At 54.4% G+C, this 47334-nt stretch carries 68 protein-coding genes; 55 read left to right on the forward strand and 13 right to left on the reverse strand.

Annotated elements, in window-relative coordinates:
- From GS535_RS04335 to GS535_RS04355, 5 genes are all read right to left on the reverse strand, one after another.
- On the reverse strand, positions 1–232 hold a 232-nt coding region (locus GS535_RS04335), incomplete at its 3' end, for a hypothetical protein (RefSeq protein ID WP_160799164.1).
- A complete protein-coding gene (locus GS535_RS04340; RefSeq protein WP_160792107.1) occupies positions 229–393 on the reverse strand; it encodes a hypothetical protein in 165 nt (54 codons plus the stop codon). The genes GS535_RS04340 and GS535_RS04335, both read right to left, overlap by 4 nt.
- Positions 390–761, reverse strand: a complete 372-nt coding sequence (locus GS535_RS04345) for a hypothetical protein (RefSeq protein ID WP_160792108.1) — start codon at positions 759–761, stop codon at positions 390–392. The genes GS535_RS04340 and GS535_RS04345 overlap by 4 nt, the downstream gene beginning before the upstream one ends.
- Positions 758–964, reverse strand: a complete 207-nt coding sequence (locus GS535_RS04350; RefSeq protein WP_160792109.1) for a hypothetical protein — start codon at positions 962–964, stop codon at positions 758–760. Before GS535_RS04350 ends, GS535_RS04345 begins: the two co-directional genes overlap by 4 nt.
- Positions 965–1108: 144 nt before the next feature.
- The gene (locus GS535_RS04355; protein ID WP_160792110.1) at positions 1109–1489 is read right to left on the reverse strand and encodes a helix-turn-helix domain-containing protein; all 381 of its coding nucleotides are present in this window, start codon (positions 1487–1489) and stop codon (positions 1109–1111) included.
- Between the two features lie 88 nt (positions 1490–1577).
- Here GS535_RS04355 and GS535_RS11275 point away from each other — a divergent pair, with 88 nt between their 5' ends.
- On the forward strand, positions 1578–1817 hold the full coding sequence (locus GS535_RS11275; protein WP_160792111.1) for a YdaS family helix-turn-helix protein: 240 nt from the start codon (positions 1578–1580) through the stop codon (positions 1815–1817).
- Positions 1814–2356: a hypothetical protein gene (locus tag GS535_RS04365; protein ID WP_160792112.1), complete on the forward strand. Its 543-nt coding sequence runs from the start codon at positions 1814–1816 to the stop codon at positions 2354–2356. The genes GS535_RS11275 and GS535_RS04365 overlap by 4 nt, the downstream gene beginning before the upstream one ends.
- A gap of 81 nt (positions 2357–2437) precedes the next feature.
- Here the strand turns inward: GS535_RS04365 and GS535_RS04370 are convergent, their stop codons facing one another.
- Positions 2438–2737, reverse strand: a complete 300-nt coding sequence (locus GS535_RS04370) for a hypothetical protein (RefSeq protein ID WP_160792113.1) — start codon at positions 2735–2737, stop codon at positions 2438–2440.
- Between the two features lie 124 nt (positions 2738–2861).
- On the opposite strand from GS535_RS04370, the gene ssb reads away from it, so the two are divergent.
- Genes ssb through GS535_RS04405 form a run of 7 tightly spaced genes read left to right on the forward strand, consistent with a single transcriptional unit; the run spans position 2862 to position 8369 of the window.
- Positions 2862–3344, forward strand: a complete 483-nt coding sequence (gene ssb, locus GS535_RS04375) for a single-stranded DNA-binding protein (RefSeq protein WP_160792114.1) — start codon at positions 2862–2864, stop codon at positions 3342–3344.
- 9 nt (positions 3345–3353) lie between these two features.
- Positions 3354–4052 (forward strand): KilA-N domain-containing protein, encoded by a 699-nt coding sequence (locus tag GS535_RS04380; protein WP_160792115.1) that lies wholly within the window; start codon positions 3354–3356, stop codon positions 4050–4052.
- Positions 4049–4423 carry a hypothetical protein gene (locus tag GS535_RS04385; RefSeq protein ID WP_160792116.1) on the forward strand — a complete coding sequence of 125 codons (375 nt, stop codon included), beginning with the start codon at positions 4049–4051 and terminating at the stop codon, positions 4421–4423. Before GS535_RS04380 ends, GS535_RS04385 begins: the two co-directional genes overlap by 4 nt.
- 49 nt (positions 4424–4472) lie before the next feature.
- Complete coding sequence (locus tag GS535_RS04390) at positions 4473–5948, forward strand: DEAD/DEAH box helicase (protein ID WP_160792117.1); 1476 nt, start codon at positions 4473–4475, stop codon at positions 5946–5948.
- Complete coding sequence (locus GS535_RS04395; RefSeq protein WP_160792118.1) at positions 5945–6265, forward strand: hypothetical protein; 321 nt, start codon at positions 5945–5947, stop codon at positions 6263–6265. The genes GS535_RS04390 and GS535_RS04395 overlap by 4 nt, the downstream gene beginning before the upstream one ends.
- The gene (locus GS535_RS04400; RefSeq protein WP_160792119.1) at positions 6262–7113 is read left to right on the forward strand and encodes a bifunctional DNA primase/polymerase; all 852 of its coding nucleotides are present in this window, start codon (positions 6262–6264) and stop codon (positions 7111–7113) included. Before GS535_RS04395 ends, GS535_RS04400 begins: the two co-directional genes overlap by 4 nt.
- Positions 7110–8369: a virulence-associated E family protein gene (locus tag GS535_RS04405; protein WP_160792120.1), complete on the forward strand. Its 1260-nt coding sequence runs from the start codon at positions 7110–7112 to the stop codon at positions 8367–8369. The genes GS535_RS04400 and GS535_RS04405 overlap by 4 nt, the downstream gene beginning before the upstream one ends.
- Positions 8370–8664: 295 nt before the next feature.
- Here the strand turns inward: GS535_RS04405 and GS535_RS04410 are convergent, their stop codons facing one another.
- Positions 8665–9132 carry a hypothetical protein gene (locus GS535_RS04410; protein ID WP_160792121.1) on the reverse strand — a complete coding sequence of 156 codons (468 nt, stop codon included), beginning with the start codon at positions 9130–9132 and terminating at the stop codon, positions 8665–8667.
- A gap of 109 nt (positions 9133–9241) precedes the next feature.
- Between GS535_RS04410 and GS535_RS04415 the strand changes: the two genes are divergently transcribed.
- Positions 9242–9670 (forward strand): winged helix-turn-helix domain-containing protein, encoded by a 429-nt coding sequence (locus tag GS535_RS04415; RefSeq protein WP_160792122.1) that lies wholly within the window; start codon positions 9242–9244, stop codon positions 9668–9670.
- A gap of 267 nt (positions 9671–9937) precedes the next feature.
- Here the strand turns inward: GS535_RS04415 and GS535_RS04420 are convergent, their stop codons facing one another.
- Positions 9938–11026: a S24 family peptidase gene (locus GS535_RS04420; RefSeq protein ID WP_160792123.1), complete on the reverse strand. Its 1089-nt coding sequence runs from the start codon at positions 11024–11026 to the stop codon at positions 9938–9940.
- 203 nt (positions 11027–11229) lie between these two features.
- Between GS535_RS04420 and GS535_RS04425 the strand changes: the two genes are divergently transcribed.
- The 9 genes from GS535_RS04425 (at position 11230) to GS535_RS04465 (ending at position 16980) form a co-directional block, all read left to right on the forward strand.
- The gene (locus GS535_RS04425; RefSeq protein ID WP_237442195.1) at positions 11230–11538 is read left to right on the forward strand and encodes a helix-turn-helix domain-containing protein; all 309 of its coding nucleotides are present in this window, start codon (positions 11230–11232) and stop codon (positions 11536–11538) included.
- Positions 11535–13463 carry a transposase domain-containing protein gene (locus GS535_RS04430; protein ID WP_160792124.1) on the forward strand — a complete coding sequence of 643 codons (1929 nt, stop codon included), beginning with the start codon at positions 11535–11537 and terminating at the stop codon, positions 13461–13463. The genes GS535_RS04425 and GS535_RS04430 overlap by 4 nt, the downstream gene beginning before the upstream one ends.
- Before the next feature lie 12 nt (positions 13464–13475).
- Complete coding sequence (locus tag GS535_RS04435) at positions 13476–14423, forward strand: AAA family ATPase (protein WP_160792125.1); 948 nt, start codon at positions 13476–13478, stop codon at positions 14421–14423.
- 4 nt (positions 14424–14427) lie between these two features.
- Positions 14428–14835 carry a hypothetical protein gene (locus tag GS535_RS04440; protein WP_160792126.1) on the forward strand — a complete coding sequence of 136 codons (408 nt, stop codon included), beginning with the start codon at positions 14428–14430 and terminating at the stop codon, positions 14833–14835.
- A gap of 8 nt (positions 14836–14843) precedes the next feature.
- The gene (locus GS535_RS04445) at positions 14844–15566 is read left to right on the forward strand and encodes a DUF3164 family protein (RefSeq protein WP_160792127.1); all 723 of its coding nucleotides are present in this window, start codon (positions 14844–14846) and stop codon (positions 15564–15566) included.
- Between the two features lie 4 nt (positions 15567–15570).
- On the forward strand, positions 15571–15852 hold the full coding sequence (locus GS535_RS04450; protein WP_160792128.1) for a hypothetical protein: 282 nt from the start codon (positions 15571–15573) through the stop codon (positions 15850–15852).
- Positions 15845–16126: a hypothetical protein gene (locus GS535_RS04455; protein WP_160792129.1), complete on the forward strand. Its 282-nt coding sequence runs from the start codon at positions 15845–15847 to the stop codon at positions 16124–16126. Before GS535_RS04450 ends, GS535_RS04455 begins: the two co-directional genes overlap by 8 nt.
- Positions 16127–16286: 160 nt before the next feature.
- Positions 16287–16580 carry a hypothetical protein gene (locus tag GS535_RS04460; RefSeq protein ID WP_160792130.1) on the forward strand — a complete coding sequence of 98 codons (294 nt, stop codon included), beginning with the start codon at positions 16287–16289 and terminating at the stop codon, positions 16578–16580.
- On the forward strand, positions 16570–16980 hold the full coding sequence (locus GS535_RS04465) for a gp16 family protein (protein WP_160792131.1): 411 nt from the start codon (positions 16570–16572) through the stop codon (positions 16978–16980). Before GS535_RS04460 ends, GS535_RS04465 begins: the two co-directional genes overlap by 11 nt.
- Here GS535_RS04465 and GS535_RS04470 read toward each other — a convergent pair.
- The gene (locus GS535_RS04470; RefSeq protein ID WP_160792132.1) at positions 16977–17255 is read right to left on the reverse strand and encodes a hypothetical protein; all 279 of its coding nucleotides are present in this window, start codon (positions 17253–17255) and stop codon (positions 16977–16979) included. The two genes, GS535_RS04465 and GS535_RS04470, sit on opposite strands and share 4 nt — an antisense overlap.
- A gap of 81 nt (positions 17256–17336) precedes the next feature.
- Here GS535_RS04470 and GS535_RS04475 point away from each other — a divergent pair, with 81 nt between their 5' ends.
- Entirely contained in the window at positions 17337–17825 is a 489-nt protein-coding gene (locus GS535_RS04475) for a hypothetical protein (RefSeq protein WP_160792133.1), read from the forward strand.
- Here the strand turns inward: GS535_RS04475 and GS535_RS04480 are convergent.
- The 4 genes from GS535_RS04480 to GS535_RS11025 all read right to left on the reverse strand — a co-directional run bounded on the left by GS535_RS04480 (position 17822) and on the right by GS535_RS11025 (position 19950).
- Complete coding sequence (locus tag GS535_RS04480; RefSeq protein ID WP_160792134.1) at positions 17822–18583, reverse strand: DNA/RNA non-specific endonuclease; 762 nt, start codon at positions 18581–18583, stop codon at positions 17822–17824. The two genes, GS535_RS04475 and GS535_RS04480, sit on opposite strands and share 4 nt — an antisense overlap.
- 66 nt (positions 18584–18649) lie before the next feature.
- Positions 18650–19228 carry a hypothetical protein gene (locus GS535_RS04485; protein WP_160792135.1) on the reverse strand — a complete coding sequence of 193 codons (579 nt, stop codon included), beginning with the start codon at positions 19226–19228 and terminating at the stop codon, positions 18650–18652.
- 24 nt (positions 19229–19252) lie between these two features.
- The gene (locus tag GS535_RS11020; protein WP_202401608.1) at positions 19253–19564 is read right to left on the reverse strand and encodes a hypothetical protein; all 312 of its coding nucleotides are present in this window, start codon (positions 19562–19564) and stop codon (positions 19253–19255) included.
- A 104-nt stretch (positions 19565–19668) separates the two neighbouring features.
- The gene (locus tag GS535_RS11025; protein ID WP_202401620.1) at positions 19669–19950 is read right to left on the reverse strand and encodes a hypothetical protein; all 282 of its coding nucleotides are present in this window, start codon (positions 19948–19950) and stop codon (positions 19669–19671) included.
- 41 nt (positions 19951–19991) lie between these two features.
- On the opposite strand from GS535_RS11025, the gene GS535_RS04490 reads away from it, so the two are divergent.
- The 35 genes from GS535_RS04490 to GS535_RS04660 form a co-directional block, all read left to right on the forward strand.
- Entirely contained in the window at positions 19992–20594 is a 603-nt protein-coding gene (locus GS535_RS04490) for a KilA-N domain-containing protein (protein ID WP_160792136.1), read from the forward strand.
- Positions 20587–20772: a hypothetical protein gene (locus GS535_RS04495; protein ID WP_160792137.1), complete on the forward strand. Its 186-nt coding sequence runs from the start codon at positions 20587–20589 to the stop codon at positions 20770–20772. Before GS535_RS04490 ends, GS535_RS04495 begins: the two co-directional genes overlap by 8 nt.
- A 128-nt stretch (positions 20773–20900) precedes the next feature.
- Positions 20901–21287: a hypothetical protein gene (locus tag GS535_RS04500; protein WP_160792138.1), complete on the forward strand. Its 387-nt coding sequence runs from the start codon at positions 20901–20903 to the stop codon at positions 21285–21287.
- A 129-nt stretch (positions 21288–21416) separates the two neighbouring features.
- A complete protein-coding gene (locus GS535_RS04505; RefSeq protein WP_160792139.1) occupies positions 21417–22127 on the forward strand; it encodes a glycosyl hydrolase 108 family protein in 711 nt (236 codons plus the stop codon).
- Between the two features lie 81 nt (positions 22128–22208).
- A complete protein-coding gene (locus GS535_RS04510; RefSeq protein WP_160792140.1) occupies positions 22209–22601 on the forward strand; it encodes a hypothetical protein in 393 nt (130 codons plus the stop codon).
- Positions 22601–22798, forward strand: coding sequence for a hypothetical protein (locus GS535_RS04515; RefSeq protein ID WP_160792141.1), 198 nt, complete (start codon positions 22601–22603; stop codon positions 22796–22798). The genes GS535_RS04510 and GS535_RS04515 overlap by 1 nt, the downstream gene beginning before the upstream one ends.
- Complete coding sequence (locus GS535_RS04520; protein ID WP_160792142.1) at positions 22791–22934, forward strand: hypothetical protein; 144 nt, start codon at positions 22791–22793, stop codon at positions 22932–22934. Before GS535_RS04515 ends, GS535_RS04520 begins: the two co-directional genes overlap by 8 nt.
- Complete coding sequence (locus GS535_RS04525; RefSeq protein ID WP_160792143.1) at positions 22931–23239, forward strand: hypothetical protein; 309 nt, start codon at positions 22931–22933, stop codon at positions 23237–23239. The genes GS535_RS04520 and GS535_RS04525 overlap by 4 nt, the downstream gene beginning before the upstream one ends.
- Complete coding sequence (locus GS535_RS04530) at positions 23239–23787, forward strand: phage protein Gp27 family protein (RefSeq protein WP_160792144.1); 549 nt, start codon at positions 23239–23241, stop codon at positions 23785–23787. The genes GS535_RS04525 and GS535_RS04530 overlap by 1 nt, the downstream gene beginning before the upstream one ends.
- Entirely contained in the window at positions 23784–25340 is a 1557-nt protein-coding gene (locus GS535_RS04535; protein WP_160792145.1) for a terminase large subunit domain-containing protein, read from the forward strand. The genes GS535_RS04530 and GS535_RS04535 overlap by 4 nt, the downstream gene beginning before the upstream one ends.
- A complete protein-coding gene (locus tag GS535_RS04540; protein WP_160792146.1) occupies positions 25340–25567 on the forward strand; it encodes a hypothetical protein in 228 nt (75 codons plus the stop codon). The genes GS535_RS04535 and GS535_RS04540 overlap by 1 nt, the downstream gene beginning before the upstream one ends.
- Positions 25554–25907 carry a hypothetical protein gene (locus GS535_RS04545; RefSeq protein ID WP_160792147.1) on the forward strand — a complete coding sequence of 118 codons (354 nt, stop codon included), beginning with the start codon at positions 25554–25556 and terminating at the stop codon, positions 25905–25907. The genes GS535_RS04540 and GS535_RS04545 overlap by 14 nt, the downstream gene beginning before the upstream one ends.
- Before the next feature lie 2 nt (positions 25908–25909).
- Positions 25910–27613: a DUF935 domain-containing protein gene (locus GS535_RS04550; protein ID WP_160792148.1), complete on the forward strand. Its 1704-nt coding sequence runs from the start codon at positions 25910–25912 to the stop codon at positions 27611–27613.
- Positions 27606–28808 carry a phage minor head protein gene (locus tag GS535_RS04555; RefSeq protein ID WP_160792149.1) on the forward strand — a complete coding sequence of 401 codons (1203 nt, stop codon included), beginning with the start codon at positions 27606–27608 and terminating at the stop codon, positions 28806–28808. The genes GS535_RS04550 and GS535_RS04555 overlap by 8 nt, the downstream gene beginning before the upstream one ends.
- Before the next feature lie 169 nt (positions 28809–28977).
- Entirely contained in the window at positions 28978–29475 is a 498-nt protein-coding gene (locus GS535_RS04560; RefSeq protein ID WP_160792150.1) for a phage virion morphogenesis protein, read from the forward strand.
- A gap of 194 nt (positions 29476–29669) precedes the next feature.
- Positions 29670–30683 carry a phage protease gene (locus GS535_RS04565; RefSeq protein WP_160792151.1) on the forward strand — a complete coding sequence of 338 codons (1014 nt, stop codon included), beginning with the start codon at positions 29670–29672 and terminating at the stop codon, positions 30681–30683.
- Positions 30683–31195 carry a hypothetical protein gene (locus GS535_RS04570; protein ID WP_160792152.1) on the forward strand — a complete coding sequence of 171 codons (513 nt, stop codon included), beginning with the start codon at positions 30683–30685 and terminating at the stop codon, positions 31193–31195. Before GS535_RS04565 ends, GS535_RS04570 begins: the two co-directional genes overlap by 1 nt.
- 15 nt (positions 31196–31210) lie before the next feature.
- Positions 31211–32164 (forward strand): Mu-like prophage major head subunit gpT family protein, encoded by a 954-nt coding sequence (locus GS535_RS04575; protein WP_160792153.1) that lies wholly within the window; start codon positions 31211–31213, stop codon positions 32162–32164.
- On the forward strand, positions 32164–32469 hold the full coding sequence (locus GS535_RS04580; RefSeq protein WP_160792154.1) for a hypothetical protein: 306 nt from the start codon (positions 32164–32166) through the stop codon (positions 32467–32469). Before GS535_RS04575 ends, GS535_RS04580 begins: the two co-directional genes overlap by 1 nt.
- Before the next feature lie 2 nt (positions 32470–32471).
- Positions 32472–32897 carry a DUF1320 domain-containing protein gene (locus GS535_RS04585; RefSeq protein WP_160792155.1) on the forward strand — a complete coding sequence of 142 codons (426 nt, stop codon included), beginning with the start codon at positions 32472–32474 and terminating at the stop codon, positions 32895–32897.
- A complete protein-coding gene (locus tag GS535_RS04590; RefSeq protein ID WP_160792156.1) occupies positions 32894–33481 on the forward strand; it encodes a hypothetical protein in 588 nt (195 codons plus the stop codon). The genes GS535_RS04585 and GS535_RS04590 overlap by 4 nt, the downstream gene beginning before the upstream one ends.
- Positions 33474–33698, forward strand: coding sequence for a DUF2635 domain-containing protein (locus tag GS535_RS04595; RefSeq protein WP_160792157.1), 225 nt, complete (start codon positions 33474–33476; stop codon positions 33696–33698). The genes GS535_RS04590 and GS535_RS04595 overlap by 8 nt, the downstream gene beginning before the upstream one ends.
- On the forward strand, positions 33698–35173 hold the full coding sequence (locus GS535_RS04600; RefSeq protein ID WP_160792158.1) for a phage tail protein: 1476 nt from the start codon (positions 33698–33700) through the stop codon (positions 35171–35173). Before GS535_RS04595 ends, GS535_RS04600 begins: the two co-directional genes overlap by 1 nt.
- A gap of 4 nt (positions 35174–35177) precedes the next feature.
- A complete protein-coding gene (locus GS535_RS04605; protein WP_160792159.1) occupies positions 35178–35531 on the forward strand; it encodes a phage tail tube protein in 354 nt (117 codons plus the stop codon).
- A gap of 3 nt (positions 35532–35534) precedes the next feature.
- Positions 35535–35879 carry a phage tail assembly protein gene (locus GS535_RS04610; RefSeq protein WP_160792160.1) on the forward strand — a complete coding sequence of 115 codons (345 nt, stop codon included), beginning with the start codon at positions 35535–35537 and terminating at the stop codon, positions 35877–35879.
- A complete protein-coding gene (locus GS535_RS04615; protein ID WP_160792161.1) occupies positions 35825–36013 on the forward strand; it encodes a hypothetical protein in 189 nt (62 codons plus the stop codon). The genes GS535_RS04610 and GS535_RS04615 overlap by 55 nt, the downstream gene beginning before the upstream one ends.
- Before the next feature lie 18 nt (positions 36014–36031).
- The gene (locus GS535_RS04620) at positions 36032–38428 is read left to right on the forward strand and encodes a phage tail tape measure protein (protein ID WP_160792162.1); all 2397 of its coding nucleotides are present in this window, start codon (positions 36032–36034) and stop codon (positions 38426–38428) included.
- A 2-nt stretch (positions 38429–38430) separates the two neighbouring features.
- Positions 38431–39849 (forward strand): DNA circularization N-terminal domain-containing protein, encoded by a 1419-nt coding sequence (locus GS535_RS04625; protein WP_160792163.1) that lies wholly within the window; start codon positions 38431–38433, stop codon positions 39847–39849.
- Complete coding sequence (locus GS535_RS04630) at positions 39839–41146, forward strand: phage baseplate assembly protein (protein ID WP_160792164.1); 1308 nt, start codon at positions 39839–39841, stop codon at positions 41144–41146. The genes GS535_RS04625 and GS535_RS04630 overlap by 11 nt, the downstream gene beginning before the upstream one ends.
- Positions 41143–41679: a phage baseplate assembly protein gene (locus tag GS535_RS04635; RefSeq protein WP_160792165.1), complete on the forward strand. Its 537-nt coding sequence runs from the start codon at positions 41143–41145 to the stop codon at positions 41677–41679. The genes GS535_RS04630 and GS535_RS04635 overlap by 4 nt, the downstream gene beginning before the upstream one ends.
- Positions 41676–42200, forward strand: a complete 525-nt coding sequence (locus GS535_RS04640; protein ID WP_160792166.1) for a hypothetical protein — start codon at positions 41676–41678, stop codon at positions 42198–42200. Before GS535_RS04635 ends, GS535_RS04640 begins: the two co-directional genes overlap by 4 nt.
- Positions 42201–42505: 305 nt before the next feature.
- Positions 42506–43006 carry a phage GP46 family protein gene (locus tag GS535_RS04645; RefSeq protein ID WP_160792167.1) on the forward strand — a complete coding sequence of 167 codons (501 nt, stop codon included), beginning with the start codon at positions 42506–42508 and terminating at the stop codon, positions 43004–43006.
- The gene (locus GS535_RS04650) at positions 43003–44085 is read left to right on the forward strand and encodes a baseplate J/gp47 family protein (RefSeq protein WP_160792168.1); all 1083 of its coding nucleotides are present in this window, start codon (positions 43003–43005) and stop codon (positions 44083–44085) included. Before GS535_RS04645 ends, GS535_RS04650 begins: the two co-directional genes overlap by 4 nt.
- On the forward strand, positions 44082–44711 hold the full coding sequence (locus tag GS535_RS04655; protein ID WP_160792169.1) for a putative phage tail protein: 630 nt from the start codon (positions 44082–44084) through the stop codon (positions 44709–44711). The genes GS535_RS04650 and GS535_RS04655 overlap by 4 nt, the downstream gene beginning before the upstream one ends.
- Positions 44704–47334 (forward strand): hypothetical protein (locus GS535_RS04660; RefSeq protein WP_160799165.1); only part of this gene is annotated, 2631 nt, incomplete at its 3' end. The genes GS535_RS04655 and GS535_RS04660, both read left to right, overlap by 8 nt.

The following is a 47334-nucleotide window of genomic DNA, read 5'->3' on the forward strand; positions in this document are numbered from 1 at the left end:
TTCTATTTATCTTCATGTCTACAAGAGAGATTTCATTAAGAATACTATCGCTTTCCTTGAGCGTTGTGACCGTTATGGTTCGAACGACTGTTTCGATGATGAAGCTCTTATTGCACGACGTGCAGTGCCATTTAGCCCCCTCATACGCCTCATTGAGCTCGCCATCCCCCTCGTTCTCATACAAGCAATGGGGGCAGACAATCTTTCCTTCATGCTCCTGTCTGTAGTTCATCGTGTCTCCTCCAAAGCCCGTTGTTGGTGCCTTAACCGAGCCTTGAGAACCAAACGCTCTTCTACTTCTTCGGGTGTTAGGACATCGCGCTGTTCAATCAGATCAAGAAGAAGATGTGTATGAGCTATCCGTTCCTTTAAGGCTGCTAGATCACTCATCATCCCATCACCCTATCGTCTTGATTGAGATTGCGGGATGTGTCTTTGCTCTGCCAGTAACGGTCTGCTGCGCTTCCTGCTTCTCGTTGATCCTCCAGAAAGGACTGAAGACCGGGGATGCCGTCTTCGTCTAAGTCCGCCGCCATGAGACCAAAGAATTCGGATAGTTCTGCGTTCTCATCTGTAAAAAGCTCAAGGCGCTCAAAATAGCTCTTGATAGCCGTGAGCGGTTTTTCCTGCGCCCAGAGATCGTTGCTTTTGCGGTGTAGTCCTAGGAGCATACGTCCTAGCTCTAGGGCCTTCTCATCTGGTGTGATGGGCACGAGGACTGCGCCCTGCTGTGGCTGCGCTACTGCGTGAAGATGGATCATTGCGCCGCCTCCTGATGGAACAGGATCGTGCCAAGCTCAACGAGGCCGATGCAGTGCTCCGAGAGCAGAGTTTGTTGATCCGGTGTCAAATGGCCAAGGGATAGCCCTTTGTGCAGCAGGTCTTTCCCCTGCTTGGCGAGAAGACTGCCATATTCTTGCAGCTCTTCTTCTTGCTGCATTGTAAGAGCATTCGTGTCTCTCATATTCCCCTCCTCCTACGCCCCGACGTGGGGCGTTTCGTTCGGTATGAGGGTGTGTTTGTCACACAAACAATTTGAGTTCAAGAAAAAAGTTCTTCTAGTAAACATTTTAAACTAGGAGAGACTTATATGTGTTCTAAAAAATCTTCATGCAGCATTCTCACGCCCAAAATGACTCAGAAACTCCATGAGTGCCCTTTTTTCGCCGGAAGTCATTGCACGCCACGCACGTGTAAGAGCTGCTTCCTCTTGAGCTTGGATAGAGTCGCCCAAAGGTTGGAAAGGCGAAACCGAAAAGCCAACAAGATAGTCGAGGGAAACCTCATAAAAATCGGCAAGTTTCGCGATCGTTTCTAGACTAACATTAGCATGACCAGCTTCTGCTGCGGCTAAATGAGGTCTAGATATACCCACAGCCGCAGAAACATCGGCTTGAGTTAGCTTACAGCCCATATGAACAGCTTTCTCGCGCCGTTGTTTGCGCAGCCGATCACTAATCGTCTGTTGGAGCGTTTTTGAATCAATCATTCTGTTAGTCTCGCAAACTATGGAAACAAATGTGTTTCCATCGCAAACAAAACTTGTTTTCGTAAATGTTTATGATACAAACATAATTATGAAACCACGAGAACTTATCCAGGCCGTTGGGGGGCCTACGCGGCTCGCAAGAGCATTAAAGAGGAGCCATACCGCTGTGATTTTGTGGAAGGAAATACCACCCCACCACGTTATCGCAATTGAGAGCAAATTTGGCATCCCCCGCGAGCAGCTGCGCCCTGACCTGTATCCGCCGCGCCGTCCAACGCGGCGCAACCACCCCACCCCCACACAACACCAGAAGGAGACACGGGTATGAGTAATTCCCCGCGCTATGAACCATCTATGGAAAGCTTGAAACTGGCTGTTGAGCTGACACGCATTAATGGCAGCACAAGAGCTGCATTTGATATTATCCAAGATGCAGCTCTGTTTGATGCTTATTTATTCGGCGATCTCATCGTGGCTCTTGGGATCAACGATGGTGTGCCTAATTTCCCTAACTTCAAAAGCGCTTCTGACTTCTTCAACCGCAGTCTGAAAATCCTCGAGAATAAACTTTTGAGAGGATGGGGCGTCCTGCCGCTCTATGCGCGCTTTTCTAAGGACATTGAACAAAGACAAAATCAGGTCTTCACGCGACGTAGTCATTCTTCATCTCCTCGTTCAGTTTCAAAAATGCCTCCTTCGGACTCGCACTCCGAAGCGGGCAATGAAAGCGTAGCACACCCGGCTTTTGATCTGTCCGTCGATGATCTTTTGCAGATTATCGGAGGCTACGCAGTGGATGCCATAAAAGAACGTGCCATCTACGAACTCAAGCGCCGCTGTGGTGAGAGCGTGGAGGAACTATCATGAAGCGTTTACAGATCGCCCTGAGAGCCGCGCGGCTTACCTGTCAGGACATTGATAAGCATGAGCTTGGTGGGGTTCATCCTCTTATTCGTTTTTTTCAGTATCGCAATACGTGGCTGTATGGGCGTGTTGTGTCTGTTGAAAATGTTCAACAATCCAGTCGCGCCATTCGTCTTCTGTCTTGGTTGGCAGATCGTCAAAAAAGGCTTTCAACGTCATCTTGGTGGTGTCTGGCCCGTGTGCTTTTTGCGCTAGGTGCGTCATCACGGCGCTATCAAGACCGGTGCCGTCATATGTCGTGTCAACAATGCTCACCTCAAGCGTCACAAGAAACTTTGAACCAACGCGCTTACTGTCCGCATTGTCTATCTGAAATTGGAACACCGCTTTACCATCCTTTTGAAATTCATCCTCTTTCAGACATGCCTCTCTTTAAGGATAAAATGGAAGAGGGTGTTCATTATATTTTCATCAGAGATGAGAAGTTTCACAGTCGGAGGGGATTCTAATGGCAGGCTCCGTTAATCGGGTCATCCTTGTCGGGAATTTGGGCCGTGATCCGCAAATCCGTGAGGCACAGGGTGGTGCAAAAATCGCTAACTTAACGCTGGCGACCAGTGAGAACTGGAACGACAAGAAAACTGGCGAGAAACGCGAAAAGACCGAGTGGCATCGGGTGGTGGTTTTCAATGAGGGGAACGCCAGTTTTGCGGAGAAATATCTGCGTAAAGGCCGCAAGGTTTACATTGAGGGACGCCTGCAAACACGCAAATGGACCGATCAGCAAGGCGTTGAACGCACCTCCACAGAAGTGGTGGTGCCCCGGTTTGGTGGTGATCTTCAGTCCCTCGACAGCCGCGATAGTGGCGATGCACAGCCGCAGAACAGCCGCTCTCAACAGCCCGCTCAAAGCCAGTCCTACGGCTCGCAGCGCTCTATGTCTGACGTGGACGCAAGCCAAGCCACCCTTGACGACGATATCCCCTTTTAAGGCGCTCTCATGACACAGAACACACACTCTCTATCCTCTGATCTCATCATTGCGTCCACGTCCATTAAGCAGGACGATCAGGGGCGTTATTGCCTCAATGATTGCCATCGGGCGGCTGGAGGCGATCCTAATAAGCGTCCATCTAATTTCTTACGCCTTGATACAACACAAGCTCTTATTGAGGAGATAGACCGATGCTCATATATGAGCATCGGTTCTTTAAACACTAAAAAAGGCGGCCATAACCAAGGCACTTACGCGGTTAAAGAACTCGTTTATGCCTATGCGATGTGGATCAATCCGGCTTTTTATCTTCAGGTGATCCGTGTTTTTGACGCGGCGGTTCGGGGGGCTCTCCCTGCGCCATCGCGCCCGGTAACGCCTCGGCTACCTTCGCTTGTTTCCACGTTTAAAACGGGGTTGCGTATGGCGGGTATGATGGGGCTGACAGGCTCTCAAGCCCATCATGCGGCGGCCTGTTATTGCGAAAGCCGGGGGCTGGAAAACCCTTTAACGCTGATGGGGCTTGACCAAGAAAAGCGCCCTTCCCTTGGGATCTCTCAAACTGAGGTTATTTTCTGGTTCTTCCAAGGGCTTACCGGCGATGATGTGCAGTATTTTGCAGCGGGGAAAGTGCCGACCAACTTTCGGAGCCTTGCCCGTGATGAATGCAAGCGGCGTGGGCTTATCACACGGGGGCGCTTATGAGGCGGCGCTTGATCTGGACGGATGAGCTGCGCGGGAAGGTTGTTACCCTCAAACAAGCGGGGTTTTCGCATCAAGATGTGGCTGACAGGCTTGGGCTGACCTTGTGTCAGGTCTATTGGGGATGGAAGCTCTACCGTGAGAATGCCCCTAGCCGTCGGGGGCCTGTCTTTGTCGATGATTCCTTTATTCGCAGAGTATCGGAGCTTCGCCAAGCTGGCTTTTACCGTCGAGAAATCGCACAGAAGCTGCATGTGCCTGTATCGCGCATTGACCTTGCTATTGTTCTTGGTCGTAAACATGGCATCGATATGGCAATCAACGCGCGTATTTACAGTAAACGACAGGCAGAGAGAAACAGAAAGGGCGTTTAACCTCTTCTTTCTAGGGCATTTACCTTCTCACGACTGAAAACGACCTAAAATGATTGAATTACGAGACTATCAGGAACGCCTGATCCAACAGGCGCAGGGGGCGCTTGCGTCCAAAATTCAGCGGGTGTTGATCCAACTCCCCACCGGTGGCGGGAAAGGCCGCATTTTGCCACGGCTTGCACGGCTGCGAGCAGAGGCAGGGCGGCGTGTATTGGTGGTGGCCCATCGTGCCGAGCTGATCGACCAAATCAGCGCGGCGCTGGATGATGAAGGCATGATGTATGGGCGCATTCAGCCGGGGCAACCACGCATGGACTTCCCTGTTCAGGTGGGCATGGTGCAGACGGTGTCGCGACGGCTGAAAACCCTTCGCGATTTTGATGATATTATGGTGGATGAAGCGCACCATATGCCGGCTGGACAATATACCGCCATGCTGGACGCGTGGCCGAATGCGGCCCTTACGGGGCTGACAGCAACCCCCATCCGCACAGATGGCGCGGGGCTTGGCGATTATTTCGACCAGATGTTTTGCGGCCCGACTACGGCAGAGCTGATTGATCGTGGGTTTCTGGCGGGGTTTGATTACTACATGCCGTCCCGTCAGCTTGACCTGTCCTCTGTTGGGAAAAGAATGGGCGATTATAAACGTGATGCTGCGATGCGGGCCATGAATAAAGCCCGCATTGTTGGCGATGCCGTAGAACATTACCGGCACTATTTGAACGGTCGCCCAGCCATCGTCTTTTGCATGGGGGTTAAACATACCCATGAGGTTGCAGAGCTTTTCTGCGAAGCGGGCATTAAAGCGGCGGGTGTTGATGGTAAAATGGATATGTGCCTCCGTCGGGAACGTCTGGCTGGGCTTGCCTCGGGTGAGCTGAAAATTGTTACGGCGGCGGATGTTATTAGTGAGGGTGTAGATATTCCGGCGGTGGCTGGAGCCATCCTGCTGCGTCCTACGATTTCAACGAGCCTTTATCTTCAGCAAGTTGGACGGGCATTGCGCGTCAAGCCGGATGGATCGCGTGCGATTATTTTGGACCATGTAGGCAATGCTCAGAGACACGGCATCCCGACAGATCCGCGCCGTTGGTCTTTGGACTCTGAAAAACACAGTGAGCCGGCGGCTGGCGTTGTGACGTGCGGCCTTTGTCACCGGGTCTTTCACCAAGGCACCGCAAAGCAGGTCGCCGGGGCAGAATGCACGCGTTCACCCTGTGCGATCTTGAAGCCAGAACCGAAAGAAGCCGTGGAGAAGTCCCCTGAAGTCGTGACGGGAACCTTGGAGGCCGTGGAAGATCGGTGGGCCTGGGCACTTGGTATTGACCCTTACGCAGCTCAAGGGCCTGAGCTTACGTCGCTGATTGCTCATGCTGGAGCAGACAAGGAAAAGCTGGAAATGATCGCCCGAGCCCGTGGCTATAAGTCCGGCTGGGTGCGCCATCGCCTGCGGGCCGCTGGGGTGGAAATACCGATGAACCGGTGGGAGCGTAAAAAAGCACAAGGGAGCCTCTCAGCATGAGACAGAACCCTGAAACACGTATTCAAAACGATATTCTTGTGGCGATTACCGCCCTGCCCTGTGCGTTTTTTGAGCGCTGCAATACGGGGGCCATGCGGACGCCGACCGGACGCCTCGTGCGCTTTGGCCAAAAGGGAGCGCCTGATATTCGCGGCACGTATAAAGGGCGGTCTATCGCCATTGAAGTCAAAACAAAGAGCAGAAAGCTGAGTGCTGACCAAGAGCGCTGGCGGGCCTCTTTTGTGGCTGCTCGTGGGATCTATATCGTAGGCCGTGATGTCCCCAGTGTGCTTGCAGCTTTGGAGGATGTTCAATGACGACCATTCCTCTTGAGATTGAAAATGTGGCGTTGCTGGGCTGGCATGTGTACCCGATGAGCCCCCGTTCCAAAGCGGGTTGCTTTAAAGGCGCGCATAATGCTGCGACCTGTGATCTGGACGTGATAGAGCGCTGGTGTCGGGACTATCCCGGTTGTAATTGGCGTGTGGTGATGGGGCCTTCCCGTCTTTTTGCGCTGGATGTTGACCGTGCGGGACAAACACACAAAGCCGATGGGTTCGCGGCGCTACAAAAGCTCGTGGCCCAACATGGTCCCTTGCCTCCGCGCCCCATGACCAAAACGGGCGGAAGTGGTGGAGCTGTGCTGTTCTTTCGCCATAACGGGGAAATTCTGCGAGGGGCTTCTGGCTGTCCTGCGCCGGGGCTTGATCCGCACCGCAACGGGCAAGCGATTGTTATCCCGCCGTCACGCCACCCTATGACGAAGGGTGCTTATCAATGGCGGAAAGGCTGTGCACCGTGGGAGATTGCGCCTCCTCCTCTGCCCTCGTGGCTCGCTGACCTTCTAAGGCCGCCCCCTGAGCCAGTGCGTGATTACCGGAAAAACCCTTTCTATGTCACCAGTGAGAGGGCTTTTCAGGTGCTTATGCGGGCTGTTCACGCCGTTGAGACGGCACCGTCTGGAGGCAGTAACGATACGCTCAATAAGCAAGCCTATCGCATAGGTCGCTGGTGTGGTGCGGGTGTTCTGAGTGAGCATGACGCCGTTGATTGCTTGCTTGTGGCCTCAAAAACCCGTGGCATCCCTCACCGTGAAGCACGCGACACAATCCGCTCTGGCTTGCGTGGTGGAATGCGCAATCCTCATCAGGAGCGCACCGCATGAATAATGTGATCCAACTGCCCGGTAAAGAGGGAATGAAATGGGCGTCTGCTCTCACACGGACGGACAAAGGGACGCCTCACGCTAATGTGCATAATGCGATGGTGTATTTGGAACATCTTCCAGACTTACAGGGGCTTATGCGCCTCAATGAGTTTACCTGCACCACCTTAACGACGCGTTCGCCACCACCCCTCTTCCGCGATGGCCCGACATTGCCGGGGCCTTATCCGCGCATGGCAACCGAAGCCGATTACACGGCTATTCAGGCCTATATTCAACGGCTCATGGGCATTAATTTTTCCTTCCCGGGTATCTCACAGGCCATCAACACGATGGCGAGCAGCCAAGGGGTTCATCCGGTGCGTGAATGGCTTTCCGACCTAAAATGGGACGGTGATTGTCGCCTCAAACACTGGCTTTATACCGTGTTTGGTTGCCCGCTTGACCGCTATCATGAAGCGGTAGGGGTCAAATTCATGGTGGCAGCGGTCGCGCGTATCTTCCAGCCGGGATGCAAGTTCGATTATGTGCCGGTATTTAAGGGGCCTCAAGGGATTGGGAAATCCACGGCGCTCCGTGTGCTTTTCTCTGACGAATGGTTCAAAGAAGATCTACACAAAGACCTTGGCAGTAAGGACGCGGCCTCTGGTCTTGTTGGGGCTTGGGGCGTGGAACTGGGCGAACTGCAAAGCATGATGAAATCCTCCATTGAGGACACGAAAGCCTTCCTCTCGCGCCAATGCGACAAATACCGCCCCGCTTATGGCAGACTTGAAGTCGTGCGAGAGCGTCAATGCGTCTTTGCTGGCACAACCAATTCAGAGGGCTATCTGACCGATAGCACAGGAAACCGGCGCTTCTGGCCGGTAGAATGCGTCGCCGCTGATCTGCCGTGGCTACGCACTAACCGGGAGCAGCTTTGGGCGGAGGCTGTCACCCTCTTCCGGGCAGGCGAAACGCCACTTTATCTTGATGAGGATGACGTCAGGTTGGTCGCTGAGGAGAAGCAGGCGGATAATATGATGGTCGATGCATGGGAAAAGCCTATTGAAGACTGGCTCCAAAATCGCGGAACTCTCATTCAAGATGGGCTGCATATCCACGAGGTCATGGTCAGTGGTCTAGGCATGGCTAATACTCAAATTAAACGTGCTGATCAGAACAGAGTTGGGGCTATCCTGCGAAAACTTGGTTGGAGTGTGAAGGTCAAAAAGCAACAGGGCCGTAGTGTAAGACTATGGGTGAAGGAGAGCTGATAAATTCCGTCACTCTCTTATCTTCTACGTCCTATTCTACGTCCCCTCTACGTCCTGTTCTACGTCCTTAAATGGCTGTTTTCTGCCTGCTCTACGTCCTCTACGTCCTTAATCACTAAATCAGCTATGAAATTTCTATATAAGGAGTGCGTTATATGAAATATTATAGATATGTTGAGTAAAACGGACGTAGAGGACGTAGAAGGACGTAGAAACGGCTAAAAATAGCCATTCTTTCTCTACTCTGAGGACGTAGAGGGGTCGTAGAAGGGATGTAGAACGACAACATGTAAAATTATCTATACCCACTCCAAGCAGGGGGTAAAATTATAAGAACTATCAAAAAAGCCAAAGAAGCAGCGACGAAGGACAAAAGAGCCCTTACAAAAATTTCATCCCTACTCATCTTTTTATCATTAAAAATAAAAAATGATGCTACGATAAACAGGAGCAATGGATCGAAAAAATATGGCACTACATCTAAAGAAAAATATATTATATCATAGAAAAATCCTCCCTCCCCATTTTTGATAACAATGGATCGGATAGTTGTTTTCACCTTCTCTTCCGATAATATACTCTTTAGATCCTCACTGCTCTTTAAGCTGTGATTTATATAGCCTAATATTCGTAAAAACGGCATATTATGCACTGTTCTTACCAGTATAGAACCCGCTGAATCCAGAAAGCTTGTTTGCTGCCCTAAGAAACCTTCATTCTGAACCGAGCTTAGAACGTCCGGCCCTTTGGTATAAAACGGCATATGTCACAATCCCTATAGTAAAACTATCATAACTATATAAACGTGGAATAGAGGCTACTGTCACCACTCTGACCTCATTATTCTGACGTTCAGCTTGTGGAGGATGGACATGAGGCTGATCTTCGGAAACTTAGAACTTGATGCAGACACGCAGATATTAACGTCACCGCGCGGGTCTATTCGGCTCTCTCATAATGATTACCGTGTGATGTCCTCGCTCATGCGGCGCGGGAATAAAATTACAACAATGGACTCTCTTATCTCCGAGGTCTGGGCGCATCCACGCGAAGAGCCAGACTATGCCGAAGATGCCGTACGCGACTGCATTAAAAACCTCCGAGGCTTTATTGGGCTTTCGGCTCTGGGGCGCCACACCATCAAAAGCGAGCGCGGCTGTGGCTATTATTTGGATGACAAACGACCTGAGAAGACAAGAAGGATCACGAGACATGAGCGCAACAGACGACAGGATGAACAAGGGCACGCGCGTGTTCCTCGACACTCTGGCAAAATGCGGCAATATTTCCTTAGCATCTAAGTGTAAGGGGACAGAATAGATAGAACTTAGGGGGAACCGGGATATACCGGGATGATGCGGGATGACGTGGGATAGGAAGAGGAGTTTTCTGCCACGTTTAGGAAATGCAATAGAGAAAGTCTGCAAAATACATCAAAACCCTAAGACACATTAAAAGAACCGCTCTAATAGTTTCAAAGAGCCTTTTGGGACAAATTGAAAGAACTACACCCCCAACCGTTCAAACGATGTTTGAGGGTGTTTTAAATAGCATTAAACAGGCTGTTCTTATTCTGGCATAAGAGCGTCAGGGTCTAAATGAAACTGTCCTATAACACGCCCAATGACGCGCACCTCTGCATCTGGCATTGCCGTCCCCCAACATACTCTCTCTGCAGGAACGTCAAATCGCTCATAAAAAGGGTTGTCGCTAATAACGGAATACGTTGAAGGGTTCTTTAGACCTAGCCGCTTTACCATTGCCATTCCGTTGACCGAGATAGCATAAACTCCATCTCTCAGTGTCCCGCCAGGAACATGATGAACAATAACAGTGTCACCCGTGTTGATGGTTGGCTGCATGCTATCCCCTCGCACACGCATAAAGAATATATCTTTAGGAATAGTCCCTAATAAGTTACGCAAAAAATCAACAGGAATGCGAACATTCTTCTCATTCCCCCACTCAACGGGAACTAAACCTTTCCCTGCTGAAGCTTCCGAACGTAAAAAGGGCACGGATATTGCTTCTAGCTCATTTTCTCCAGTTGGTGATGCTGGCTGAGCGGTAGTTTGCATCATTTCACCTCGACCTGCGAGCAGCCATTCAAGCGATACACCGCAGGCTTCAGCGATGGCTACGGCTGTGCCTGCCTTCATATCACGTCCGTTTGCATAAGTGCTGAGCGTTGTCTTCGATACTCTAATCGCCATTGAAACAGCAGTGTTTCCGCCTCCTAATCGAATTGCTTTTCGCAGACGCTCACAGCGTTCTTCATCTGTCTTCTTTTTTTCTGATGTATATTTTCCGTAGGCTGAATTAGTATCAATATTTTCAGCGTCTTCTGTGCTTCCATCCTCGTCTGAACGCTCTATTTCTAGTTCCTCTCTATGAGAGATATCTGTGGTTTCGCCACGAACGAGCCATTCAAGCGACACTCCGCATGCATCAGCCAAGGCAGCTGCAGCTTCAGCTTTCATACTGCTGCGACCTGAAATGTAACTATTCAGGGTACTTAATGGAATACCAGTTTTGTCTGAGACAAACTGATTCCCACCACTTCTCTGCACAGAACGTCGCAACCTTCCTGCAGGGCTGGAAACTTCAATGTCTTTTTTTGAACTTTGCACGCTTTGACTCACTGCCTTCTTTCGCATTTGATCGCTCATTTTTCACGGAAAACAGCAGAAAAGTGAATTTAAGAGCAAACATTACAAACATTTTAAGTTTGAAATGTGCATTTATAATTCACAAAACTAAATTACCGTGTATTCTCCGGGAGGTGGAAACGAAAACAAGATACGTTTCCTAAGTTGAAAAGAAAGGTCGGCGGCAACCGACCTGAAAAGTGAGATGAGCGATGAGTCATAAACGATCCGGTATGGATATTGAAGACATCAAAGCTGAACTGCGGAAGAAGTATGGGCCATTAGTCTATATTTCAAAACAGCTCGGCCTCAGCCGAAATGCGATAAGTGCAACGCTCGGGGACCCTCGTCACTCGATTAAAACCGAAATTCGCATTGCAGAACTTTTAGGGAAAAATCCATATGAGGTCTGGGGAGAGTTTCGCTTTTATGAAGACGGAACACCAGTAAAGCGTTCGATACGCAATTATCCCTCTCAGGTCGTGCCTTTGCATCTGCGTAAAAAGAGTGCCGCAGCATGATGTGTGAATTTGCAACTCTTCAAGAGATTGCCAGCCTTAATTTACCATCACTGCCAGGAATGCGTGCTCTTCACATGAGAGCAATCAAGGAGAAGTGGAGCCGTCCTGAGTGGGAAGGCACTCTTTGGCGTCCCCATTCTGGTCATGGTGGGGGTATTGAATACTCCTACAAGCTTCTTCCCAAAGTGGCTCAGTTGGAATGGGTGCGGCGGTTTTTGGACTGCTCACAGGCTCACGAGGTTGACGCAAGTGACCATGCTCAGGCTTGGAATGCGTATCACGAAGCGAGGCAGCGCCAGAAAGATCGTGCCATGGAGGCCTTGCAGCTTTTGGAGATGCTGCACCACCTAACAGATGCAGGATGGGTGCTTGAAGACGCCATCACCCAGATACGCGAACAGCATGCCTGTCAGGTTGGTCGCACGACCATTATGCGCTGGAAGCGTATGGTAAAAGGCGTGCCGCGTCAGCATTGGCTGGCGTATCTGTTGCCAGCGCGGACAGGCCCGAAGGCTGTGCAAGCGCGTTTTTCTGAAGAAGCGTGGGACTTTGTGCGCTCGGATTGGTTACGGCCTGAAAAGCCTACTATTTCGGCGTGCTATCGGCGATTGCAACGTGCAGCGAATGAGCATGGTTGGACTATCCCTTCTGAAAAGACCATCGCGCGACGACTTGCCGATATTCCTGTTGAGGTTGTGACGTTAGCGCGTGAAGGACGGGACAAGCTGAAAGACCTTGTGCCAGCTCAAGAACGTGACCGAACGCATCTCCATGCCCTGCAAGCCGTGAATGCGGACGGCCATAAGTGGGACGTACGCGTTCAATGGCCCGATGGAACCATTGGGCGGCCTATGATGGTGGCGTGGCAGGATTTGTATTCCAATATGATCCTGAGCTGGCGGGTGGATCGGTCTGAAAATACCGATGCGATCCAGCTGGCCCTTGGAGATTTGGTTGAGCGTTACGGCATCCCCTCGAAAGCGTATCTGGATAATGGCCGTGCTTTTGCCTCCAAACGGATGACGGGCGGCACGAAAACACGCTTTCGCTTTAAGGTGCGTGAGGGTGATGCGGCTGGGGTGATGACCATTTTGGGCATCGAAACGGTGTTTGTGACGCCTTACTCTGGGCAGTCAAAACCGATTGAGCGTTGTTTCCGTGATCTTGCGGGGGATCTAGCAAAACATCCGGCTTTTTCTGGGGCCTATACGGGCAATAGCCCGATGAATAAGCCTGATAATTACGGAGAAAAAGCCATCCCTTTGGCGGACTTCCTTGCTGTCATTTCTGCGGGCATTGACGAGCATAATAACCGCACGGGCCGTAGAACGGGCGTGTGTAAGGGAGTGAAGAGTTTTCGGCAGGTTTTTGACGAAAGTCTCGCTCAGTGCCCTGTCCGCAAACCGACAGAAACGCAACGCCACCTATGGCTGCGGGCTGCTGAGAACGTCATGGCCAACAAGCGCGATGGAAGCTTCCGCTTTCTTGGAAACCGCTATTGGGCCGAGTTTTTGCGCGATCATATGGGACAGCCGATTGTGGTGCGCTTTGATCCGCAACATCTACACGCCCCGATGCATGTCTACAGTATGAGCGGTGAGTTTCTCGGTGATGCGCCGGTGATTGAAAAGACTGGCTTCGACAGCACCGCCGCAGCCGCTGAGAAGAAGCGCGCTGAAAAGCAGCTCACGAAGGCCGCCAAAATGCGCCTGGAGGCAGAGAACCAACTGGCGCCGTCTGAACTAGCCGCACTCTTACCAGACCAAGCCGACGAGACGGATGGGCCGCTGGACCAAAAAGTTGTGACGCCATTCCGGCCACAGCCGACGGTCACCCATACGCGGCCATCTGCCCATGATGACGACGATGATGATGGCGATGAAGCCACCGTCTCCATCCTACACTATATGCGCCGTAGTGCGTAACGGAGTGTTTTTATGACATCCCATACCGATTTGATTAACACCATCAAAGCCATTCAAGAACGCAATGGCCTTTCTCAATCACAGATCAGCCGGGAAAGTGGTATTCCCAAAGGCACCTTGAACCAATTTTTGGCAGGCAAATATACCGGCGATAATGACAAGGTCGCCCTCAAAGCCCAACGTTGGGTCGATACGAACACGAACCGGCATCAGCTTCGCCAGAAACTGCGTCAAGCACCTGATTTTGTCATGTTGCCCTCCTGCGAGCGCTGGATGAATGTCTTTGAATATGCACAGATTGCCCAAGATATTGGCGTGATTACGGGTGCCCCAGGCACGTCTAAAACCATGACGGCTGAGTATTATTGTTCCATCAATAGCAATGCATGGCTGATCACGGCTGATAGTTCCCTCAAGACACCCCATGCGATCCTACGTGATATTGCTGAGACGGTTGATGCCCCGGTGAAAAATGGCTCTCGCCTGATGAGTGGGTTAATCAAAAGATTGCGCGGTACGCAGGGATTGCTGATTATTGACGAAGCCCAGCATCTGACAACGGCAGCGCTCGACCAGCTTCGAGCCCTCAATGATCGGGCTGGCATTGGCATTGCGTGGATCGGTAATGAACCCTTGCGTGGCCGTATTGAAGGTATGGGGCGTGAAGCCAGCTATGCTCAGATTTTTAGCCGCGTGGGCATGTGGAAAAATCGCAGAAAACCCACGAAGGGAGATCTGGACCATATGCTTTCTCAATGGGGCACTATGGAAAGCGATGTGAGTACGCTTCTACGGTGGATTGGAAGCCAAGAAGGTGGCTTGCGTGAACTCAATAAAACCCTTCGTTTTGCTTGGTTTATTGCCAGTAATGACGGGCGTGACAGCTTGCGTATCAGCGATATTGAGATGGGATGGAATGAACGCCGCCCCCAGCCACTCCCCAAACGCGCGGAGGGCTGAGACCATGGATCAAACCGTGATGGAATGCCTTTCAAACGCGCTTGGGCCGTATGGCGATATGGACATTACGCGGAATGCGGTGGTGGCGTTTTTGGAAAAGCAACGGTCGCCTTACCAATATGCAGGCACGCTTCTCTATCGGCTTGAAGGAGTGACCCCGGCAGGGCAGCAGGACGCGTGGTTCCATGTTCTGATGCTGCATTTCCTTGACCAGCTCCCCTCCACGCAATCGCTCGGCTCAATCATCAAGGCGCTGAAAGAGGCTGCACCGACACCGACCTATGCTGACCGCCTTGAGCAGCAGGCACGGCGCTGTTGGGTGCCGGGACGCAGACGCCGCCTGAAGGAACAGGCCCGCAAAGCGCGGCTGCATGAGCGCGTGCGCGGATCACGCCTGAGCCCAGCACAATGAGGGACTTTTTGACCGACCGGCGCGTGCCCAAGGGGGCGCCGGTTTTTGGACAGACCGAGATTTTTGGGAAACGGGATATGACGATGATGAACAAGCAAAGCCGGATGACAAAAGCCTTTGCAGAAGGGCGGATGATCCGCCGCATGAGTGGACAAGAAAGCCCTGTTGAAAACTTCAGGCCACGTGATGTGTTGATCCATGACTGGGTCTATGAGGGCGTTGAGCATGCTCGCTGCCTGCAAGAGATCATGATGGACGCCAAACGCCGCGCTTTTGAGGAGTTCGACCTGATGTGCGACCTGCTTATGGAGCATTACGGTGCGCGCATTGGCGGAACCCGTGGTGGCGCTGAGCTGGAAAGTATCGACAGGCTTTTGAAGGTGCAGATCACCACGACGGATCAAAAGACTGTCACGCCTGCTATTATCGCCGCTGAAGAGCTCGTGCGTGAAGTGATGGATGACCTCATGGATGGCGCGAGCGCTGACCTTCGCCAGATTGTTGACCGGGCCTTTTCACGCAACCGCCAAACGGGCCAAATCTCCACCGCACGGATTGTTAGCCTTGTGACGATGGAGATTGAGCATCCCAAATGGCCCGCCGCCCAAAGAGCGCTTCGAGAGGCCATCGACAATAGCGGGCAGCGCCGTTACATGCGCTTCTACCAACGCGCAGAGGCCCGTGACCCGTGGCAGCTTATCGACCTCAACTATTCATCGTTGGAGGTGTGAGGTCATGGGTGAATTTAGAGGACATTCCAAGCTGGATGCTGGATTTGAAAAACGGCTTGCCACCGTCAATCAATCCATCTCTGCCCAACTACAAGTTGCTCAAGCGGAGAAAAGAGGCACGGCGTTCTGCCGGGGTATCATCTCAGGAGCGCTATCCTATTTCGGCACGATAGAGATGGCTCTTTGCTCTGAAGACAACCACAAAGAAATTGTGCATCACATTCAAGAGATCCTGGTGAAGAACCCAGATATTGTCGCGTTGCGCAAGGAGCTATCCCATGACTGACGCTAAAAATAAGGCCAGCACTCTTGAGGAAATAGCTGCGAACTATCTGGATTTCTCCGTCATGATAACGCACGCCCAGTTGAGGGCTGCGACAAAGCTAAAGAAAAGCAAGCAATTCAAAGTCGGCATGCTTCGGGGAGCATTGAACTGCCTTTGGCACACAATCCCCATGCATCATCCTGAAGTGTCGGAAGAAGACATCATAAAGATTGCGCAATTCGCCACAGATAATCTGTGTAAAAACCCTGCCATTAAAAAACTGATTGGAGGTTAGTCATGACTATTCCCTCCAACACCGCCGTCACTTCCTAACACTCCCCAATAAAGCAGAGGATTTTTAACATGTCTCAACAGGCAGACAGGACAGCTATGTCCGAAACGACCGCTAGAAGACGCAAGACCGAGATTTACCGCTCAACCTATCGGGGAGAAAAATGATGACTGAAGAAGAGATGAACGCTCATGCTGAAGATGTGGTCAAACGTGCCTTTTCTAGCTTGTGCGATTTGTTAGAGCATGCTCCCAGGTATGAGTTTATTCCCAATTTTACGGACGGTTTTTTATTGGGCTGTGCGTATGGTCTCACAAGAGAACGCACGGAAACCTTCTTGGAAAACGGCGATATAACCCGGCAAGAAGCGCGCGCCCTCCACTGCAAGACAAGCCAAGTTCTCAAGAGGCAGAAAGAGAAGCTCCGTGACATGATGGAGAACAGCGATGACTGCTAATCGTCAGAAGCTGCTGGCTCAGCTTCATATTGCCAAGAAGGATATGGCGCTGGCTGATGAGAGCTACCGCGCTCTCCTCCACCGTGTGACAGGCAAAAGCTCGGCACGGGAGATGTCTGATGCGCAGATTGGGCGTGTGTTGGCAGAGTTTTCTGCTCTTGGCTGGAAAAAGGGGCGGTTTAAGAAATACGCGGCCTCTGCCCACCCAGATGTGCGCAAGGTGTTCGCACTTTGGGGTAGTTTGAAAGACCATCTGGACTGCAAAGGATCACGGGCCGGGTTACGCCGTTTTGTTGAGAACATGGTGGGTGTTTCTGACCCGAACTTTTTAGACGGCAAGCAAACGCAGCAGGTTATTGAGGCGCTTAAGGCGATGCAGCGGCGTTATGGTGTGGGTTAAAAGAATTTAGTCCTATCAGCGACACATAGCCGTAAGGCGGTCTTCGGGCCGCCTTTTTTGTTGGGTGTGATATGCTCTGACAAAATAAACGGCACTGGAAGAGAATCATGGAGCGGACGATTGAGCTGAAGGCGGCTGATCCAAAACCAAGGGCCATACAAAGCAGCTTTGATGCGGCTGGATGATGAGGCGAAATGACCAATAGCAAGTTCTTCACGAGGCGACTGATACTCAATGACAGGAAGACGCCGTCTGTTTGTTTGAGGGAGGAACAAAGAAGACTCCGTGAGCTTGGACCGCGTATTATAGACGCCATCCAGACTGATTGTGCAGGTGAACTAAGAGGGTTGCTAAGGATGTTCGATGTGCATCTGTGGTGGCCCAAATTTGCAAAAGAGATCATCAAGTTAACAGACCCCATATCCCTAGAGGTGAAAAATGAGTTTAGAAGACATTGGGTTGAGAAAGGCGGGCATATTCGGGATGTGTTGCGAGATGATATTCAGCTGATTGTTATCCTCGAAAAGATACTGCCAAGATATTGGGGGCCGTACCCTAGAACCCCCTTATACCGGGGAGAAAATGTAGAACGCCTTGAAAAAGGATTGTTGGGTTTAAACTGGTCAAGTTCAGTTAATATTGCGCGGGAGTTTGCATCAGGCTTAAATGCGGATACACACAAAGGAGGCGTTCTTTTGAGGGTTTTCCCAGAAATGTCATCAATTGTTAGCGGGCCTTATCCATATTTTTATACAGCCCGAAAAGAAGAGGAGTTTATTCTATCTCCTAAGTGCGCATCAAAACGCCTAGTCGAACTGGAATATTTCCCCTGTGTCGGTTGTTAGTAATGAGAGCGCCTGACAACCTTCGGCCATCCCTCGACCACTAGAGGAATGATTTTTTCATATTCGCTCAACCCTGGCACTGGATCAAAACCTATGAGGTTTTGCAAAGACTCTAAGCTGATTTGATGGCATTGTGCGGGAGTGTCGTTGTTACACATAATCGCCGCTGATGTGTCATCCATCGCATCGTAAACGACTTTGAAAAGACCTGTGGGCACTGTGATTTTATCTGGTCCTATTGTCTCAGATAAGCTGGGGAGAATTGGCCCCGTAATCACATAGAGCTCTCCATCATTTAGAGCCGCCTGTCGTGTATCCTGTTCAACTTGGTTCCATGGCCCAGAATTCATACTGGCATCTTGGGGAACAATATTAGAATAGAGATACGTCTGGTTTCGTGTTTGCCAATCTTGCATATCCCCTGATGGGACCATGTGCCCGCGCACATAGCCTGATGCTCGGTAATCCATTTTACTAGAAGCATTATCTACCGAGAGCCTGTTATCAACAAAAAACTTTCCCCGCCCATGAAGAGATTGAGCCCGTGTTACGCTCTCATCGGTCAGATGTTCGGCAGCCCAAAGAGGCACTTTCAACGTGGTTGAGTAACCAACGGCATAGGCATCGTTACATAGAACGTACCCTACGCGTGGAACCTCGGCTTTTAGGAAAAACTGCGGGCACTGCGTTGATGCACACGCTAATGAAGCTGATGCGTAGATCAGCCCCATTATGGCAATAAGCTTTTGTTGAAACATATTCCCCTACCAAAAAGGGGAATGATGGCGGAATATAGGCTAATAAATGCCTAATGAAGAAAGGTATTATAGAGGGGAATTACGGCCTATTCCGGCGTGATCTTCATCGCCATCGCGTTTCACATCAAACTCGATTTCTTCAACATTGACGCGATGAACTGTATGAGCACGAATGCGGGAACGGATTTTTCTGAGAGCCGCATTCACCTGCAATGCTTCATCTGGCATGGGGTAAACTGTGTCATATCTACGATGTGATGGGCTGCGGCAGATCATGTTGATGTGTTCGGCGTCATCATGCCAATCAGCCACATGGGATCGTGACGCAATAATTCTCCAAGCACATGCGGAGGCTGGGTCGAATATGTAGGGTAACTCGTTGTTTTCTCCTGCACCCTGCCATAAATCATAACCAACATTTTGTTGGGCTAAATGGTCTCCAGCATAGGCATTTTGATATTCTTCAATGAATCGTTTTCTTTCTGGTGTACAGTCCCGTGGTTTGGATAGGTCATCATCACATGGCAGAACATTGACCTCTGCTTCGTCGATAGCCTCTTCGTTAGTAAAGGGCTCCCCAGCATAAGCGTTAGTGGATACGGCAATCGTAGAACACAAGACCGCAAAAGCTATCTGTTTTTTCATTAACTCATTCTCCTCATAATAGCGTTATTCGTTGCGGGCGCGAGAAGCGCGAGCCCCGGCTTTCAGGGCGTCTTTTTCGCACATTTCCGCCCCTTTCTTGGTATGACGATACCAGTGACTTCCAATCGGATGGTAGATCATAGATTTCGTGTTCAACCATACGCGGTTGCACCCGTTTTCGGGGATGGTGTCAGGGCGAGCATCTGACGTGTTGTCTTGGGCAGACGGTGCTTCTGGTGACGGGGATTTGTGTAAGGCCTTACGGGCTGCGGCATTTCCCATCGGCAAGGCCAGGATAACCAGTCCAACCCGTAAAAGTCTTCCCCACCCTGTCATGATGATCCCCTTCCTTTACAGGCTTATTCACGGGGGATTTTAGGGAATTATGGTTTCTTTTCCATCTTTAAATGATGATTCTTATGGGGAATGTTTAGGCTGATCTATTTCTCTTGGACTGCTTCGCTATCATCCAGCGCTTTTTGGAGCAGGCGGCGGACTGCTTCGGAGCGAGTCATATTATGAGCCGCTGCCCAACCTTCTATTCTTTGGATAAGGGCAGCGGGAACACGCCCTCCTAGCATTGGGTCTTTTCCTGTTGCGGGACGACCACGTCCTTTCTTTTTAGGATTAGCCTTTATTGACAGGTCGGAGGAAGTCATCTTACAACGGTCTCGGACAAAATTAACGGCACCAGTCCAAACGGGATGAGAAGCGGCGGCCACCGCAACCCATCCCTTGCCATAACTGAAGATAGGTTTCAGAAATGACCGATAGTCATCATAGCATTCTTGTACTTAGAGGAATAGGCATTAAGCAGGACGAAGGAGGGCGTTTTTGCCTTAACGACCTGCACCATGCTTCTGGTGGAAACCCTGCAAAACGTCCCGGTGTTTGGAGAGAGAATATTCAAACAAAGGAGCTTATTGCTGCTGTAACCGATGCAGGAATTCCTGCATCGCCTATTTCGATCAAGCGTGGGGGTGTTTTACAAGGCACCTATGCTGTCCGTGAGTTAGTTTACGCCTATGCGATGTGGATCAGCCCGGCTTTTCATCTCGCCGTAATCCGCGCGTTTGATGCGTCGCAGCAGGAAAACGCGTCCCGGTCTATCCCTCAACAGGCCACACCCACCCCAGCACAGGCCCAACCGCCTATTCGTTTTCGCAGTATGGATAGTGCGTTTCGGCAGATGATGAAGGTGGCACTTCTTTGTGGGGTGCCGCGACGCGTGGCGATGGAACGCGCGGCTGAGGCGGTGAAGCGGCATTGGGGTGTAAACCCTCTGCACGCTATGGGACTGACCGCTGAACCTTTGGCCGGTGATGGGCTTTTTGACCGTTTGGAGCGGGAGCGTGGCCATGAATGATCTATCCCTTTGTGAAGCGCGTGGGTTGGTGGCCTTTATGATTGATGGGCTGACCTGCCAGCATGAGTTGGAGCTTGGCGAAGACGCCGTTTTTGGCTTGAACCTGACCCTGCAAGCGGTGCATCGAACCTTGCAGCGCCTTGATGATGAGCAAGCAGCGGCGGCCTGTCGCTCTTAACCGGCATTGTCCCTGACGTTATTTTTGGAAAGCACATCTCTTTTTTTGGGGGTGTGCTTTTCTTTTGTACTTTTGCCTCCAATCCCGCTATTATGGCTGTTCTTGGCGGGATAGATGAGGCTTTGGGCATGACATCATTAGTGCCTGTTCCAGTTGAAATTCGGTTTTTAGCAGATGTTGTGGGCGAAGCGGTGACGTTTGCCTTTGTGGAAGCCCATGCGGGGCAGAAGCTGTGGGTACCGCGTGTGCGGGTGGATACGTCTAACCTTGCGCGGTCTTGGGGGGTGGATGTGGCGCGCTGTTTGTCGGAGCATTTTGGGGGCGAAAAGTATCAAGTGCCAATGCTCAAAGCTTGGCGCGTGCGCCGGTTGGCCCTGATGGGGTATTCTTACAACGACATCGTTGTGCGGGTGGGTGTCAGCCACGCAACGCTTCATAATTTTCTATTCACGCTACAAGATGCTGTGCGGGCGGCACGGATTGTGCCGGATGAGCGGCAGTTGAGTCTTTTTTAAGGCGGTTCAAACGCTGTTTTTATCCCATTTGACGCGTGCATATGAGGGAGGCTTTAGCCTCCCTTTTTGCATTTCGGGGTGTAGGGCTGAGTCCTGATAGTGCGGCCGGTTCTTCCGTAGGGTGAGCCTATGAAACAGAACCTGCCTGCAACCCTCGCTTTTACCCTCTCTTATGAAGGGGGATATTCTGCCAACCGCGCTGACCCCGGCAATTGGACGGGTGGACGCGTGGGGTCTGGGCGATTGGCTGGGACGAAATACGGCATCTCAGCCCCTTTGGTGGCCCGCACCGGTGGGCTTTCTGTGGATGCGCAGAAGATGCGGCTGCTGTCCGAAGACGATTTTCGCGCCCTAGCGGTGCGCTATTTCTGGGAACCGATGGGCTGTGACCGTCTGCCCTCTGGGCTTGATCTGATGGTGTTTGACCACGGCTTTAACGCGGGCGCCAAAACCTCCATCCATCTGCTGCAAACGATTGTAGGCGTGGAGCGTGACGGTGTGATTGGTCCACAGACGTTGGACGCGATTGAGACGGCCAAGCTTGGCTTTGTGGCGCATTTTGCCTCCCAAGCCACGCTTTCTGCCCTGCAAAAAGAGATGGGCATTCCCCAAACTGGCATGGTGGATCAGACGACCATCACGATGCTGGAAAAGCACGGGAAGCGCCTTGAGCTGCTGTGCCACGCGTTGAGTGCGCTTCAGCTAGGGGATTATCGGTCGAAGAAAGAATTCGCCATTTTTGGGAACGGTTGGTTGGAACGGGCGCGCGCCCGACGGGATCGGGCCTTGGCGTTTGTAGGTGCCACGCCTGTGACGGCATCGTCTGCCCCGACTTCCTGACAGGTTCTGCTGCTTTTCGGTCTGTCGGGCGCGGCGGGCTGTATTCTTTGAGGCGCCGACGCAGCGCAATGGAGACAGGTTATGTCACTCAAGACCGTTCTTTTAAGTTCCGCTCCTTACCTTTCCCGCGTTTTAGAGCCTGTATTGGGTGGTGCGTTGCATAAATACGGGCAGGTTGCCACGACGGCGGTGCGCTCGGCCATTACCAAGACCGACAATGGGCTTGAAGAGCTTGTCGCGGTGTATCGCCGCTATGACGCCTCCCATCCTTTGGTTCAGACCGCTATCGCTGAAGCGCAGTCGCTTATCCAGCTGGCAGGGCTTGAAGCCCCCGATGCTGAAGGGCTGGCGACCCATATTCGTGCGGCGATCCATGATCTGGCTTCGGCCTTTGTGCCCCTTGATGGAACCAAGGCGGCCTCTGAAACGTCCTCACAGACCGTGCCCTCAGCACTTGGGCAGCCGGTGGCTTAATGACGCTTGAGTGGGTGGAGCTTGTTGGTGCAGCGATTGCGGGTGGAAGCCTTGTATTTGGCCTGCTGGTTGTCCCTGCGCTGTGCTGGCTCCACCAGCTCTCATTACAAATGAAAGCGCAGGCACACGAGATGGAACATTTGCGCAAGACCTTAGACGCGATCACGCGGATTATGATGGAGGCTGGCCATGAATGAGTCCCTCAAAAGCCTGCGCCTTTGTCTGATTGTCGGGATTGTTGCCCTGAGTATTGGGCTGTTTATCGGCGTGCGTGTGGGAGCCATTGGCGCTTTTCATCATTGCATTGCTGCCACTATGGGAGGTGGGCTGTGAGTTTGCCCCGCAAAATTGCTGAGGAACGCCGCTGGCGCGTGCTGGATTTTTTAGAAATGGCACCGGGGCATTCGCTCAATGACGAGATACTGCGCACGATGTTTCGTGAAGCGGGCTTTCCGATTGATGTGACATCGTTGGATGATGATCTGGGCCATTTGGAGCGCCATCATTGTGTGATGCTCACCCGCTATGTGCTGGACCGTGGGCGCTACCTCACCGTGGTTAAGCTAACGATTGAGGGCCAGCAGACATGGCAGTGCGAGCGGCGTGTGCCGGGCGTGGTGGCGCGGAGGCCGCTTTAATGGCTCGGCGCTCTAAGATCAGCCGTCTGCCGCCTGAGCTAAAACGTCGGATTGGGGAGCTGTGGGATGCTGGGGCTACGCTGGACCAAGTTATGGAAGCGTTGCGCGGCGTGGATGTTAGCCGTTCGTCTTTGGGCCGACACATCCAACAGCGCGACAAAATGGTCGAGCGTTTACGCCGCTCACGCGCGGTTGCAGATAGTGTCGTCCAAAATTTGGGCGATAAAAGTCCGGGGGAAACGCAAGCGGTCGTGATCGAGAGTTTGTTCTCTATCATTTTCGATATGTTTGGCGGAGACAATGCGGAAGACGCTGCAACGAGTTTACAAAATAACCCCAAGTCTATGTCCATGTTGGCAGGAGCCATCCGCTCTCTCGCGCAAGCCCGCCAGTTGGATGTGACCGTGCGCACTGAGCTTGAAGACAAAGCCCGCCAAAAGGCCGAGCGTGACGCTAAAAATGCGCTGACAAAAGCAGCCAAGCAGCAAGGGCTCTCTAAAGAAACGGTCAACGCCATTATGGGCGGCGCGTTTGGGGTGAGGTCATGACCAAGTCTGTTTTCCTGCCCTATCAGGCCGCCTTGATGGAAGCTGTGCGTACCCACCAAGTCACCGTCATTGAAAAGTCCCGCCGCACGGGGATTTCATGGGCTGCGTCTTTTATTGCCGACCTGACCGCTGCCCTCGCCCAAAAGGATGGGGGCACTGACGTTTTCTATATTGGCTACAACTTGGAAATGGCGCGCGAGTTTATCGACTATTGCGCCGACCATGCCAAGATCATGCAGCAAGCAACGCATAGGGTCAGTGAGTCCTTCTGGAATGATCCCGATAAAGAAGAGAAGGACATTAAGGTCTTTCGCATTGACTTTGGCAGCGGGAACAAGGTGCTGGCCTTGCCGTCTCGCCCGCGTGCGCTGCGTGGGATGCAGGGGTTGGTCATTATTGATGAAGCGGCCTTCCACGACAATCTCGACGAGCTGCTGAAAGCCGCACTCGCTCTGCTGATGTGGGGCGGCAAGGTGCTGATTATCTCCACCCATAATGGGGATATGAACCCGTTTAATACGTTGGTGAATGAGGTGCGGTCTGGCCGCAAGCCGTATCATCTGATGCGCCTGACGCTTGATGATGCGCTTCATGATGGGCTGTATCGTAAAATCTGCGACAAAAAGGGCGAGGCTTGGTCGCTTGAGGGCGAACGCGCATGGCGTGACGCGATTTTCGCCAATTACGGTGAGGCCGCTGCTGAAGAGTTGGACTGCATTCCCTCGTCAGGCACAGGCGCTTATCTGCCGCTGGCTTTGATTGAGGCCCGCACGGAAGCGGACGTGCCTGTTGTGCGCTGGGGCTGTGACAGTGGTTTTGTGCTGCTGTCCGAAAAGCTGCGCATGGCAGAAACAGACTTCTTTATCAGCGAACAGTTAGCGCCCCTCCTTGCGGCGATGGACCGTAAGACACCGCATGTTTTCGGGGTGGATTTTGGACGGTCAGGCGATTTGACCGTGATCTGGATGCTTGCCCTAGAAGAGCGGTTGCAACGGCGAACGGCTTTTGTGGTGGAGCTGCGCAATGTGCCTTTTGAGCAGCAGAAGCAGATTTTGCACCATATTCTCGAGGCCACGCCTTTCCTGCGGGCCGGTGCGCTGGATGGGCGGGGCAATGGGCAATATCTGGCTGAAGTGACCGTGCAGAAATTCGGCAGTCGGATTGAGGCCGTGATGCTCTCTGAAGGCTGGTATCGGGAAAATATGCCCCCGCTTAAAGCTGGCTTTGAGGATGGGATCATCACCCTACCCCAAGACCGCGAGATTGTGGACGATCTGCGTGCCCTTACCCTCGTGCGTGGAGTGGCGCGTGTGCCGGAAGGACGCACCACAGGCAGCACCGGCAAGCGCCATGGCGACGCAGGGATTGCGCTAGCCCTCGCATGGAAAGCCAGCCGTGCCACGCCCTTTGACTATGGCTATACACCCGTGCCTTCGCCGTGGAAGCGCCATGAAGGCGCGGGCCACATTGAAACAGCCCAAGAGCAGGAAGAGCGCGACCGGATGGGCGCGGCTTCTGATGTTTTTGGTGTGATTGGGAAGGTGATTTTCTAATGAACGTCAAAGCGATTTGTGCGGTGATTTTGGCCGCTTTGTTTGTCGGCATGGCGGCGACCATTCTGCGCCTGACATGGAAAGCCTCTAAGGAAAAGACCGCCCAGCAGCAGCGCAATGATGCGCGGTCGGTTACTGCGTTACAGGCCGAGGCCAGCCAAGCGGCGACGGACGCTTGCAACACCGATAGTCAGCTGGATGAGGAACTCACTAATGGCACATTTTAAGAGCATGGAAAGCTGGCACGGCCCGTCTTTAAGAGAGCGCCTACGCCAAGCTGTGCGGACTATGCGAGCTATCGCCAACCGATTGGCCGCTGCTGCGCGCCGGATGATGCGATGGACATTTGTCTCTGCGAGCATGGCGGGGCTGGCGGCGTGCGCCACTCCTGACGTCAAAGGGCTGTGCCCGTCTTATGTCCATTATCAGAAATATGATGACCAGTTTGTGCGCAATGAGCTACGCGTTGCGGGTGTGACGGGCCAGAGCTTGCCGATGACGCATCGCTTTCTCCGCGATTATGGCAAGCAGCGCGCCGCTTTGCGGGTGATCTGCAAGGGGAATTAATCATGGCGCTTCTCGATCAACATGGGCAGCCTTTGCCGCCCCGCCCACAAAAGCCCGATATGGGTGCGTCTGTCATTGGCAGTCGCCCCGCCCTTGCTGACCCGATTGCCACCCTTGGCCTCGACCCGGCCCAACTTGGTATGCTTATGCGCTCCGCCGCAGAGGGCAATAGCCGGGACTGGCAGGTCTTTTGTGAGATGATTGAGGAGCGCGACCTTCATTATCTCGGCGTGTTGGGCACCCGCAAGCGGGCGGTGAGCCAGCTGCCCATGGTGGTGGAAGACGCCGGGCCGTCACGCGCGCAGCGCAAGCAGGGCGACTTTGTGCGCCAATGGTTAGATAAAGGCATTTTGCAGCGCTCGGCTTTTGATGTCTTAGACGCGATTGCTAAGGGCTTCTCGGTTCATGAGATTTTCTGGCACACAGAGGCCGGTAATTATTGGCCGGAACGCTTAGTCTATCGCCCGCAGCGCTGGTTTGAAGTCTCTTACCAAGACGGCGAAACCATCTGGCTGCGTGACGACGCAAGCCAGTCCACGCCCGATATTGAGGGCGCTGTGGCTGAGGCAACCATGCGCCCGCTTGACCCGATGCGGGCGTTGGTTCATCGCCATCCGTCATGGTCGGGCCTGACCCTACGCTCTGGCCTGACACGGGCGGTGGCGTTTAATTCACTGTTCAAACTCTTTTCAAACCGTGATTGGGGCCTGTTTGTGCAGGCTTACGGGGTTCCCACTCGCATTGGGAAATTTGACGCTTCCGCAACCGAGAATGACCGGCAGACCCTTTGGCAGGCAGTGCGCGATATAACGGGAGCTGGAGCCTGCATGATCCCCGCTCAGATGCAGCTGGAGATCATCGAGCCCAAAAATGGCGCGGGGTCTAATGACACCCATGAGCGGCGCATTAAATGGCTCGATGAACAGACCTCCAAAGCGGTGCTCGGCCAAACAGGCACGACGGATGCCCGCCAAGGCACTCATGCCGCAGCCTCTACCCATCGGCTGGTGCAGGAAGATATTGAGCGCTCTGATGCGATGATGTTGGCCCATACGGTCAACACGCAGCTGGTGCGGCTGATGATTGACGCCAGTTTCGGCCCGCCTGCCGATGGACTTTACCCAACCATCACCATTGGCCGCCCTGATGAAGTGCCTGTTGAAACGCTGATTGATGCGGCGCAGAAACTCGGGCCACAGGGCTTTAAGGTGGCGGCCCCAGACCTGTATGCGCGCCTCAACCTTGAGCCCCCCGCTGAGGGTGATGAGACAGTCGGTATTGCCGTGCCGCCGCAACCGGCGCTGCCTGCCAAAGTGACTCCACCGCAGCAGCAAAACGGCCAAGCCACGCCGTCGCATTTCCCAACCCCGACCAGCCATGATGAGGAGCCGCAGGAAGCCCCACCAACTAAGACGACCCTCCATAGTGCAGTCGGGCAGTTGGTCAATCGCTACGCCTCTCAGTCGCCGCAGATCATTGCAGCCTTGACCGATAACCTCGCCCGTGAGGCCAGTGCTGGCTTGGGGGCGATGACAGAAGCGGTGCGCGCTGAAATGGAGCACGCCACGTCCCTTGAGGATTTGAAGGACCGTCTGGAAAAGCTCAATCTGCCCGATGACCAATTTGCAACGGCTATGGCCCAAGCCATGCAATTAAGCGAGCTTGCTGGGGAAGCGGCCATGCTTGACGAGATGCGCCGTGGCTGAGGAAGGCCCTATCCTCTCGCATGTGAAGCTCTCACCCAGTGAGGCGATCAGCTATTTTCGCCAGAAGGTCAATGTGCCGACTGAGCGTTGGGGGGAGCTGAGCTCAGAAGCACATGCGCGTGGGTTTGCCGTAGCGGGGGCCACAAGTGACGCGTTGCTGAATGATTTCCGCACCGCTATTGGGCGGGCGCTCAGTGATGGCACAACCCTTCAAGAGTTCCGAAAGTCTTTTGACTCCATTGTTAAAAAACATGGCTGGGAACATACGGGCACGCCAGGATGGCGGGCGAAGATCATCTATGAGACCAATATCGCCTCGGCCTATTCAGCGGGGCGTTATCGGCAGATGACCACGCCGACCGCGTTGGAGCTGTATCCATACTGGCGGTATGTCCATCACAGCTGTGCCCATCCACGCCCCACCCATGTGGCGTGGAGCGGAACGGTGTTGCGCAATGATGACCCGTGGTGGGGCACGCATTACCCGCCCAATGGCTGGCATTGCCATTGTTCGGTTGAAGTTGTGTCCGATGCGCGGATGGAGCGAAACGGTTGGAGCGTGGACGAAGCCCCGCCGCTAGAGAGGAAACCGTGGCGCAACCCGGCTACCGGCAAGATTGAGATGGTGCCTAAAGGGATTGATCCGGGCTTCCAGAGCAATCAGGGCTTGGAATGGGCAAAAGCTGAGAAAGCGCGTGCGTCCTCGTCCATGACACCGCTGACCCATGTAGGCGGCCTGCAGGTTGAGCAGCTCCCAGCCCCTGCGCGGATGAAGGTGCAAAAAGAGCAGATTGCCCAGTTCGCGTCCATGAAACCGCAGCCTGTGGGTATGGTTGAAGCGGGCACCTTGCCACCCAAGGTGCAGGAGCTGTTGGGGAGCCAGACTGCGCAGGTCTTGTTGTCTGCCGAAACATTGATGAAAAACCAGACCCACCATCCTGAGCTGACGCCAGACGAGTATGCGCAGCTTGCGGCTCTGTTGGCTGATCCTGATTATGTTTTGGAAGAGAAGCAGGAGGGACGTGTCAGCCTAGTCGCTCAGCATGACAGTATTTATCGCTTCATTGTGAAGAGGACACGAGATGGAAAAGAAAACTTCATACTGTCCATGACCCGCATGAGACAGCGACCTGCTGATCAGCTCGTAAGAAACCGGACGGTGCTCTTTGCAAAGCAGAAGAATGAAGGAGAATGAAGCAACGCACGGGTGGGGCCTGCTATCTAACCCCACAATAGTGCTCTACCCATGCGGGCATGCCCTGGTCAGCAGAATATCGCCAGATCACCGTGCGTTGCTCCCTCTAAAATAGGATGAACGTCGGCAGCGATCAAGACAAATCATGAAGCAGCGATAGGATAACGTCATGGCCCTCATTAAGATTAGTGGAAACACAGACCGCATTTCTGCTGCCCTTTCTCGACTAGAGAAGCTCGGAAGAGAGCCGAATGCGCTTTTGTCGGATATCGGGCTTAAGATGGTTGACCGAACGAAAGAACGCATAGAAAGGGAAGTCTCTCCCGATGGCAGTCCTTTTGCGCCGCTTAATCCGCTTTATGCTTCGACAAAAAAAGGGCCAGGCATTCTTCGTGAAAGCGGATCTCTCCGCAGGACCATTTATAAGCAGATTGAGGGCAACCGCCTGATCTGGGGTTCAAACATGAATTACGCTGCTGTGCATCAATTTGGGGCGATTATTAAACCCAAGACACAGTCGGCGTTAGAGTTTAGTATTGGCGGACGGGTGTTTAAGCGCCAATCTGTGACCATTCCAGCGCGGCCTTATCTTGGCTTTAATGAGGCCGACCGGCAGGCGACGGTGGAGACGCTTCAGACATTTTTCCGACGTTGTCTGGCGGGCTAACGCTTTCGCGTTCCCCCTGTCTCATTTTCAAACGCTCTTCAAACGATTTCAAACGGGGTTACGTGCGTTTTGGGACGATGTGTGGGTCATTATACCGCACGCCGCCTGTAAAGCGCTGTGCGGGCTTTTATGAGAACCGCCCCTTTTGCCTTCTTAAACAGGTTTCGGGGTATAGGGTGGAGTCCTGATAACGCGTGACACGCTCTGTCATGGTTGCCCTCATGAGCGTGATGACAGACATGCCGTTCTCTTACGACGGCTCCACACCCCCTGATTGGGTTCATATCCTCCCCCACGGCGCCTTTCCCGTTTTGGGTGGGCGCACATCACTGCGTGCGTCTGACCTAAAGGCGGTGATTGAGGCGTCGTTGCAGCGCGGGAAGATTGTGCTGGATGAGAACCACAGCACAGACCTTGCGGCACCGCGTGGGAAGCCCTCACCAGCGATGGGGTGGATTGAGGCGATGGAGGCCCGGAGTGACGGCCTCTGGGGGCGTGTGGTGTGGACTAAGCGCGGGCGGGCCGCCATGGAAGACCACGCGTATCGCGCGCTCTCGCCCGTCTTGAGTAGCCTGAATGGTGAGGTAACGCAGATTTTACGCGTGTCGCTCACCAATACGCCTGACCTCACGCTCACAACGCTCCATTCCCAAACAACCAACCATGAAGGATGTGCGATGACCTACTCACGCGCTGACCTCTGCGCACGCCTTGGCTTGAAAGCCGAGGCCGATGACGCAACGATTGCCCAGGCACTCGACCAAGCTCGTGGGAGTGTGTCATTGCACTCCCGCACCGCTGAGCTGGCGGGGCTGAAACCGGATGCTTCAGAAGACGCCATTCTGGCGAGCCTTCAAGCGCAACGCGAACAAATCACGCTGCATTCAACCGCCACGCAGAGTCTGCAAAGCCGCCTTGATGCGCTTGAGCAGGAAAATGGCCGTATCAAAGCCGAACGCTTTGTCAGCGAGGCGGGCCGGACCAAGCTCATCTCTGACGATCTGCGCGGCACGCTTATTACGCTTCATTCACAGAATGCGGAGCTGGCCCAAAGCATTGTGGCGGGCTTGCCTGACGCGCCAAGCGGGCAGCCGACGATGGGTGGCGCTGCGGGGGCTTCCCATGCCCGCGCGGACACCGGCATGGCCAAAGCAGAAGCCGCCCTTGGCTTAACCGAGGATGACCTCAAGCAAGGAGGGCTCCGCTAATGGCGCTTACGCAAGATCGCGCGCTTTCTGAAAAGCTAGTGCCTCATGGGCCTGAATTTGGCCATCCCGTTGCTGAGGGCTTCCGCGTCTATCGTGGGTCGCTTGTTGCGGTGTGTGCGGACGGCACGATTGTGCCCGCTGGGGCGACGAACACGCCCTCTGCCCCTGTGGCGATTGTTGGGCTGGCACGGCAGTTCAAAGACAATTCTGCGGCGGGGTCGATGCTCAATGGCGACATGGTGGGCAGCCACCCGATCTGGGTCAAAAAAGGCTGCTACGCTTTGCCGTTTGACACAGCACCCACGTGGGCGAACCTCAATCAGACGGTCTATGCCGTTGATGATGAGACGGTGTCTTTAAACCAAAGCGCCCCTCCACCAAAAGCAGCTTCTGCTTCTACTGGCGATAATGAAACGGCCAGCACGCCCAGTGTGCCTGCTGCTTCAAGGCTGCCGGTCGGCACGCTCGTTGGGTTTGAGCCTGATGGCACGCCCTTTGTTCTGATTTCCTAAAAAAGAGAGAATATTATGGATATCTCCATAGGGTCTATGAATGCGTTGACCGCGCGGTTGAGCTTAGCCTTCAATAAATATATTCCCACCGTCCCTACCCAGTATGGGCGCTTTGCGATGACAGTTCCCTCCTCAGCGGGGGAGAATATTTACCCACGCATTGCGGAGCTGCCGGGGTTGCGGGAGTTTTTGGGGCAGCGTGTTGTTCATCGTATCTCCGCTCAGGAGCGTTTTACGATTGTCAACCGCACCTTTGAAGAGACACTCTCTGTCCGACGGGAAGATTTAGAAGACGACCAGTTTGGCTTTTTAACCCCTGCTATACAGCAGCTCGCCGCCGATGCAGGCACGCTCCCCGATAAGCTGGTTTTTGGTCTGCTTGAAGCAGGACACCGCACAAAAGGCATGGATGGTCAGTATTATTTCGATGCCGACCATGAAGGGTATGGGCGCGATGGAAAACCTACGGGCTTTTCCAATCTTCTCCGTCCCGCTGCCACGGAGCGCACAACCCCGGCTTGGTATTTATTTAACAATAACAACCCGATGAAGCCGATGGTCTTCCAGACACGCAGGCCGTTCACGGTTACGGCACGCACGCAGCTTTCTGATGGGGTGGTGTTTCACCGCAATGAGTTTGAATGGGGCACAGATGGACGGTGTAATGCGGGCTATGGGCTGCATAATTTTGCGCTCCGCTCCACCGCGCCGCTGACGCCTGAAAATCTCGGCAAGGCGATTGCGATGATGGAGAACCAGTATCGCAAAGACGGCCAGCCTTATAATGCGCGGCCCAATATCCTCTTCGCCCCCACCTCTTTGGAAGGGGAAGCGCGCGCGCTGTTGGAGAAGGATTTCGTGCCGATGAAAACCCCAGACGGCACATGGGTGACTGGCTCCAACCCGTGGAGTGGCACGCTGGAACTCGTGGTGAGCCCTTACCTGAATGCTTTTGCGGTGACTGACTAATGGCGACCAAGAAAAACGCGACAACAGCGGTGGACGTGGCACGCGATGAGGCTGTGACATCCGCCCCGGAACATGACCTTTCCTCTACCGAGGAGGCAAAGACGGTCACGGCGCATCTCTTGCTGGCCGACAGGAGGGTGCCGCTCAAGGCGGGGCAGCTTCTGATTATCTGTGCTTCTCCGGGCTTTCGGCGGGCGGGCATTGAGCATGAGCGCTCCAAGCTGTGGGAGAGACGCGCGTTCACCGCTGAGCAGATCGACCAGATGCGGCGTGAGCCTCTGCTGACGCTGATCGAGGTGGGCTGACCATGGCCTATGCGACGCTGGATGACCTGATTGAGCGCTTTGGGCGCGGGGAAATTGCCAGCACCAACCCCGATCGGAACGTGCCGCGTGGCACGTTGGACGGCGAGCGTGTGACGCGCATCCTCACAGACGTATCGTCCACGATGGATAGCTACCTTCAGCGTCGCTATGTCGTGCCGGTATCACCTATTCCGCCGGTGTTGGTGCGGGTCTGCTGCCAGCTTGCCCGCTTTGACTTGGCCCTTGGCACAGCCAACGTGCCGAGTGAACAAATCCGCTCAGGCCAGCAAGCGGCGATGGCGTGGTTACGTGATATCGGTGCCGGTAAGGCCACGTTGGATGCGGTGGCGGTCGTGGATAATAGCGAAAGCTGGTCGCGCTTTAAGGGGCGCACGTCCTTCCATGGTCGAGGAGGGTCGGTCTTATGACAGAGGCTCTCACACCAGCAGGCTATCCGCGTGCGATCTTAAAAGGCGATGTGGTTGGGAAGGCTTTTGAGGGCGTGCAAGCACGGCTGAAAGCCTTGTTCTCCGACACGATCTTTTCCCACGCCATCCTACCCCCTCATGCTACGCGCCAGACATGGGACAAGATCATCCAAAGCGCTCCTTGTGTGGCCTTGGGCTTGGGCGGTTGGCGAGCCAGCAACAAGCCCGGTTACGGCTTTATGGGCGATCTGAGCTTTCCGCTGGCGATCCTGCTCACGCATAGCGATCCCAATGACCTTTATCTGGGCACGGGGGAGCTGCGCGATATTGGCGTTGCGGGAGTGATGGCCGCCATTGCGGGGGGCTTGCATGGCTGGGAGCTAGGCGATGTGGGGTCGTGCAAAGTCCACGCGATCACACTGCCCAACACAGAAGACTGGTTTGATGATCGCTCGGCCATCGTGGCCGTTGAACTCGTCTTTGAAAATGTGCGGCTCGACAATGCCGAAGCCCTTGCTGAGCTTGAGGATTTTCTCAGCCAACGCACACAAATCACACCACAAAAGGAGAACGGCCATGAGTGACGATAGTGTCAACGTGCGCCCTGCTGCGGGCCGTCGGGTGATGAGCCCACGCGGCGCTGACGTGCCCGCCAAGGGCTTTGCCATTAATCCGCGCGACCCTTGGTGGGCACGGGCGCTGAGAAGCGGCGACATTGTGCCGATTAGCAACAGCGAACCGCCCTCTGATGCAACTCAAGCGGCACCCATCCTGCCCTCAAAGACTGAGGAGAAGAAATAATGGATTTTGAACAAATCCCCGGTCAGCTGCATGTGCCCGGTTCTTATACCGAGATAAAAGACGTGCCTGCACCGGGTCGTCTGACGGGCATGCCCGTGCGGCCACTCATTGTGGGGCCAACCGCGAAGAAAGAGCTGGCAGGCCAGCTGTTCCGCAACGTCTCCCCAGGGCATGTTGAGGGCCTGTTTGGTGCAGGGTCCGTCATCGCGCAGGCCGTGCGGACCTTTAGTGCTGAGCAGCCCATGTTGAGCGTCGATGTGGTGACAGTCACCACCCCCGATGGTGCGAAACCTGCGACCGGCACGCTGGCTTTTTCAGGTGCTCCACAACGGGCTGGAACGGCAGCCATCCTTGTGGGTGGGCAGCGGGTTAGCTGGCCTGTGGCCACTAACGACACGCCGCAAAATATCGCAGCGCAGTTGCTGACAGCGATCAATGCCAGCACGCTTACACAAAATACAGGCGTAACCGCCGCCCTTGGTAAGGACGGCACGTCTGTCGTCTTTACCGCTGGTGAAGGCGGCGCGGTCACCAATGATATCGACCTCCGCCTCTCTTCCGCCCTGAGTGACCAAGTGCCGGGCATGGTCGTGACTGTTACGCCGATGAGCGAAGGCACAGGCACACCCGACGTTACGCCTGCGGTGATGGCGTTGGGTGAGATTTGGTACACGGACGTTGTCCTCCTAGTGAATGACCAAGCGGCTGTCAGTGCGTTCGTCCAAGAAGCTAAACGTCGTGGCAATGCGATGGTGGCTAAGGATATGCGGGTCTGTGTGGGGCTGCGAGCCTCTATGGGCCAAGCGCTCGCCTTCCAGCAGAACTTTGGAACATCGGAAGAGCTTGTGCTCTTTGCTTGGGAAAATCCGCGTGCGTCGTCTTGGCAGATGGCGGCCTCGTTGGGAGCAGTGATGGCCCAAAGCCTCAACACAGACCCCGCCCGACAGCTGCGCGGTTTACCGCTGACGACCCTAACGGGGTTGGGGCCTGAGCATGGCGATGATTTCACCTTTAACCAGCGCAACCTGATGCTCGGCACAGGCTGCACAACCGTAACAGTAAGCGAAGATGGCACGATTGCACTGGAGCGTGTGGTCACCACCCGCGTGACGATGCCGGAGACAGGCACGGCATCGGGTGTGTGGGATGTGATGATCCCCGCTATTGGGGCACGCGTCCGCTTTGAGTGGAACAGTTTTGCCGAAGCCAACTATGCCCGCGCCAAACTGGCCGATGATGGCAGCCCGCTGGCCAATGTTGACGGTGTGGTCACGCCCAAAACGCTCAAAGCCTCATGGATCGGCCAATGTAAGCTCTATGAGCAGCAAGGCTGGATTGATGATGTGGCCACCACAGGGCCACAGGCGGTGTTTGAGCGGGACGCAACAGACCGGAACCGTGTGAACAGCTCGCTGCCCATCTTGCCGATGGGCTCGCTTATGGTCTTGGCCAATATTCTGACATTGGAGGTCTAAGCTGATGGCGCAGACATTAGGACTGATCCGCCTTTTCTGGCGGGGCAAACAGTATGACGTGCAAAAGGGCGTGAAGTTTCGCACAGCGGGACTAAAAAACGAGAGTGTGAACGCCAATTTCCGCGCTTTGCGGAGCACGCAATATCAGGTGGGTGACGTCAAAGCCACGATTGTCCCCACGAAAGACACCAGCCCCTCGGACTTTGCTCCAGCGCTTGGTGAAGGCGAACTGCAACTGCAAGCCGATACCGGGAAAACATGGGTCATGGCGGACGCCTACGTCATGGAACAGCCCGAATGGAGTGACGACGGCAAGGTCAGCGTCACATGGAATTTCAATACCGTTCAGGAGTTTTAAGCGATGAACGACATGACACTCAATACCCTCCCCCAAGGTGCAGAACGGCGTGATGATGGGGCCGTGCGCTATACGTTCTCCGAACCAGCCACGCTCCCTTCCACCAATGGTGGGGAGGACCGCGTTCTTACTGAACTGGTCATTCGCAAGCCCTTATCTGGTGACCTCATTGATGCGGGGACGGACGATAATAAGGCCCTGTTTAGCTTTAACCTCCTCTGTGCGCTCTCGGGGCAAACGGACGCCATTGGCAAGAGCCTGATGCGGCGATTGGCCCCCCGTGATTACTTGGCGTGCCAGAGCGTGGTGGCGGCTTTTTTCAACAATGGCCAGACGACTGGCCTGTAAGGCTGGCCGCACTGGCCAATACGCTTGGCTTTGGGCGCGATGATCTGCGCGCCCTGACCCTCAATGAGCTTTACTTTTGGACGGCAGCCCAAGCCGATTACGGGGCTGCTGTGGTGAGCCAGAGTGAGGACTAACCCCACAAGGAGGCGCTTATGGCAGGCGACTTAAACGCACAATTTGAGCTTTCGCTGCTCGATAAAATCAGCGCGCCCTTGCGGGAAGTTCTCGACCGTTTGGAGGGTTTGAACAGCGTTTTAAGCCGATTTGAAGGCCAAGGGAACGAGGCAACGGGGGCGACCGATGCGCTCCATCGTGCTCTCAGCGAAGCCAGTGGCGGCGCAGATGGCGCCGCTGAGGCGATGGGTAAAGCGGGCCTGAGCCTTGGTGAGATGGGCGGCTCAAGCATTGAAGCAGCGCGCACGAGTGCTGCGTTGAACGATGTGCTGACCCAAGTCGGCACAGGCGCCAACGCGGCGAGCGAGGCCGTTGGGCGCGTGGCTGAGGCAATGGACACGGCTGGCCAGCACGGCGCAGAAGCCGCTGAGGGTATGACGCCGTTTGTCCAAGAAATGGACCAGGTGGAACAATCCGCTGAACGCTCTTTAGGGGTGTTGAGGCGGTTGCGCTCCGCGATGAGCGGCATGGGCGAGGTTCAGGGCGGCTTTAAGGGGGCGATGCACGGCTTCCATGACAAATGGGGCCAAGCCCAGATGCGCGGCTTTGGGGCGCTGATGTCGGGCTTTGAGCTGGTGGAGCCCGTAAAGCAAGCGGCAGAATATGACAACACGATCCGCCATGTCGGCATTGGGCTAGAAATACATGGTGGTGCGTTAGATCAATATGTCGCTGATGAGAAGGTAAAGATTAACCAACTCGCCCGCTCAACCGGGCAACGTAGCGGCGACCTTGCCGAAGCTCTGGGCTTTTTCTCCCGCGAAGGGTTCCGAGGGCAAGAACTGGAGAACTCACTAGCCACCACCGCCAAGATTGCCACCGCCTATAATGCGCACCCCGAAGCGGTGGCGAAATCGGCCTTTGCGCTGAAGGAAAATCTGGGCATTGATGATGCCCACCTCCAAGGAGCACTCGCCTCTGTGGCGATTGCTGGGAAACAGGCGGATTTGCCGTTTGAGAAATTAGCGCCTTTGTTGCCGCAGGTAGCCGCTTCTGCTGGGGCGTTGGGCATTCATGGTCGGGCTGGTGTTAATGACCTCGCTGCCGCCTTGGCTGTCGTGAGAAAAAGCACCGGCACAGAAGGTGAAGCCGCTACAGATGCGAGAGCATTCCTTCAGACGATAACGTCTTCCCACGGTGCCAAAAAATGGCGTGAAATTTTTGGTGAAGACCTATTCAAACTCGAAGATACTGCTCGAAAACATGGCCAAGACCCGATGATGGTGGTCATGGAACGCATCCGCTCTTTAGTTCAACACCTGCATGGCGATCGAAACAAAGCGTTTTCCATGATCTTCCATAATCTGGAGGATAAAGGCTTTGCTAATGGGGTATTAGATCACTGGAAACAATATCAAGATATTCATCAAAAGGTTTCAGGTGCCACGCAAGGCGTCATTGACCATGATTACGCTGACGGGCGCAAAAGCGGCCTTATTGCGGTGCAGGAGTTCGAGGATGCGACCACGCAGCTTATGCGCCGCATTGGCGATGATTTCACACCAACGCTGAGGCTGGTGACAGCAGGCATTACGGAGGTCAATGTCGGCCTTGAGAAGATGGACGCTGTGATGCCGGGTGTGTCCAAATATCTCATTGGCGGTGTTGGAGCCTTTATCGGCGTCATTACGGTGATGTCCGCTGTGGGGGCTGTGGCCTCGGCTGTCTCGGCGGGATTTGGGGTTGTGATGGCCATTGGTGGCGCTATTGCCCCGGTCTTTGGGGTGTTGGGGGCTGCGATTGGTGCGGTCGGCTGGCCGGTTATTGGGGTTGTCGCCCTTATCGCAGGCCTCGCGGTCGCGATCTATGAGATGTGGGCGCATTGGGGCACGGTCAAAGCATGGCTGATCTCCGCCGGTCATACGGTGGGCCATGCGATTAGCCAGATCGGCGCCCCTCTTGGCTTGATCCTCGGCCCGATTGGGGCGGTTGGTGTGGCCCTTTATGAGATGTGGAAACATTGGGACACGGTTAAGCGCGTGCTCGACCAGACGGGGATCGCCATTGTCCAGTTCATCAACCATATCATCGACATCTTACCCGGAACGCTCTCCAAAGGCTTGCATGCGCTGATGAGCGGGCCTGACCATCCTGCGCCCAACCCGGCTTTGCTTGGTCCCGATGGGCGCTATAAGCCGCTTGTTAGCCCTGACGAGCAATGGAAGCGCAATTGGAAGGCACAGCCGCCTACGCTGGTTCGGCCTGTGCCGCCACCCCTTCCGGCTCTTGGTCAGCAGGGGCGCGCTAAAGATTCCCATATCCACCTCCATGTCACCGCTGATGAGGGGCTGAAGGCCCATGCACACTCCCAGCGAGGGATGCCGCTTAATGTGCATGTCCATGGTAGCCCGAACTCTATGATGGGGAGGCCATAATCATGGGTGATCTTAGCTTTGGCTTGAGTGGCCTTGCAGGGCCTGAACTTTCCGCTTTGGGTGGGGGCATGGCCGGTGGGCTGCTCAGCCGCTTTGCCAATTATGCCTCTCTCGGTGGTGTATCTTTTGCCGTCATTGACTCTAAAGAAGAGATTGGCCGACGCATTAACCGCGTGCTGTTCCCTGACCTCCCGCCCAGCAAGCAGGTCTTTCAAGATTTTGGCGCGATTGATACGCCCATCACCATTACCGGCGTCATTGTGGGTGATGATTACGTCATTCGTGCCACGCGAATGCGCAAAACCCTCGCCAAACCGGGGCGAATGACGCTGTTGCACCCTTGGTGGGGGCGACTGAAAGTGCGCCTCGTCCACCCCGCACAGATTAGCTTTAGCGAGCGCCAAATCCGTGTGGCCCATTTCCAAGCGGTTGTGGTGCGCGACCCCGACCCGCCCGCTAAAAAAGGGTTCTTCGGGTCGCTCATTGATACGGTTAATGACCTGCTTGAACAAGCGGACGGCTTGATGGATGACGTTCAAGAGGCCGTAGCTTCTGTGCTTTCTGCCGTCTCGCTGCCCTTAGCGTTGGTCAATTCTGTGTCATCGCTGATCTCTCAAGGGTCTGGGATATGGGATAGCCTGACTGAACGCGCGCCCGAGCCGATCAAGGCGGCCATGACCGCTCCGCAAGCGGCGATGAACACGGCCATTGTGCCGCCCCAACGCAATATCGACCAAAGCTATGCCAACGCTGTGTCAGCGGCTTTGATCGCCGTGCCTGCCTCCTTAGCGGGCTGTGTCAGCACGGAAGAGAGCAGCGTGATCGCGCCTGTGTCTGAAGGAACAGACCGTGACGGAACCGCCGACAATGAGCCCATCACCGGACAGCAGATCGCGTCTCTTCTCCTTGCTGGGTCTGAACAATTTGGACAGCTTGCTGATCGTCTCAGCCAAAGCAACCCCGACCCGTCCGCCGTCCTCGCCTTGGGCGTTGCCGCGCGAGCGGTGCTTGTCAGTCAGCTGGCCTCCGCCTGGGCCGATTGTGTCTTTGTCAGCAATGAAGACGCCCAAGCTCTGCTCACTCAAATAACAGACGCCATTGACGGGCTGACCAATGATGTCGTGGCCGCCAGTGGTGGGCAGACACGCGTTGCCTTGCAGCCGCTTTTTACCCGCCTGCAAAAGCTGCGCTGTGCGTTCATCAATGACGGTTCTGCTCAAATTGGCTCCCTGCCGACGGTCGTGGATGTGCCTGTCGCCGTGCCGCGTTCGCTATGGGCGCTGACATACGCGTTGCAGGGCGATGATGTGAGCACGGTTCAGCCCATGCTCGATGATGCGGTGAGCCGTAACGCCATCCTCCATCCCGGCCATGTCGGCCCCACCACATTGGCGATGTTGGAGAATGACAATGAGTTCTGAGCATATTGTTGTCCACCGGAACCGTGTGGCGAACCTCTTTCTTGGTGGGAAAGAATGTCTGTTCTGGCAGTCCCTTGAGGTCGGGATGGACCTCGGCAATCTCGCCAGCATCTGGCGGGCGGAGCTGCGGCTTCCCGTGCCACTTCCCAAAGGGGCCATGCCCAAGATTGGGCAGTCTGTGCGTATTGAGATTGCGGGGCAACCGATCTTAAAAGGCTGGCTGGAGGCGATTAACACGCGCGGTGACGACCATAGTCTGAGCGTGACCGTCTCGGGTCGTGATCTGGCGGGTGATCTCGTCGATTGCGCGGCCCAAGCGCAAGGGCCGGGCCGGATGGATAAGGTTAGGCTTGAAGCCATCGTGGGCACTCTCTCCCAACCCTTTGGCCTATCGGTGCAATCGGTGGTGGATACGGGCGCTCCCTTTGAGGTGGTGGCCTTTGACACGAGTGCGAAGGCCATTGATGTCATTGAGCAACAATCGCGCCAGCGCGGGGTGTTGGTGACATCCAACGGGTTGGGTCGTTTGCTACTGACCAAGCCCGGTTCCACACGGGCGGAAGAAAAGATCGTCTATCCCGGTGGGAATGTGCGGGCGATGGAAGCGCGGATCACGCAGCGCTTTTCGGACCATATCGTTAAAGCACAAGGCCGCTCGCGCCATCGCGGCACCAAAGCGCCGCTTTTCCCCGGTTTGGCGGCAGGTAGTCCGGCCCGCATTAAAGGCATGGGCGCTCATGAAGAGCGAGCAGCTTGCCAGTTTGGTTATTGCCATGATGGCGGTGTGGGCCGCTATCGCCCACGGGTCTATCTGGCACGAACGAGTAGCGACCAACATCCTCAGCTTTCGCGCTCTGGAGATGCTCTAGACACGCTCCTCACACAGTCCCAGCGCCAGAAGAAGCCGGGCTATCGCAAAGCGACTGCTCCTACACAAGCTGAAACCAAGCCCCGGAAAGCAGGTCAGCCTTATTCGCTGGACGACCAAGCGGCATGGCGGATGCGCACGTCACGCGCGGGCGCTACCGCCTTTATTTACACCGTGCCCAGCCTGACGACATCGACAGGCGCTCTATGGCGGCCCAATCAGCTCGTCCATGTGACCGACCATGTGAATGGGATTGATGGCGATATGCTGATTGCCGGGGTGACGTGGTCGATCAATGAGCGCGAGATGAGCACCAAGCTCTCTGTCGTGCCGCCCGATGCGTATGACCTGACAGGCCAAGCTGACCGCACGCCCCGCCATGGACGTTCTGTGCGTAAAGCGGGTTTAGCTGGGAGGCATAAACGATGACTGTCTTGGACATCTACCACACCATTCGTTCGCAAATTCTGCGTGCTGTGGTCAAAGCACTAGATGATAGCGGACCTGAGCAGCGCGTGGCGCTGAAGACCCATGCAGGCCAAGAACGCACCGCGATCCCCGTGCATTACCCGTTCGGTTTTGGAGCGCATGTGCCACTCGATGGCGCGGTGACGCATGTGCTTCAAAATGGCAGCGACCCATCGGACCTCGTGGCGATGCCGCCCTCCAATCCGGGAGCGGCCCGGTTGGGCGGCCTGCAAGAAGGCGAAAGCGTGCTTTATGATAGCGTCGGGCAGCGTGTCCTTCTCAAATCTGGGCAGATGGTCGAGATTGACGCAACACAGGCCGTCAATGTGAAAATCGCCGGGAAACCCGTCATGACCGTGACAGAGGCCGGTGTGCAGATTAACGGGATTGTACAAGCCAGCGGCGATGTCACAGCAGGATCAATCTCGCTTCAGCATCATGTGCATGGCGGTGTGCAAGTGGGCGGCGGAACAAGCAAAGGACCAACATCATGACCGTTAGTCGATCAGCGTATCTCTGGCTTTTGGATGAGAAAAAGAAACTGGCAGAGGAAGGGTATAAGGAAATCATGGCTTCTTATGAGCAGCTTAAAGCGCGGCTCTTGAGTATCTTGACCTTTTCAATTACGCTCAGTTCAGCCTGTTACACAGGAGCCGCAACAGGTGGAACTTATTCACCGCTATGTCTGCTTATGGCGCTAGGCTTTACGGGCACTGCTTTTCTATGCGGTTTAGGACTTTATCCAACACCGGTCCGAACAAAGAACGTAAAGACTGATGCTCTAGATATTGTGTTAAATGTGGAGCCTGCTGTCGAGAGTAAGGAAGATACCTATAAGCGTCTTACATATTTTATTGAAACAACTTCTCTGGAAAATGCCCGTAGCCTTAGCAAAGATCGCCGCTATTTAAAGCGTGCATGGCAAGTGCTTATTGGCACGCCATTTGTATCATTTCTTTTGGTCTGTATGGGACGGCTTGTCATCTGGATAGTGTATTGGGAGGGTTGGGCCTAAAATGACTTCTCCTAACCCTTTACTATGAAGGGTCACTCTCTCCTGCGACGCATAACTATTACGTTCATCATGTTCAGCCGCCTTTAAAATATCAGTAGCACTTGGCTTTTCATTGGATGGTTTCGTTTTATTACTGTCACTCATGAGGCCCTCCTGCAAAATAAAGCCATTATGAGAGGGAGTCGTGTCAATATTTCCGGCATTGAAGAGAGTATAAAACACCCTTCAAACACCGTTTTCACCCCCATTTCGGGGTATAGGTTGGAGTCCTGAAAGTTCATACAGACCTTCCGTAATGTGTCTGTATGACACGACGTTCCTTCTTTTCCACCATTGCTGTCGCGCCCAATGCTGATGGGCGTGCTGACTTGGTCATTACCCCCACCGGCGGTGGCGGGGGGCGCGTGTCATTTGACACAACGCTTTCCTCCCCTTTGCTGATCGCTCTTTCTGCTGATCGGCGGGCGGCGCCTGATGATGTGGTGCCGCCTTTGCTGACCGCCCCGACAGGCACCGCAACACCCTTTGGGGCGAAACGTGGCTGGGTGGGTGATGTTCTACTCACCGATGGGCAACGGCTCGGCTCCAAGCTTTGGCTGCTTGAGCGAGCCAAGCGCTCCGAGGCCACACGGTTGGATGCTGAAGATTACGCCCATGAGGCCGTCGCTGCCATTGGCGCTTATCACAACATTGATCTGTCCGTTGAAGCAACGTGGCAGCCCGCCACGGCTGGCATAGTGCGAGCGCTGACCGTGCGGGTTTCTGCTGGGGAAAGTTCGGCTTTTAGAAAGGTGCCGACGCTATGAGTCTGTCCATTCCGACACCGCAAGAGTTAGCGCAACGAATTGTCACGTCACTTGCCCAACAGAGCTTTACCGCCAGCGATGGTTCAATCGTTCGGCTCGATGCCACAGCACCGGGCACGTTTGAACAAGTGCTTTCTGTGGTTTTAGCGTTGGGAGATTATGAGACTTATCTCTTCCTTCAAGGCCGCGCGCTGGAATTTCTGCCCTCAACGGCGACTGTCGGCAATGGGGGGCTCCTCCCTGTTCATGCCGATATCTGGGGCGTGCCGCGCATTGGCCCGCAAGCTTCTGTTGGACGTGTGGTGGTTAGTGCCACGCAAGACGTCACGATACCGCAAGGGGCATTGCTGACCGTTGATGGCTCAGTTCAATGGGCGCTCAATGAGGCTGCAACGGTCTCGGCCAATGGGTCGGCCTCTCTTGCTGTGACCTGCACCACGACAGGCACAGCGGGCAATCTGACAGCCAATACGCCGCTCAGTTTTGTGTCTCCCATCGCGGGCATCAGCAGCGTTGGTGTCGATCAAGACGGGCTGGCTGGAGGGGCTGACAGTGAACCCGTGGAAAGCTGGCGGTCACGTATCATTGATAAAATCCGCAACCCTTATAATGGCGGCACCGCACAGGATTATCGCACTTGGGCGTTGGCTGCTGGGGTAGCGTTGGTTCATGTCGTGCCCTCCTACACGGGGGCTGGCACTGTGGGTGTGATTGTGGCTATGAGCGGCCCGCGTGTGCCGACCTCTGAAGAGCTCGCGCGTGTTCAAGCCTATATCGACGAGCGCCGCCCCATTCGTGGCAATGCCACCGTCTATGGCGCGACTTTTATACCACAAACCCCCATTGTGCGGCTTGGTTTGGATAATCAGCCCAACCGGCAAAAGGTGCAGGCCGCTTTGGCGGCCATCATCGACGGGGTGGGCATTGGCGGCACCTTATATGTCGAAGCGCTCCAAGCCGCCCTCTTTGACACGGTGGGGGCGCAATCTCAGCTGCTGAACCCCGGTGCTGACATCACGTTCGCCGCCAATGAGATGCCCGTCATAGACGCGGTTCAATGGGTGGAGAAAACGCCATGAGTGCGCTCAACGCCCCACGGTCAGCTTCTGAAATTGCCCGCCAATGGCGCGAAGAACTCATGCCAAACGGCTCGGCACTCGGCGGGCCGAATATGAGCGCCCTCATGGCCGCTCTGGCTGGCCCGCGTGACGTGCTGGAAGGCGACATTGCCTCTGTCTGTCGTGAAATATGCCCCGCTGACGCGCACACTCTCTTGGCTGATTACCGCGACCTCTTAGGGCCTGACCCGTTCGGACGCGACACGGGCACCTTAAGCGATACTGAATGGCGCACAATCCTACAGCAACGCTGGACGGCGCGAGGCGATCAACGGCCCGCTTTCTATATCGCGCTGGCCAAAAGCTGGGGCATCGATATTACCATTGAAGAGCCCGATGCGCCCATTTGTGGCGTGACGACCTGCGGCACGCAAGCCTGCGGGGATGAGGCGTTGCGGTTTATGTGGATTGTCCATCTCCCCTCCGGCATCACGCAGGCGATCTGTGGAGCGGTTCAATCGGGGCGGGCGCAATGCAAGCAAAATGACAGCAATGTCTATGCCCATCTTCAAGCCGTATTTCGGCAGCTCAAGCCCGCAGATACCGAGGTGTATTTCATTCATAAAGGAGACTGGATTGATGGCTAATCCGCAATGGCCGAGCTTCCCCGGCGTGCCGAATATGACAACGGATGCGGACGGACGCCCGCAGCCACAAGACCTCATTCCCGGTAAGCAGCTCGGCACGCCGCTGGATGCCGCATTTATCGGGCGTATTATTCGCGCTTTGTGCGACTTACGTGACGCGATTGATGACGACGAGGGAAATAAAGTGAACCGCTCAGGCGACACGATGTCGGGCGATTTGACGATCAGTGGCGCGGCATCGTGGGCGAACACATTATTCGGCGGAAAATGCGTCAGTGTTGTCGCTGGTCAAAAGTCTAACAGCTACCTGCAAACGCAGATCGTCAACGGCAACACCGTTGCGGTCATTGGGGTGCAAGACAATGACGGGGCGTGGCATAATTGGAGCTTTAACGCCGTTGATGGAACAGCTACGACGCCAAGCGGAAAAATCCTCGCAACTACGGACGCTATCGCCACTGAGACACAACGTGCGGAGAATGCCGAGGCGGCATTGTTGCCCCTCTCTGGCGGCACGATAACGGGGGCACTTTATTCAGGTGGAATGTTCCAGCAAGGCGATCTGGAACTGACGCAGCCTATCGGAGCGGCTTTAGCGGACGAACAGTTCTTTCTTCAGCTTGTGAACGATACCAAATCCAGCACAACATGGGGACGGCTTGTCCTGCGCGATGGTAGTGGGAATTTCCATGTGCCCATCCAAGTCGACAACCATGACAAGACGACTATCAATGGGACATTGAACGTCACAGGACAGGCCGGGTTTCAAAGCTCCGTATTGTCTCAAGGCACGTTCCAGCAGGGCGATCTTCAAATGACGATGCCTATTGGCGCTGGCTTTTGGGACATGCAGTTCTTCCTCCAGCTTGCCAATAATGCCAAAACAAGCACGACCTACGGGCGGCTTGTTTTGAAAGACAATGGCGGCAATTACTTCGTCGCGCTTCAAATCGACAATCATGGGCATGTTACGGACGCGCAAGGGCGCGACTTCCTCACCAAACCTGAAGCGCAGGCCGCTTATTTGCCGCTGTCAGGTGGGAACCTCACGGGGGCGCTTTATTCAACAGGCACATTCCAACAGGGAAGCCTTGAGCTGACCCAGCCGGTCGGAGCGGCTTTAGCGGACGAACAGTTCTTCCTTCAACTCGTCAATGAAACGAAAAACGGAACAACCTGGGGACGGCTTGTCCTGCGTGATGGTGGTGGAAATTTCCATGTGCCCATCCAAGTCGATAACCATGACAATACGACCGTCAATGGGACGTTGAACGTCACAGGACAGGCCGGGTTTCAAAGCTCTGTCTTGTCCCAAGGCACGTTCCAGCAAGGCGATCTGCAAATGACGATGCCTATTGGCGCTGGCTTTTGGGACATGCAGTTCTTCCTCCAGCTTGCCAATAATGCCAAAACGGGCACCACCACCGGGCGTCTTGTTTTAAAAGACAATGGCGGCAATTACTTCGTCGCGCTTCAAATCGACAATCATGGGCATGTTACGGACGCGCAAGGGCGCGACTTCCTCACCAAACCTGAAGCGCAGGCCGCTTATTTGCCGCTGTCAGGTGGGAACCTCACGGGGGCGCTTTATTCAACAGGCACATTCCAACAGGGAAGCCTTGAGCTGACCCAGCCGGTCGGAGCGGCTTTAGCGGACGAACAGTTCTTCCTTCAACTCGTCAATGAAACGAAAAACGGAACAACCTGGGGACGGCTTGTCCTGCGTGATGGTGGTGGAAATTTCCATGTGCCCATCCAAGTCGATAACCATGACAATACGACCGTCAATGGGACGTTGAACGTCACAGGACAGGCCGGGTTTCAAAGCTCTGTCTTGTCCCAAGGCACGTTCCAGCAAGGCGATCTGCAAATGACGATGCCTATTGGCGCTGGCTTTTGGGACATGCAGTTCTTCCTCCAGCTTGCCAATAATGCCAAAACGGGCACCACCACCGGGCGTCTTGTTTTAAAAGACAATGGCGGCAATTACTTCGTCGCGCTTCAAATCGACAATCATGGGCATGTTACGGACGCGCAAGGGCGCGACTTCCTCACCAAACCTGAAGCGCAGGCCGCTTATTTGCCGCTGTCAGGTGGGAACCTCACGGGGGCGCTTTATTCAACAGGCACATTCCAACAGGGAAGCCTTGAGCTGACCCAGCCGGTCGGAGCGGCTTTAGCGGACGAACAGTTCTTCCTTCAACTCGTCAATGAAACGAAAAACGGAACAACCTGGGGACGGCTTGTCCTGCGTGATGGTGGTGGAAATTTCCATGTGCCCATCCAAGTCGATAACCATGACAATACGACCGTCAATGGGACGTTGAACGTCACAGGACAGGCCGGGTTTCAAAGCTCTGTCTTGTCCCAAGGCACGTTCCAGCAAGGCGATCTGCAAATGACGATGCCTATTGGCGCTGGCTTTTGGGACATGCAGTTCTTCCTCCAGCTTGCCAATAATGCCAAAACGGGCACCACCACCGGGCGTCTTGTTTTAAAAGACAATGGCGGCAATTACTTCGTCGCGCTTCAAATCGACAATCATGGGCATGTTACGGACGCGCAAGGGCGCGACTTCCTCACCAAACCTGAAGCGCAGGCCGCTTATTTGCCGCTGTCAGGT

The sequence above is a fragment of the Saccharibacter sp. EH611 genome (genome assembly GCF_009834765.1).
Taxonomy (GTDB): domain Bacteria; phylum Pseudomonadota; class Alphaproteobacteria; order Acetobacterales; family Acetobacteraceae; genus Saccharibacter.

Bases quoted from the DNA above. Each gene is read 5' to 3' on its own strand.
- GS535_RS04635 (WP_160792165.1), top strand. From the start codon at position 41,143: ATGACTGTCTTGGACATCTACCACACCATTCGTTCGCAAATTCTGCGT.
- GS535_RS04545 (WP_160792147.1), top strand. From the start codon at position 25,554: ATGGCACATTTTAAGAGCATGGAAAGCTGGCACGGCCCGTCTTTAAGA.
- GS535_RS04430 (WP_160792124.1), top strand. From the start codon at position 11,535: ATGATGTGTGAATTTGCAACTCTTCAAGAGATTGCCAGCCTTAATTTA.
- GS535_RS04570 (WP_160792152.1), top strand. From the start codon at position 30,683: ATGGCGCTTACGCAAGATCGCGCGCTTTCTGAAAAGCTAGTGCCTCAT.
- GS535_RS04590 (WP_160792156.1), top strand. From the start codon at position 32,894: ATGACAGAGGCTCTCACACCAGCAGGCTATCCGCGTGCGATCTTAAAA.
- GS535_RS04535 (WP_160792145.1), top strand. From the start codon at position 23,784: ATGACCAAGTCTGTTTTCCTGCCCTATCAGGCCGCCTTGATGGAAGCT.
- GS535_RS04475 (WP_160792133.1), top strand. From the start codon at position 17,337: ATGTTCGATGTGCATCTGTGGTGGCCCAAATTTGCAAAAGAGATCATC.
- GS535_RS04345 (WP_160792108.1), bottom strand. From the start codon at position 761: ATGATCCATCTTCACGCAGTAGCGCAGCCACAGCAGGGCGCAGTCCTC.
- GS535_RS04390 (WP_160792117.1), top strand. From the start codon at position 4,473: ATGATTGAATTACGAGACTATCAGGAACGCCTGATCCAACAGGCGCAG.
- GS535_RS11020 (WP_202401608.1), bottom strand. From the start codon at position 19,564: ATGACAGGGTGGGGAAGACTTTTACGGGTTGGACTGGTTATCCTGGCC.
- GS535_RS11275 (WP_160792111.1), top strand. From the start codon at position 1,578: ATGAAACCACGAGAACTTATCCAGGCCGTTGGGGGGCCTACGCGGCTC.
- GS535_RS04385 (WP_160792116.1), top strand. From the start codon at position 4,049: ATGAGGCGGCGCTTGATCTGGACGGATGAGCTGCGCGGGAAGGTTGTT.
- GS535_RS04640 (WP_160792166.1), top strand. From the start codon at position 41,676: ATGACCGTTAGTCGATCAGCGTATCTCTGGCTTTTGGATGAGAAAAAG.
- GS535_RS04425 (WP_237442195.1), top strand. From the start codon at position 11,230: ATGAGTCATAAACGATCCGGTATGGATATTGAAGACATCAAAGCTGAA.
- GS535_RS04465 (WP_160792131.1), top strand. From the start codon at position 16,570: ATGACTGCTAATCGTCAGAAGCTGCTGGCTCAGCTTCATATTGCCAAG.
- GS535_RS04610 (WP_160792160.1), top strand. From the start codon at position 35,535: ATGAACGACATGACACTCAATACCCTCCCCCAAGGTGCAGAACGGCGT.
- GS535_RS04505 (WP_160792139.1), top strand. From the start codon at position 21,417: ATGAAACAGAACCTGCCTGCAACCCTCGCTTTTACCCTCTCTTATGAA.
- GS535_RS04485 (WP_160792135.1), bottom strand. From the start codon at position 19,228: ATGAAAAAACAGATAGCTTTTGCGGTCTTGTGTTCTACGATTGCCGTA.
- GS535_RS04415 (WP_160792122.1), top strand. From the start codon at position 9,242: ATGAGGCTGATCTTCGGAAACTTAGAACTTGATGCAGACACGCAGATA.
- ssb (WP_160792114.1), top strand. From the start codon at position 2,862: ATGGCAGGCTCCGTTAATCGGGTCATCCTTGTCGGGAATTTGGGCCGT.
- GS535_RS04495 (WP_160792137.1), top strand. From the start codon at position 20,587: ATGAATGATCTATCCCTTTGTGAAGCGCGTGGGTTGGTGGCCTTTATG.
- GS535_RS04575 (WP_160792153.1), top strand. From the start codon at position 31,211: ATGGATATCTCCATAGGGTCTATGAATGCGTTGACCGCGCGGTTGAGC.
- GS535_RS04380 (WP_160792115.1), top strand. From the start codon at position 3,354: ATGACACAGAACACACACTCTCTATCCTCTGATCTCATCATTGCGTCC.
- GS535_RS04460 (WP_160792130.1), top strand. From the start codon at position 16,287: ATGATGACTGAAGAAGAGATGAACGCTCATGCTGAAGATGTGGTCAAA.
- GS535_RS04630 (WP_160792164.1), top strand. From the start codon at position 39,839: ATGAGTTCTGAGCATATTGTTGTCCACCGGAACCGTGTGGCGAACCTC.
- GS535_RS04400 (WP_160792119.1), top strand. From the start codon at position 6,262: ATGACGACCATTCCTCTTGAGATTGAAAATGTGGCGTTGCTGGGCTGG.
- GS535_RS04595 (WP_160792157.1), top strand. From the start codon at position 33,474: ATGAGTGACGATAGTGTCAACGTGCGCCCTGCTGCGGGCCGTCGGGTG.
- GS535_RS04530 (WP_160792144.1), top strand. From the start codon at position 23,239: ATGGCTCGGCGCTCTAAGATCAGCCGTCTGCCGCCTGAGCTAAAACGT.
- GS535_RS04435 (WP_160792125.1), top strand. From the start codon at position 13,476: ATGACATCCCATACCGATTTGATTAACACCATCAAAGCCATTCAAGAA.
- GS535_RS04650 (WP_160792168.1), top strand. From the start codon at position 43,003: ATGAGTCTGTCCATTCCGACACCGCAAGAGTTAGCGCAACGAATTGTC.
- GS535_RS04350 (WP_160792109.1), bottom strand. From the start codon at position 964: ATGAGAGACACGAATGCTCTTACAATGCAGCAAGAAGAAGAGCTGCAA.
- GS535_RS04355 (WP_160792110.1), bottom strand. From the start codon at position 1,489: ATGATTGATTCAAAAACGCTCCAACAGACGATTAGTGATCGGCTGCGC.
- GS535_RS04585 (WP_160792155.1), top strand. From the start codon at position 32,472: ATGGCCTATGCGACGCTGGATGACCTGATTGAGCGCTTTGGGCGCGGG.
- GS535_RS04550 (WP_160792148.1), top strand. From the start codon at position 25,910: ATGGCGCTTCTCGATCAACATGGGCAGCCTTTGCCGCCCCGCCCACAA.
- GS535_RS04520 (WP_160792142.1), top strand. From the start codon at position 22,791: ATGAATGAGTCCCTCAAAAGCCTGCGCCTTTGTCTGATTGTCGGGATT.
- GS535_RS04510 (WP_160792140.1), top strand. From the start codon at position 22,209: ATGTCACTCAAGACCGTTCTTTTAAGTTCCGCTCCTTACCTTTCCCGC.
- GS535_RS04420 (WP_160792123.1), bottom strand. From the start codon at position 11,026: ATGCGAAAGAAGGCAGTGAGTCAAAGCGTGCAAAGTTCAAAAAAAGAC.
- GS535_RS04395 (WP_160792118.1), top strand. From the start codon at position 5,945: ATGAGACAGAACCCTGAAACACGTATTCAAAACGATATTCTTGTGGCG.
- GS535_RS04500 (WP_160792138.1), top strand. From the start codon at position 20,901: ATGACATCATTAGTGCCTGTTCCAGTTGAAATTCGGTTTTTAGCAGAT.
- GS535_RS04515 (WP_160792141.1), top strand. From the start codon at position 22,601: ATGACGCTTGAGTGGGTGGAGCTTGTTGGTGCAGCGATTGCGGGTGGA.
- GS535_RS04410 (WP_160792121.1), bottom strand. From the start codon at position 9,132: ATGCCGTTTTATACCAAAGGGCCGGACGTTCTAAGCTCGGTTCAGAAT.
- GS535_RS04340 (WP_160792107.1), bottom strand. From the start codon at position 393: ATGATGAGTGATCTAGCAGCCTTAAAGGAACGGATAGCTCATACACAT.
- GS535_RS04450 (WP_160792128.1), top strand. From the start codon at position 15,571: ATGGGTGAATTTAGAGGACATTCCAAGCTGGATGCTGGATTTGAAAAA.
- GS535_RS04365 (WP_160792112.1), top strand. From the start codon at position 1,814: ATGAGTAATTCCCCGCGCTATGAACCATCTATGGAAAGCTTGAAACTG.
- GS535_RS04455 (WP_160792129.1), top strand. From the start codon at position 15,845: ATGACTGACGCTAAAAATAAGGCCAGCACTCTTGAGGAAATAGCTGCG.
- GS535_RS04405 (WP_160792120.1), top strand. From the start codon at position 7,110: ATGAATAATGTGATCCAACTGCCCGGTAAAGAGGGAATGAAATGGGCG.
- GS535_RS04560 (WP_160792150.1), top strand. From the start codon at position 28,978: ATGGCCCTCATTAAGATTAGTGGAAACACAGACCGCATTTCTGCTGCC.
- GS535_RS04540 (WP_160792146.1), top strand. From the start codon at position 25,340: ATGAACGTCAAAGCGATTTGTGCGGTGATTTTGGCCGCTTTGTTTGTC.
- GS535_RS04655 (WP_160792169.1), top strand. From the start codon at position 44,082: ATGAGTGCGCTCAACGCCCCACGGTCAGCTTCTGAAATTGCCCGCCAA.
- GS535_RS04620 (WP_160792162.1), top strand. From the start codon at position 36,032: ATGGCAGGCGACTTAAACGCACAATTTGAGCTTTCGCTGCTCGATAAA.
- GS535_RS04600 (WP_160792158.1), top strand. From the start codon at position 33,698: ATGGATTTTGAACAAATCCCCGGTCAGCTGCATGTGCCCGGTTCTTAT.
- GS535_RS04625 (WP_160792163.1), top strand. From the start codon at position 38,431: ATGGGTGATCTTAGCTTTGGCTTGAGTGGCCTTGCAGGGCCTGAACTT.
- GS535_RS04645 (WP_160792167.1), top strand. From the start codon at position 42,506: ATGACACGACGTTCCTTCTTTTCCACCATTGCTGTCGCGCCCAATGCT.
- GS535_RS04480 (WP_160792134.1), bottom strand. From the start codon at position 18,583: ATGTTTCAACAAAAGCTTATTGCCATAATGGGGCTGATCTACGCATCA.
- GS535_RS04490 (WP_160792136.1), top strand. From the start codon at position 19,992: ATGACCGATAGTCATCATAGCATTCTTGTACTTAGAGGAATAGGCATT.
- GS535_RS04605 (WP_160792159.1), top strand. From the start codon at position 35,178: ATGGCGCAGACATTAGGACTGATCCGCCTTTTCTGGCGGGGCAAACAG.
- GS535_RS04580 (WP_160792154.1), top strand. From the start codon at position 32,164: ATGGCGACCAAGAAAAACGCGACAACAGCGGTGGACGTGGCACGCGAT.
- GS535_RS04440 (WP_160792126.1), top strand. From the start codon at position 14,428: ATGGATCAAACCGTGATGGAATGCCTTTCAAACGCGCTTGGGCCGTAT.